The following is a 57,671-nucleotide window of genomic DNA, read 5'->3' as shown; positions in this document are numbered from 1 at the left end:
GTCCAGCGCCACCGCTGACGCCCACGCCGTCCACCGAGCAGGGGCACGACCTCACGCCGGCGACTCACGCATGAGCGACTACGACGACGACGACCCGTTCGGCGCCGACGAGCCCACCACCGCAGCGGTGAGCGTCGACGTCGACGCGGGGGAGCAGCCGACAACGCACTTCGGATCCGCGGATGAGTTCGTGCGCAAGCAGCTCATTGGCACCTACCGGCGCCGAGTCATGGCGCAGGGCTCCGGCGGCGGTTCGCGGTGGAAAGCAGCCTGGTGGGAGTCCAAGGAAGCGCAGCAGCGCATCGAAGCCCTGTGGCGGGCGTGGGAGGCCGCACGCGCCGACCCGAAAGCCGGGATGAGCGCGTGGTGGATCAACCACTGCGACCCGCACATGAGCGTCCTACTCTCCCCAGACGGGCCCTTCGCGGACTCCACCGACGAGAACCGCATCGGGGAGGCGCTGCCCTACGAACCACCGGTCGAGGGTGCGTTCCCACCCGACCTACAACCGCCGCTGTACACGCAGCGTCCGCGCAATGAGCACCGGTGATTTGGAGGAGGCGGCACGATTCCGGCCGTGATTGCCGGGCTGGCGATCGCGACGCACCACCCGGTACCGAGAGACCCTCGAAGCAGCGGGAACATCGGTAATAGGCATCCCCGGAGCGGAAGACGCCACATTCCCCGGCGCGCTACGTGCCGCCGTGGACTCCGGAGTCACGGCCGTCATGGCCGGTGACGACCCGACCGCGGTCAGTGCTCTGGAAGTACTCGCCACCTCGGGAATCTTGAGTCCTCAAGCCGTCTCTGTCACCGGGTTCGACGGAGTTGGCGTGTACCGGTCGCCACTTTTCGGCCTCGCAACTATGCGCCAACCCGTGGAGGCGATGGCGATAGCAGCGACCGACATCATGATGCGCCGCTTGGACAACACCCAGACCGAGCCCGCGCACGAGGTATTCCGAGGAGAATACGTGCCCGGAACCACCCTCGGATTGCTACAAGCTGAGCACGCACTTAATTCGAGCGCCTGAAGTACTTTCGCTCAGGGTCTTCGGTCCGAAGACATCGAGAATCGTCGTTGCAACTTTCTTGAACGAGATGTAGCCCGCGGCGCGACCTGCGGTCGATTCGAAGCTTCCAGCCTGTGTCCTGTGATCGGGCCCAACGGGTGATGAGTGCGTACGATCCGAGGGCGCGACTGGTCCGATCGCGGTGGGCATGCTCGCGCAGGGTGAGTGCGCGAGCGGACGGGAGACGACCTTGCTCGTACTGGTCATCTCAGCAAGCAGCGCCGTAGCGTAGCTGTCAGCCGCCTCATCCGCAGGTAGTGATCGGCTTGCTCGGGAACGCTTCTGCGCTTGAAACCCGGCTCTCGGACGGAGAACGGAGCCGTGTTAGAGCTCGGCCCGTGTTGGGGGATCGGCGCCTGCTCGGGATGTTGTCACGCCCGCGACGCAAGCGGCCCACCGCCCGATCGCGCGCAACGACGGTTCATCGAGCAGCATCCCCTGCGGCGCGCCCAGCCCCTGCCGGAAGGCCTCGTCGAGGATCGCTCCCATCGCGGAGTCGCCCGCGCCGATCGTGTCCGCGACCACGATCCTCGCGGCGGACACCGTGACGCGCGCAACGGAGGAGGCGAGCAACAGCCCCTCGCCTCCACGCGTGATCACCGCGAGCTGCGCGCCGAGTGCGAGCAGCCGGGTCAGCACTTCGTCGAGCTGCATTGTCGGGTAGAGCCACTCGGAGTCCTCGTCACTGAGCTTGACGATCTCGCAGGTCGCCGCGACCCGCTCGAAGCGCGCGAGTGCCTCCCGGTGTTCTCCAACAAGGGCCGGGCGGATGTTCGCGTCGACACTCGCGGTGACTCCGGCCGGCAGCCCCTCGAGTAGCTCGAGCACGGCGGAGCCGCCCGGCTCGAGGTAGAGAGCGATGGAGCCGGTGTGCACGTGGGTGGCGTCGCTCGGATCGGCTGTAGGCGGGTTCCACGAGAGGTCGAAGACATACTCGGCCGAGCCGTCCTCACGCAGCACGGCGCGAGCGGTCGAAGTGCGTGGCGCGTCACCGTGGATTACATCCACCCCGGAGGCGCCGAGGTGCTCGGCAATGCGCCGGCCGCGGTCATCATCGGCGATGTCGGTCACTAGGGACACGTTGCGGCCCAGACGGGCGAGGGTGAGAGCGACGTTGGCGGGGGAGCCGCCGACGTATTCCTTGCTCGCGCCGTCCCTCTCGACAATGTCAATCAGAGCTTCACCGATGACCAGGATGTGGGGAGCCACGCTATTAGGGCGCTGTTTCTCGATAGCCGGCTGATGCCCTGTCGTGGTCATTCTTCCCTCCCGGGCTTGTGTCTTCGAGATGGTGTTGTTCGACGCGCGACAGCGCCTGCGCCGATAGAGCCGTGGGTGGTGGCTTATTGGTGTAGGCACGGTTGCTGCTGGGTTGGTGTTCTCAGCGGCGCTTGTAGAGCTGCTGTCGGCGGAGGTGGTCGACGGCGACGGCGCAGACGAGGATGGCGCCGACGACGATGTTGTTGAACTGGGGTGGGATGCGGGACACGATGAGCGCGTTGTCGATGAGGGAGAGCAGGACGGCGCCGATGGCGACGCCGGTGATGTTCCCGAGTCCTCCGAGCAGGCTCACGCCTCCGATGAGGACGGCGGTGACGACGACGAGTGTGGTCGCGGAGCCGCCTGCTTCGACTTGCCCGGCGCCCACTCGTGCGGAGTAGAGCAGGCCGGCGATGCCGCCGGTGACTGCTGCGATGGCGTAGAGCGCGAGGTCGAGCTTCTTGACGTGAAGTCCGTTGGCGACGGCTGCTGCTCGGTTGCCGCCGAGGGCGCGGATGTTGACACCGAATCGGGTGTGTTCGAGAGCGAACCAGGTGACGATGCCGACGAGGACGGCGATCCAGATGATGTTGGGGATGCCGATGAAGTAGCCCTGTCCGAGACGGACGAACTCAGGAGGGAGGGGGAGGACGTCGAGGCCGCCGGTGATGAGGGAGTTGGCGCCGAGGACGACGAAGAAGACTCCGAGGGTGGCGATGATCGGCGGGACATGCCAGTAGGTGATGATCAGGTGGTTGAGCACGCCGACGAGGGCGGCGATGACGAGGGCGGCGAGGATCGCGAGGGGGATCGGAACACCGATCTTCATCAGCGACGTGCCGGTGAGGGCGCTCAGCGTGAAGATCGCGCCGACGGAGAAGTCCAGTCCTCCGCCAATGATGAGCAGCGCCGCGCCGCAGGCCATGACGAAGTAGATCACGGAGCTGCGGAGGATCTCCGTAATGTTGTCGCCGGTCAGGAACGCCGGGTTGATCAGTGTCGCCGCGATGACGATGACGGCGACGACACCGAGCAGGGAGGCTTCTTGGCGGACTAGAAGCGAGGGGATCCGGCGTGCTGCTTTCGCGGTCACGACGGGAGCGGGGGCGGTCGAGGTGATCTGTGTCATGACTTCTCCTTCGATGCGGCAGCCGCAGCGCCGCGGGGGATCGCGCCGGTGATCATCCCGATGATCTCGTCGCGAGTCGTTTCGGCGGTGCGACGCGTGCCCACGCTGTTCCCCAGCCGGAGCACGGTGATGCGGTCGGAGTGCTGGAAGACGAAGTCGAGGTCGTGGCTGATGACGATGACGGCCTTGCCTGCAGCGCGGAGTTCGTCGAGCATCCGTCCGACCTGAGCTGTCTCCTGCACTCCGAGGGCGGCGGTCGGTTCGTCGAGCAGGATGGTGGGGGTGTCCATGCGGACGGCGCGCGCGATGGCGACGACCTGACGCTGGCCGCCGGAGAGCAGCCCCACGGGGGTCTTCACATCACCCACACGCACGTTGAGGTCGGTGAGCACCTTGGCGGCGTCTCGGTCCATGCGCTTGCGGTCGAGGAGCATTCCGAAGCGCTTGGGGAGGTTTCCGAGCGCCATGTTGGTGGAGATGTCGAGGCATTCGACGAGGGCGAGGTCCTGGTAGACGACGGCGATCCCCTTTTCGAGGGTGCTGGCGCCGTGGCCTTCGACGATGTCGCCGTTGATCAGGATGTCTCCGCCATCGCCTCGGTGGATTCCGGTGATGATCTTGATGGTGGTGGACTTTCCGGCGCCGTTGTCGCCGACGATGGCGTGAATCTCGCCCGGGTAGGCGGCGAGGTCGACGTGCTCGAGGGCGGCGACGGATCCGAAGAACTTGCGGATGCCTCGGAGTTCGAGGGCGGCGGTGTCGGTCACGACCAGCCCTTCTCGACGTACTCGGCGTAGTCGTCCTTCGTGGCCATCCGGGTGCCCATGTCGATGAGGGTGGCGTCGCCGCCGGCAGCGGTTCCGCTCTCGAGGCGGTCGGCGACGGCGTCGAGCGCGTCCTTGCCGCCATCGCAGAGCGCCTGGAGCAGGAAGCGGTACTCGGTTCCGTTCTCGATGGCTTCCTTGCCGCCGTTATCGGGGCCGTTGCCGATGAAGGAGACCTTCCCGGTGAGTCCCTTGGACTCGATGGCGGAGATGCCGCCCTGAGTGGCGGTGCCCATATTGGTGACGATGACGTTCACCTCGGGGTGCGCAGTGAGAAGGGCATTGGTCTGAGCGAGGGCCTTGGCGGAGTCATCGCCGGTGTACACCTCGCCGACGATCTCGATGTCGTCGGAGTCGGCGACGGCGGCTTTGACGCCGTCCATGAAGAGCTTGCCGATTCCGGTGTCGGCGCTCGTGACGATTCCGAGCTTCTTGTCGCCGGGGAGCTTCTCGACCTCGTCGATGTAGACCTTGCCGAGCTCGGTCCAGTTGATGCCGACGTTGATGTCGGCGCCGCTGCCCTCCGCGCCGTCTCCGTACATGGTGGCGGTGACGATCCCCGCGTCGCGGGCCTGCTGGAGCAGAGGACCGAAGGCGTCGCTGGCCGGGAGCGTGATGATGCCCGACTTCTTGTTCGCGATGGCGCCCTGGATCTGCTCGATCATCGTGGTCGGGTCCATGGCCTGCCCGGTGGGCCCGGTCTCCGTGAAGTCGACTCCGCGTTCTTTGGCCTGGTCGGCCATGCAGTCGCCGATCACGCGCCAGGCCGGGTAGTTGGGCAGCGGGTTGACGAACTGAACGCTGACGGCGTCGCTGCCGGCGTTGTCGGTCGTGTCGCTGGACGCGCCGATCGGTCCGTCGCTGCAAGCGCTGAGGGACACTGCGAGGGCGGCGGTGCCCACGAGCGCGATCATGCGGCTGGTGCGGTTCATGATGATGCCTTTCTAGAAGCGGAAAGAGAAGGGAGAAGAGGGAGTCAGCGGTTGGGGGTGGCGGCCGGGAGAAGTGGAGCACCCTGTCGGCGGAAGTGGTCGAGCGAGAAGGTGTACGCCGCTCGGAAGGTGGGGTCATCGCCGAGCGTGCTGAACCAGTCGGGACGATCTAGGAATGACCCGGAGACGACTCGTTCGTCGAGGAGTCCTTGCTCAACGTCTCCCGCTTGGCGGTCCTTGAGGGGCTGAGTGGAGCGGCGGCTCTGGTCAACAGTTGCAACCCAGCTGGCGATGACAGCGGCCGTGGCGGGCGCTATCCGATTCTGATGGAGGAGATCCTGAGCGATCGGGACGACGAATTTGGGGATGCGGTCGCTGGCATCGGTAGCGAGGCGCTCGAGCGTGTCGCGGATTGCGGGGTTGGAGAACCGCTGCAGGAGCAGGGCACGGTAATCGTGCAAGTCGATTCCCTCGACGGGTGGCACTGTGCTTTGCGCCTCCGTCATGAAGACGTCCACGAAGGTTGCGACTGTGACGTCGGCCATCGCTTCGTGCACGAAGGTGTAGCCGTTCAGGAGACCGATGTACGCGAGCGCCTGGTGGGACCCGTTGAGCATTCGGAGCTTCATCGTCTCGAACGGTGCGACGTCCTCGACGAGCTGCGCCCCGACGTTCTCCCAGTGGGGACGGCCGGTCGGAAAGTTCTCTTCGATCACCCACTGGGTGAAGTCTTCGCTGATGACCGGCCACGCGTCCTCATACCCGGTGGTCGCGCGGACCCACTCCCGATCCGCGTCAGTCGTGACGGGGGTGATGCGATCGACCATGCTTCCGGGGAATGCGGTGGTCTCCTCGACCCAGTCGGCCAGATCAAGGTCGGTCATTCTGATAAAGGATGCGAGTGCTTCGCGCGCCATGTCGCCGTTGTTCTGGATGTTGTCACAGGACATGACAGTGAACGGCTCTACGCCCGCGCGTCGCCGACGGCGCAGAGCGGCGGCGAGATAACCGAAGACGGTCATTGGCTGCTCGCTCCGCCACGTGTCGGCGCGCATCGTGCTGTTGCTGGTATCGAACCGTCCGGTGGTGTCGGAGAGGTTGTAGCCACCTTCGGTAATGGTCAGCGACACGATGCGAGTAGAAGGGTCGGCGAGCAATTCGATGAGCGCGGCGGGGTCATCAGGGCCGTAGAGGTAGCCGGAGATGGACGCGACGCGGTGCACCTCATCGGTGCCGTCGGCGGCACGCTCGACGAGGGTGTAGGTGTAGTCCTGGGCCTGGAGGGCGTCGCGCATGCGGACGTCTCCGGGAAGCAGCCCGGCTCCGACGATGGTCCATTCGAGGTCGTGGCCTTGCTGGTGCAGCTCGTGAAGATACTTGGCTTGATGGGAACGGTGGAAATTGCCCACACCGAAGTGGACGATGTGCGAGGTGGTCATGGCGGTGTCCTTTCGGCCAGGTCAGCGCGTCGGCGCCGGCAGCAGGGGAGAGGGGGCTCCGGTGCTGGCGATCGTGATCGCGAAGGCGGTGTAGGCGCGTCTGAGGGCTCTCGTCGCCGCGGGAATGCGGGGGACCATCTGCTGGAAGCCGTGAGTGAGCCCGGGATTGGGCAGGTAAGTGGTCGGCACTTCGGCGGCGATGAGGCGTGAGGCGAGTTCGCGGTCTTCATCGCGAAGCGGGTCAAAATCCGCGCTGACCACGACCGCCGGCGGGAGCCCTTCGAGCTCCGCGAAGCGGGGGGCCGCGCTGGGATGACGGCGGTGCTCATCCAAGGGCACGTACAAGTCCCAGAATCCGCGCATGGCATCGGCTGTCAGAAGGTAGTCGGCACCGTTGTCGGTATAGGAGAGGTTGTCGAACGCCGTCGGATCCACCACGGGGTAGAGCAGGAGCATCGACGACACGATGCTCTCGGTCTTCAGGGCGATCGCGGCACCGAGGGCAAGGTTTCCCCCGGCACTGTCTCCGGCGAGGGAGAGTGATCGGTGAGGACCCCGTTGCAGCTCACGGAGGACGGCGATGCAGTCCTCGATGGCCGCCGGAAACGGGTGCTCAGGCGTCCGGCGGTAGTCGATCGCGACGACGGGAAGCCTGAGGTGCGCGGCGAGCCGGCGAACATCCGGGTCGTACGAATCGACGTCACCGGCGAGCCAGCCACCTCCATGGAGGTACACCACGAGGTCGTTGTTGGCCTGTCGCTCATCGCCGTACCAGCGAACGCGCACTCCAGCGACGGAATCCTCTCGCGTCGGAACACGGTCGAGTTCGGGCTCAATGTCGCCCCGCATCCACGAGTGGAGGCGAGCCTCCCTGGTCCTGATCTGATCTGCCGTCGCAGCGGGATCGATGTTCAGGATGGCGGGTGCGTCGGCGATCAGAGTCACGACGTCGGGATCGACGGGGGCGCGAGAGGTCATCATTGTCCTTCCGGGGCCGAAACGAAGCGTGGCCGCAGCTGTAGAGCGATGCTGCGCCTACGGGATTCGAGACGACTTGAGGTGTGCCACCGACGTTACGGTTGCCACCCAAATCCCCTGACCGCCATTTGGCTGTCTTCACGGCACGAAACTCGCCGTTTGTCGATTCAGGTGCGAAGAGCCCATCGGAGTGCGGTGATCTGGTCTGCCAGGGCGCGCTTTCCTACGTTGGTCATCCGGTAGCCGTCGAAGCCGTGGATGGTGCCCGGGTACTGCATGATCCCGACGGGGACGCCGGTGGCCATCAGCCGCTGCGCGTAGGCGTAGCCCTCGTCGCGGAGGGGATCGTATTCCGCAACCCAGATGGACGCGGGCGGCGCACCGGCGACGTCATCAGTGAGAGCCGCAGCAGCCCGATGGTCTACCGGCACCGCGGAGTCACCCAAGTAGAGCTCCCACATCAGGAGGTTCTGCTCCCGGTTCCAGCCCGGCGTGGTCGTGAATCGATGCATCGAAGCGGTCTCACTCCGGCAGTCCAGCACAGGATTCACAAGGAGCTGATGGACAAGGGAGGGTGCTTCGTCGGTGCGCGAGGCCAGGGCGATGGAGGCCGCGATCGCACCCCCAGCACTATTACCTCCGACGCTCAACCGCCGGCTGTCGATTCCGAGCGAGGTCGCTTCGTCGTGCATCCACCAGAGCGCATCGACGCAGTCGTGGAACGCTGCCGGGAAGGGATGCTCGGGTGCTAGTCGATAGTCGATGGAAACGACCGTGCAGTGCGCATCTCGCGCGTAGTAGGCGCAACGGTCGTCCTCCGTGTCCAATCCGCCGAGGACGAAACCGCCACCGTGGATGTACAGAACGGCCGGCAGAACCCCGATCTGTTCGGGGCGGTAGATCCGGGCGGCGACAGTTGAACCATCGCGACGCGGAACGAGTACATCCTCGGTGACCACACCCTCGACAGTCCGCCTGCCTTGAGCGACGAGCTCTTGCTCGAAACGGCGCGATCCCTCAACGTCGGTGAAGTCGAAGCTGGGGATCATCACGCTGATCGCAGCCAGCTCAGGATCAAGGCGCAAGGGGAGTCCGTCGACAGTCACTCCGCCATCATCCCGCTCGCCACCCGCTACGCAGACCGCCAATTGGCAGATGTCATCGTTGTGACCAGACGGATGGCGGTCACAGGGCGATCCTGCTCGTAGGATCAGAGCATGCAGGGCCTCATGGTGAAGCTGCTCAACGTCGACACTCCCGGAGAGCGTGCGCTTCGTGTCGTCGCATACTTCGACCAGCTGGCCTCCAACAACCCGGACCTTGACGCCGTGGTACGAGCGACAGCAGTTCTCGCCGACTGTCCCGCAGGAGTAGAGCTCCCCTCTCGAGGACTATCGACCCGGTACTCCAGCGACGGCGCACTGTTGGCGGGATCGGCAGCTCACGTCTCGCAGCACGCGAACGTCGATGCGGGCAGCAACGAACACGGCACCCTCTGGTTGGAACGAGGCGACACCCGTCACGAGCTCGACGAGTTCATCCTCGAGCGCTTCGCGTTGACTGTCACGGCTGTCCTAGCGCGCCAACGTCCCTCAGGTGGGGTAGACGCCGCATCAGGGCTTTCAGACCCGGCCCTCGCGCAACTCCTCGTTAACGCAAGGAGCACAGAGGCGGAAAGGTCTCGCGCTGCACGCCTTATCGGGTTACAACCAGCGACTTCTATCCAACTCATCGCGGTCGAGTCAGAAGGATCAACGCTGGATGAACCCGCCACCCGTTTTCTCCGTACTGCTTGGCAGCGGCCGGTGCACATCGCACCACTGTCGAAGCACCTCTCGCTGGTGATCGCTGTCGGCTCGGAACCCGTCGACTGGACAGCCGCGCACGGCATCACCGGGCGAGCGGCGAGCGGACCCATCGTCGGCATTCTCGACGCACCACGATCCTGGGTCATCGCACGCGACACGCTCCGCTTCGCCGGCGCCACCTCATCATGGCCGCGACTACTCGATTCCGACACACTCGGAGCCCTACGCCTGGTCAGCTCTCTCGACCCCGCGGTCGTAGCGGAACAGCCCGACGTGATTCACCTCGAACGACTGGCATCAGGGCCACACGGGGCAGAGGCAATCGACATCCTCGACCACTACCTCCATGCAGACTCTCTGAGATCAGCAGCGCGTGCCGCCAACTTCCACCACAGCAGCATGCAGGGCCGCATCACTCGCCTTGGCCAAGCTCTACAAGTTGATCTTCGATCGCCCGCAGGCCGCGAGCGCATGGCCGTCGCCATGCTGATCTGGAGACTCTTCCGAAGCCACAACGGCTGACTCGGCCTTTCGACCTTCCGGCAGCCCATCGAAGAGGTGGGGCGAACCGCTGTCGACTTGCTCGTCGGTCGCCTGGAAGATCGAACGAGCGAGGACCGCTTCGTGGCGTTGCGCGGCTGCGCGCCCCCATCGAGGCGCGCGGCACAGGTAATGCCCTGCCGTTCAGCAGCATGTCGTCGAAACCGCCCGAAGCGAACCCGTCCCGCGATCCCACAACTCAAACCTGACATAATGTGCATTATCGGATGTTGCATAGCGAGCGGCCGGGAGTGTCAATCGTCGGCTCCCGTCTCGCATTCGAGGGCTTCCGCAAGCCGTAGGCGTCGACCGGATGATCGAAACTGCGCAGCAGGCTACGAACGACCACCGACATGGGCGGTCCGCGAGGGCCGCTGCCGGCCGAGCGGTCGGCTCTCCTCGCGCTCGAGCGGGGCCCGGGGTAGCGTGCCCCATGCCCACTCCGCCCCGTGTCCTCCGCCGCCTCGGCAGCGTCTCGCTCTCCGTCGCGAACCGCGCCGAGACCGGGCTGCGCGATCGCCTCTCCGCTCGGGCCCGGAAGCAGGGCTGGTCCCCCGCGCTGCTCCCCTTCTCCGGCTACGCGAGCGCGGGAACGGCGCGGGTCCTGGCGCGGGTCGTCCTCGCCCCGGCCGCCGTGGAGCCGTCCGCACGGCGGGGACTGCGCGCCTGGCACCGCCTTCTCACCCTCGAGAGCCCCGGAGTGCCGGTGCGGATCGAGTTCGCGGGCGCGAGCGCCACGGGGACGAGCGACGGCGCGGGGATCGTCGACGCGCGCTTCGCCGTGCCCGACGGTCTCGAGCCCGGGCCGGCGGAGGCCCTGCTGCACGTCGCAGGTCGCGCTCCCGTTCCGGTGACGGTGCACGTCGTCACCTCGGAGCCCGCCCGCGGCGTGGTCTGCGACGTGGACGACACGGTGTGGGTGACCGGGATCTCGCATCCGGCGCGCGCGGCCTGGCGGACCTTCTCGACGACGAGCGCCACCCGGCGGTCGGTGCCGGGGATGGCGGAGCTGCTGCGGGAGGCGATCGCCGGGCAGGACGGGACCGCCGTCGTCTACGTCAGCAACGGGCCGTGGAATCTGGCGGGCGTCGTCTCGCGGTTCCTCGCCCGGCGCGGCTTCCCCACCGGACCCGTCCTGATGACCGACTGGGGCACGAGCCCGCGGCGGTGGTTCCGCGACGGCGAGGAGCACAAGCGGGACTGCCTCGCCCGCCTGCGCGAGGACCTCCCCCACCTCTCCTGGGTCCTCGTCGGCGACGACGGCGAGCACGACCCGCGGCTCTACAGCGACTTCGCCCGCCGCCACCCGGACGCCGTCGCCGCGATCGCCCTCCGCCGGGTCGCACCGGCCCGTCCCGGAGCGGCGCCCGACGTCGACGACGTCGCCGGCGTCCCCGTCGTGCGCGGCGTCGACGGCGACGCCCTCCGGCCCCTCCTGCAGCAGGCGCTCGGCCACTCCCGTCGCTGACGCGCCTCCGGGCTCCTCGCCCCCGCGCCGGGGATGCAGCGAGTCCTCGGCCGCCCCCGGAAGGGGCCGGTCGGCGCGGCCGCGCGCAGGAGGCGGCCCGCCGTCCCGCCCGTAGAATCGCGGCCGTGCACTCCCCCGTCCTGACGACCGTCTTCCAGCCGATCGTCGACCTCACCACCCGTCGGCCGGCGGCGTACGAGGCGCTGACACGGGTCCAGGGGGCCGGCGGGGACGCCTTCCCGTTCGAGCTCCTCGAGGCGGCGCAGGCCGACGGCCGCATGGCCGAGTTCGACGGCGCCTGCTGGCGCAGCGCCTTCGGCTCCGCGACCGCGGCGGGCCTCACGACTCCGCACGCGCTCTTCGTGAACGTGGAGGCGGAATCGCTGCGCGGGGGCCTCCTCGAGCAGATCGCCTCCCCCGCGCCGATCGTCCTGGAGGTGACCGAGCGCGCCCTCCTGGCCTCGCCCGGTGGTCTGCTCGCGGTGATCGAGGAGGCGCGCCGGGCCGGCCACGCGATCGCCATCGACGATCTCGGGACCGACCCCGCGTCCCTCGCTCTGCTGCCGCTGATCGATCCCGACGTGATCAAGATCGACATGCGCATCATCCAGGGGCACGCGGACACCGACGCCGCCCGGATCATGAGCACCGTGAACACGCTGGCGGCGGCGCGCGACGTGGTCGTCGTGGCGGAGGGCATCGAGACCGAGGAGCATCTGCTCACCGCACGGGCGATCGGCGCGACGCACGGGCAGGGCTGGCTCCTCGGCCGGCCGTCCCCGGTCGTCCCGGCGGCGCCCTCCGCCTCGCTCCTCCGGCACGTCGTCGGGCCCGCGGCGGACGAGGCGGGCGCGGGGACGCCCTTCGAGATCGTGGCCTCCGTGCTGCCCAGCCGCCGCTCCTCCCGCGATCTGCTCCTGCAGATGAGCCACTTCCTCGAGGCGCGTGCGCGGGCGAGCGGCGACTCCGCGATCCTCCTCTCGACCTTCCAGCATGGGTCGAACCTCACGCCGCGCACCGCCGTCCGCTATGCGGCGCTGGCCGAGGAGTGCGCTCTGGTCTTCGCCTTCGCGGCGGGAGCGCCGGACTCCCTCTCCCCCGCGATCCGGGTGCAGGAGATCGACGAGAACGAGCCGCTCGCGGCGGAGTGGGACGTCGTCGTCCTGACCGCCGACTTCGCCGCGACCCTCGTCGCGCGGGAGGTCGACCCGGCTCGGCACGCGGCCGGGCTCTACGACTTCGTGCTCACGCACGACCGCGGGCTCGCCGTCGACGTCGCGCGCCACCTGCTCCAGCGGACGACCCGCAGCGCCTGACGCGGGACACCGCCGCCGACCGTGCCCGCTGATCGCGCCCCCTGACCACGCGAACAGCGCAGCACTACCAGGTCCGAGCGGCTTCCGGAGCACCTTGTGGGCGAGTCCTCGTCCCGGCACTCTCGTGCCGAGACGGACTGTTCGTCACCGAGAGGGAGTCATGGACGACGAGACCCTGCTGGGCATCCTGCTGCGCGGGCGGCCCGCGACGCTCGAGGACGCGGTGCTCGCGACCCACCTCGAGCCCGCGCAGGTCGCGGCGGCCGTGCAGCGGCTCCGCGACCGCGGACTCATCGGCGGCGCGGGCGACCTGCTGGCGTATCCCCCGCCCGCGGACTGGGCGAACGAGGCCGTCTCGGTGCACACCCGCCGGGTCCGGGTCGCGGCCGACGACGCCATGTCCGGCATCGAGAAGATCCTCGAGAACCTGCCCACCGTGCTCCGCGCCTGGTCGACCGGCGAGGCGGCGGCCGACCTGGTGCCCACGGTGCTGCGGCACGGACCCTACGCCGCGGAGGACCTGCTGTGGGAGCTCGTCGGCACCCCGTCGGGCTCCCTCGTCGCGGTGTTCGCCAGCATCGACCGGCTGATGACGGCGCCGATCGACCGGGCCGTCCGCTTCGGTGACGCCCTGCAGGAGAGGGACACGGTGCGCATCATCGTCCCCTCGTCCGCGGCCGCCGACCCGCGAGTGCTCGAGCGGATGGCCGTCTACGGACGGGTCGGGCTCGAGTACCGCTCGCTCGACCGGCCGCCGGGCTGGTTCTGGGTCGACGGCGACCACATCGCGCTCCCCTTCGTCTGGGGCGAGGCCACCCCGACGAGCGTGCTCGGAGTCCGCCACGCGGGCCTCGCGAACATCGTCCGCGCCTACTTCGACGAGCTCTGGCAGCGCGCGGACCCGCTGGGCAGCGACGAGCACTCCTGGCTGCCGCTCCTGCGCCTGATGCAGCAGGGCAACACCCTCGACAGCGCCTCCAACCGCCTCGGCATCAACCCCCGCACCGGCCGCCGCCGCATCTCCGCCGCGATGGAGCACTACGGCGTGGACACGCTCTTCGGCCTCGGCGCGGCATGGGGCGCAGGACGAGCGGGCAACGCGACGCAATCCGAGGGGTGACGGACTCCGCCCGGCATTGGAAGGCGCGCCGCACCACCGACCGAGCACTCGAGGAATCCGACACGGCCGATCCGGCGGGGTCTCCGGCGCCTCCTGTCGCACGCTCTCGGCCATCAGTGGGAGATCGCTGCGGCGAGATGTGCTCGGGCGCGCGTGAAGCGGCCGCGCTCCCGCTGAGCGTGACACAAAGTGAATGGAATCCTTGACGGGTCAGTTCCACTTGTGTCATGGTCTCCCCAAGAGATCACGGAGTCGTGATGCGGAGAGGCGAGACGATGAAGCTCGAGAACGTTCTTCTCGGAGTGCTGCTGCGGCACCCGAGCACCGGGTACGAACTGAAGAAGTTCATGGATACGCACGGCCGTTTCCTGCGCTCGAATACGCAGATGAGCCAGGTCTACCGCGCACTGGCCGGCATGGAGGATCGCGGCTGGGTGAGCCACACCGTCGAGAGCCGGCCCGGTGCCACCGATGCGAAGACCTACCGGGTGACCGAGGAGGGTTCGACGATCTTCCTCGACTGGCTGACCGGTCCCTACACGCCGCCGACGCGGTTCGAGGACCCCGACCTGGGCGTCCGGATCACCTTCGCGGGCTTCATGACCCGGGAGCAGCTGCTGCATCTGCTCGACGTCGAGATCGAGGCGCGGCAGCACGAGATCGCGCTGTACCGCAACCGCGACCGCCGGTCCGAGGTCGAGACTTCGATCCCCTTCGATCCGGAGCTGGCCGAGCTGGTCGCCGAATGGCAGCACCAGGGTGGCGCCCAGTCCAAGGACGCGCACGTCGCCCGCTGCATCGCTCTGCGGTCGCTCCTCCTCGACGCGCCGGAGGGTGCACCCCTCCCCTCGCTTCCGCCCCTCGCCACGGGGATCGGAGCAGAACTGTGAAGGCGATCGTGCTGATGTTCGACAGCCTCAACCGCCACCTGCTCTCGCCGTACGCCGACACGATCGTCGACGCCCCGAACTTCGCCCGTCTCGCGGCGCGCGCGGCGACCTTCGACAACTTCTACGCCGGCTCGATGCCCTGCATGCCGGCGCGCCGGGAGATGCACACCGGCCGCTACAACTTCCTGCACCGGTCCTGGGGTCCTCTGGAGCCGTTCGACGACTCGATGCCGGAGCTGCTGCGCGACGCCGGCGTGCACACGCACCTGGCGAGCGACCATCCGCACTACTGGGAGGACGGCGGTGCGACCTATCACACGCGCTACTCGACCTGGGAGTTCTTCCGCGGCCAGGAGGGCGACCCCTGGAAGGGACACGTGTCCGAGGTCGATCCGTCCGCGCCGGTGCATCAGCGGATGCTGCGCCAGGACGTCGTCAACCGCTCCTACATGCCGACCGATGCCGAGCACTCGCAGACGCTCACCGTCGACGCGGGGCTGCACTTCCTCGACACGAACGCGGACGCGGACCGATGGATGCTGCAGATCGAGCTGTTCGATCCGCACGAGCCGTTCTTCGCGCACCAGCAGTACAAGGACAGGTACCCGCACGAGTACGACGGACCCGTCTTCGACTGGCCGGGCTACCAGAAGGTGACCGAGCCCGAGTCGCAGGTCGAGCACGCCCGCCTCGAGTACGCGGCGCTGGTCTCGATGTGCGACCGATCCCTGGGCCGGGTGCTCGACGCGATGGACGAGCACGATCTGTGGGGCGACACGATGCTGATCGTGAACACCGACCACGGCTTCCTCCTCGGCGAGCACGGCTGGTGGGCCAAGTCCGTCCAGCCCTGGTACAACGAGCTCGTGCATCTGCCGATGTTCCTCTGGGACCCGCGCACGGCCGAGCGCGACACCCGCCGCGGGGAGCTCGCGCAGACCATCGACATCGCGCCGACCCTGCTGCGCTTCTTCGATCTGGAGCCCACCCCCGACATGCAGGGCATCGACCTCGCCCTGCAGGAGGAGGCGCTGACCCGCGACTCGGTGCTGTTCGGGATCCACGGGGGTCACGTCAACGTGACCGACGGCCGCTACGTCTATATGCGCGCGGCGGCGGATCGGTCCAACACTCCGCTAGAGGAGTACACGCTGATGCCCACGCACATGCGCTCCCGGTTCGCGCCGGCGGAGCTGACGGCCTGGGAGCCGTCCGAGCCACTCCCCTTCACGAAGGGCGTCCGCACGATGCGGATGCCTGCGACGCCGGGGTGGATGAACCCGTGGCAGCACGGCACCCTCCTCTTCGACCTCTCGACCGACCCCGGCCAGGAGCACCCGCTCGTGGACGACGAGGCCGAGCTGCGGATGATGCGGCTGCTCGTCGACGCCCTGCGCGCCGCCGACGCTCCCGGCTCGCAGTTCACCCGACTCGGTCTCCCGGCCGAGGGCGAGCCGGGCAGGGAGCACCTGCTCGTGCGCGCCCAGCGAGAGCGTGCCGCGGCCGTGGCGGAGCCCCTTCCGCGCGCGGAGGATCTCGCCGCTCACGGGCTGCTCCTGCTGCCCCTCGTCGACCTCCTCGCCGTGCCCGGAGCCCGCTCCGCGCTCGAGGCGCACGTCCCGGGGCTCGTCTCCACCGAACCCGTCTCCGTTCCGATCGGGATGAGCGTCCTCGACCTCGCCCGATCGGCCGCCCTGACCGCCGCACAGCTCCTCGCCCTCGGCGACGCACTCACGAAGCTCGTCCCCGTCACCGCCTGAGAAGGCGTCCCTTCCGCCGGCCGATCCTACCGGCGCCACTCCCCTCGCATCCCCGAGCGGCGTCACCACCTGCGTGGCGCCGCCCTGCGGTGCACCCTCTGCACCTGACGACGAAGACAGGACCTCCTGATGAACACCTCCCTGCCCACCACCACCAGCGCTCCGACCGGCATCCCCGCCGCCCCCGTGAAGGTGCCGCACCGCTGGCGCAATCTCGCCACCCTGACCGGCGTCACCGTCGTCGACAACACCGAGGCCGGCCTCACCACCACCCTGTTCCCCTCCATCGCCGCAGCCCTGAGCCTGAACAGCGGGCACCTCGGCGTCCTCGCCGCCGCGGGCAAGGTGATCGCGGTCCCGGCCGGGCCCTTCTGGGTGTGGCTCGCCTCCAGGATCGGGCGCCGCGCCGCCCTCGTCCTCACCACCGTCATCGGCGGGACGTTCGGCATCGCCGCGGGCTTCTCGCAGGACTGGATCCAGCTCCTGATCTTCGCGACGCTGATGTCCGCCAGCCTCATCGGCGGCTCCCCCATCGCGAACGCCGTCATCTCGGACTCCTTCGACGACGCGAACCGCTCGAAGGCGGTCGGCTACTTCTACGGCGGCGTCAGCGGCATCGCCTCCGTGGTCGGCCCCGCCATCGCCCTGTTCACGGGTCTCACCGACGGCTGGCGGTACGGGATGTGGACGATCGGCGCGGTCTGCATCCTGTCCGGAATCCTGGTGCGCCTGGTGTTCCGCGACCCCGGTGTCGGCGCCTCCGAAGCCCAGCTCGCGACCCTGGACGAGAGCGAGCGCGCCAAGCAGAAGGTCACCATCCGGTCCGTGCTGTCGCTGTTCACGATCCCGACGTTCTCGATCATGATGCTCTCCCGGCTGCTGTCCGGGCACCTGCTCATCACCATCTTCGGGATCCAGTTCCTCGTCGTCGAGCGCGGCTTCGAGAACCCCGTCGCCGCTCTCGTGCTGCTCCCCTTCGGTCTCGGCTACATCGTCGGCACGATCGGCGGCGGATGGACGATCCCGGTGCTGGACCGCACGCTGGGCCTCCGCGGCCGCGTCGCGTTCATCCAGCTGGCGCAGGTGTTCTTCGCGGTCGCCGCGTTCTTCGCCACGCAGCAGCCGCACGAGAACATCGGCGTCTACAGCGTCTTCTGGGCCCTGATGGGCCTCGCGCAGGGCATGAACCCGCCGGTCAACCGCCCGATCGTCTCCTCCGTCGTCCTCCCGGAGCTGCGGGGCCAAGCGTTCGCAATCTGGCTGACCGTCTTCGAGACCGTGGGCTGGGCCGTCTTCTCCCTCGGTGCCGGAACGCTGGCGCTCACCCTCGGTCTGCAGGGCGTGTTCCTCTACGTCCTCGTCGGCGCCATGCTCCTCAATGCGGTCGTGCTCGGCGCGCTCTACCTCGTGTACCCGCGCGACGTCCGCCGCGTCGAGGCCGAGCTGAACCGGCGCGCGGCGCTCGCCCGCGTCTGACCCACCGTGATCCGCACTCCCCCGCCCGCGCCCCGTCCGGTCCTCACGACCGGGCGGGGCGAGCGCCGTCCCCGAGCTCGCTACCTCGCCGGTCGCGCGACGCGACAGCGCATCCTGCACGCCGCTCTCGCCTGCCTCACCTCGAGGGGTTCGCCGGCGTGACCGTCAGCGCCGTCGCTCAGAGGGCGGAGCTCAGCACGACCGGCCTCCTCCATCACTTACGCTCGAAGGACGCTCTGCTGCTCGGCCTCCCACGAGCTCCAGGAGGCGGCACGACTCCGAGCCCGGCCGCCACCGTCAGGACGGACGCCTCGATTCCTCCCGCAGCCGCATCGCGGCCTCGTCGTCGAGCCAGTTCGGCCCGGTGTTGCGGAGGAACACCGCGCAGACCACCAGGGAGACGGCGATGACGGCGGTCGCGTAGCCGATGAAGGCCGGCACCTGGTCGGCGCCGAGCGCGCCGGCGTAGAGCAGCGGCGCGGTGCCGCCGAAGACCGAGTTGGCGAGCGCGTACCCGAAGCCGAGCCCGAGGGCGCGCACGTGCGTGGGGAACAGCTGCGCCTTCACGACGGCGTTGATGGAGGTGTAGCCGGTGAGGATCACGAATCCGCCGACCAGGATCGCGAAGGCGGCGAGCGGGGCGGTCTGCTGCGGCAGGGCGGTGAGGAGGAACCAGGTGTAGAGCACTCCCCCGATCCCGAAGAAGACCAGGAGGGTCTTCCGGCCGATGAGGTCCGAGAGCCAGCCGCCGAGCGGCTGCAGGAGCATCAGCGTCGTCAGGGCGATGAGGTTGATGACGGTGCCCGTGACGACGTCGTCTCCGGCGAACGCGCTCTTGATGATGCTCGGACCGGTCACCGAGTACGTGTAGAAGGCGACCGTGCCGCCCATCGTCACCGCGAAGCAGAGCAGCAGCGGCCGCCACTGGTGGACGAGGAGCTCCCGCATCGAGCCGCTCCGGCGGGACTCCCCTGCTCTGACGGCGTCGATCCGGGTCGTCGCCAGCGATTCGTCCATGGTGCGGCGGAGCCAGAACACGACGACCGCGGCGACGCCGCCGATGCCGAAGGCCACCCGCCAGCCCCAGGCCGAGATCGCCTCGTCAGGCAGGGTCAGCACCATGACGAGCAGCGTCAGCTGAGCGAGGACGTGGCCGCCCACGAGGGTGACGTAGTGGAACGACGAGAGGAAGCCGCGCCGACCGGGGATCGCCGCCTCCGACATGTAGGTGGCGCTCGTCCCGTACTCCCCGCCGGTGGCGAAGCCCTGGAGCAGGCGCGCGAGCACCAGGAGGACCACCGCTCCCCCGCCGATCGACTCGGCCGTCGGCGCGAACGCGACGAGGAGGGAGCAGGCGGCCATCACGGAGACCGAGACCGTGAGCGCGAGGCGGCGCCCGTGCCGGTCCGCGAAGCGGCCGAAGAACCAGGAGCCGATCGGCCGCATGAGGAAGGTGACCGCGAAGATGGCCCAGATGTAGAGGGTCGAGTTCTTCTCGCCGGGAGCGAAGAACTGCGACTCGAAGTAGACGGCGAAGACGGAGTAGACGTAGACGTCGAACCACTCGACGAGATTGCCCGCTGACCCCTTCAACGTGTTCGACACGGAGCGTCGGAGGCTGGTGGGGGTCGTCGTCGTCGTCGACATGATGGTCCGATCATCAAGGGTTCCGGGTGGGACGGATCTCGGGGCGGCGAGGGAGCTGCGGCGTCTCCGCCGTCGGCGCCCCGCGTCGCGGCGAGCCCAGGGGCATCTCTACCGCATTCTCGGTGGCCTGTCCGGAAACTTGACGGTCTCCTGACGCGATCGGGGTCGGACCGCGACGAGGTCGCCGCGTCTCGCGCCAATCGGGCGGGGACGCTGGCCATATCAGTATGGTCTCTCAGTGGAGGTAGACACATGAGGATCCGTACTGAGAACTCGCTGCGATCATCGGCGACGAGGGCTCTTGCCGTCGTTTGGACCGTCACCATCGTCGCATCGCTCGCCGCGTGCTCAGCGGGAGACGCTGCGCCGCCGAAGCCGACCGTGCCGCCGCTCCCGGCTGCCGAGGTGGAGCGCGCGCTGGCCGAGAAGCAGGACGCCGCCTGGGAGCTGCTGGCGGTGACGTATCCGACCGCGGTCCGACCGGAGGTCGACGTGATCCGCACCGTGAATCCCTCGGAGTCGACGTCATCGATTGCGGATTGTATGGTCTCGGCCGGCTTCCCGGAGACGAAGGCCGATCCCGACGGCGGCCTCAACTACGGTTCTTTCCCCACGGAGCAGACGCAGACTCACGACATCGCCCTGTTCGTGTGCAGAGCGCAGTACCCGAGGGATCCGAGATTCGACACGGCTCCGACCGAGGCGCAGTACGAGTACCTCTACCACTATTACGCGTACGACCTCACCGAGTGCCTGGAGAGTCATGGCATCGACGTGCCGGAGGCGCCCACCTACGAGACCTTCCGCGACACCATCAATTCGGGCGAGGCGTGGAATCCCTACCTCAGCTATGAGCCGACCGGGAACACGCAGTGGCTCGCCGTGAATACCGACTGCCCGCAGACCCCTCGGGGCTACTTCGGGGAGTGATGAGCGCCTCGCTGCTCCACATGCCTGATCACTACGACCGCTTCACCCCTGTCACGGATGTCGTGGCACGAACTGAATGGAGAACACAATGAAAAAACTGCTTCCTACAGCAGCACTCGCTTTGATCGGAGGCATTGCGGCAGTGCTGATAGTTCCTGCGGCGGCCAACGCCGCATCCTATTCCTGCGGTGGCATACGGACTGTCGGTATCACGGCGGTCTATTCGACGTCGAACAAGGGGGACGGCGGAATTCTTCACGGATACACGTCGACCGACGGCCGGACTTTCGGCAAGGATTTCAGTTCGTCCAAGGATACTCCTGGCACGTACAAAACATTCTCTCAGTCGGGGTACCGCGGCGTTTCGAGCTGGAGTGTGGGAACGAACGGCACGGCGACCTTGAACAGCTCGGGCGCGAGCTGCTACCAGTGATCGAAATCTCTGCCTCGATCAGCAATCGCTGATCAGGCGTGGTCGGTCGGAGGGTGACAGCCGTCCTCCGACCGATCTCCGTGCGAAAGGCCTCTGCTGGCGAAAGGACTCTGCTGGTGAAAGGACTGTGCTGGTGAAAGGACTGTGCTGGTGAAGGACGATCGATCGCCTCGGAGACGTCTTCTCTCTCCCGTCGCCGCTCTCGCCTCCTGCCTGGTGGTGCTGGCCGCCGCGGCGGGTGTCTGGGCCGGAGCGGTGATCTTCACGCCTGCAGAGGAGGTCGTGCCGGTGACCGACTACACGACCGCTGTCGCTCGCGCCGGTGCTGTCGGCGCGTCGGTGAACCTGGTGGCGACCGCCCACTGGACCCAGTCCCCCGCGGGGACCAATTCGGCGCAGGGCACGGTGACGACGGTGAGTCATGTGCCCGGCGAAGTCGCCCACCAGGGCGAGGAGCTCTACACCGTGGACCTTCGGCCTGTGGTTCTCGCGCGCGGCGTGATCCCCGCGTTCCGGGACATCGACGGGACGAGCGAGGGCGAGGACGTGGAGCAGCTGCAGGAGCTGCTGGGCGACCTCGGGTACTACCGCGGCGCTGCGGACGGTGCACCGGGACCGCGCACCGCGGCCGCGATCAAGGAGTGGCAGAAGGCTGCGGGATTCCCGGTGGACGGCGTCGTCCGACGCGGTGACCTGGTCTTCGTGCCCGAGGTGCCGACCCGGCTGGTCGTCGACGAGACCCTCATCACCCGGGGAGCCGTGGTCTCGGGCGGCGAGGTCGTCGCGAGGACGCTGCCGAAGACGCCGACGTTCTCCGTCACGGCGACAGCGGCGCAGGCCGCTCAGATCGGCGTGGGAGTCGCGGCGGAGATCACCGGACCGGACGGCCCCTGGCGGGCGGTCACGGCGGTCCAGGAGGTGAAGCCCGAGGTCGGGGTGTCGATCGCGCTCGCCGGCGTGGACGGCGAGATCATCTGCGGCGAATCGTGCGCGGATCTCGATGTGACTCAGGACACCCTCCTCCCCGTCCTCCTCACGACGACACCCGAGACGTCCGGCCTGACCGTCCCGACCGCGAGCATCCGGACCGACGTGAACGGGGATCTCGAAGTGACCGATTCGGCCGGCGGGAGGCATCCCGTGGAGGTCGTCGCTGCCGCGAAGGGCGTCTCGGTCGTGACCGGTCTCGCGGAGGGCACGGTAGTGCGTGTGCACGGCGATGACGCTGCACCCCGATGATCACTGCTGAGAGCATCGGCTTCCGCTATCGACGAGGTCCTCGGATACTGACCGACTTCAGTGCCGTCGTGAAGCACTCCGAGATGGTCGCGATCACCGGCTCGTCGGGGAGGGGCAAGTCGACCCTGCTCTACATCCTGGGCCTGATGGCGACTCCGGAATCGGGACGCGTCCGGATCGACGGCGTCGATGTGAGTGGCATGAGCGATCGGTCGAGGTCGGAGTACCGAGCCGAGAACATCGGGTTCGTCTTCCAGGACGCCGCTCTGGATCCCACGAGAACGGTCCTCGACAACATCGTCGAGACGGCTCTCTATCGCGGGTGCAGGGACTCGGCTGTGGAACTCGCGGCGCACGGGCTGATGGAGCGCTTCGGGGTCGCCCTGCGCGCCTCGGCGAGACCCCACCAGGTCTCCGGCGGCCAGGCGCAGCGGATAGCACTGTGCCGGGCACTCATCAACGATCCGACGATCCTCCTCGCGGACGAGCCGACGGGGAATCTCGATCCGGACTCCGCGGCGGTGGTCGTCGACGCACTGCGAGAGCGCGCCCGCTCGGGATCCTCGGTGATCGTGGTCACGCACGACGAGACGGTCGTCGCCTCCTGCGATCGGAGGATCCGCCTGTGAAGCGGAGATTCGTCCTGCCCGTGCTCCGGGAGGCCCTCGCCTCCTCGCTCGCGCAACCGGTGACCTCCCTCCTCACCCTGGTGATGGTGGTGGCGATGTGCGCCGGGATCGTTCTGACGACCGGGCGGACCGTGGGAGCGGAGCAGAGCGTTCTCGCGACGGTGGACTCGGCGGGAACCCGTTCCATCCTGGTCCGAGCAGAGGTGCAGGCGGGCCTGTCGTCGGACGCACTGGAGAGGATCTCCCGACTCTCCGGAGTGCAGTGGGCGGCGGCGTTCTCGGATGCCACTGACGTCGGGAACTCCCGGATCGCGGAGGGGAGGAAGGTCGCTCTTCGATCGGCGTGGTCCTCCGACTTCGCAGAGCTGGGCATCGATGCGGCGCGCTCTCCCAGCGGGTCGGCGTGGGGGTCCGAGGAGGCGCTCGCGGCACTGGGCTTCGCCGAGGAGACCGGCTCGGTCTCGACGGGCAGTGGAGCCGGGGTCGACGTCGTCGGGACCTTCACCTCGTCCGAGTACCTGTCCTTCCTCGGCCCGTCCGTCCTGGTCCCGATGCCTCCGTCCTCGACCGGGAGTGTGGGCTCCTTGATCGTCATCGCTTCGGAACCCGAGATGATCCGCCCGCTGACGCGAGCGATCGGCTCCCTTCTGGCTCCGACGGACCCGCAGGGCGTCACCGTGACCACGAGCGCTCGGTACGCGGACCTGCGTGCCGTTCTCGAGGGCACTCTCGGGGGCTTCGGCCGAGATCTCGTCGGTCTCATCGCCGGCGCGGGCGCGGTCCTGGTCGGTGCGACGCAGTACGGTCTCGTCCTGATGCGACGCAAGGACTTCGGACGCCGAAGGGCTCTCGGCGCCACGAGAGGCCTCATCGTCCTGCTCGTCGTGTGTCAGGTCCTCCTCGTCGCGACGGTCGGCGCTCTGCTGGGGACGGCGGGTTCCGCCGTGCTCCTGGTGGCTGGCGGCGACCCGCTTCCCGGCGTCGACTTCCTGGTCGCCACGGGCGCTCTGGCGATCGTGGTCTCCGTCGTCGCCGCGCTTCTCCCCGCTCAGAGGGCGGCGAGCAGGGATCCGCTGCACGAGCTGCGAGTGCCGTGATCCTGAGGCACCTCGGTCGCCGCGCCCCCTGCTCGTGCCTCCGGGCGTGAGCCCGGACTCCACGACTCGACTCACCGCCGGTGCGGGCTCAGCACCGCCTCGACGAGGGCGAGCTGGCGCTCGGGCTCGATGACCGAGCCGCGCGTGACCCACTCGACCTGCTGGCCGGACGCGACCGACAGCAGCAGGTCGACGACCGGTTCGAGGGGCGCCTCCGCGGCGATCTCGCCGAGCGCGACGGCCTCCCGCAGCCGCTGCAGGAGCGTGATCCGCCACTCCCCGTCGACGGACGGCGCCGCGCCTGCGGCCGGGCCGAGGACGGCGACGCGGCCCCAGAAGGAGACGACCAGCCGGGCCTCCGAGCGGGTCGTCTCGTCCAGCGGCAGGATCTCGGTCATCATCGCGCGCAGTGCCTCGAGCCCGGAGAGCTCGGCCGTGCGCTGAGCGATGCGCGCGTTCGTGCGCTCGAAGACAGCATCGAAGGCTCCGGAGAGGACGGCGTCGAAGTTCGGGAAGTAGTGCCAGAGCGAGCCCGTCGCCACGCCGAGCTCGGCGGCGATGGCCCTCGAGGTCGCGGCTTCGAGGCCGTCGCGGTGGGCGATGGTCAGCAGGGCGTCGACGACGGCGCGACGCCGGGCGTCGTGGTCGACGATCTTGGGCATGGGTCCATTCTCGCGGCACAGCGGGAGGGACGCCGCCGCTGTCCTCGGCGGCCGCCGACGACGTTCACGCGACCGTAACAGGATCGAAACCGTTGTTGAGCGGTAGCTCAATAACGTGGCGGTCAACGCTTCCCGATGCTCCTCCCGGGATCCGTGCCCGCTCCTCCTCGCACGCCGTTCCTCCTCCCCCGCCGGCCGATGTCGCCGCCGGCCTCCCGCTCCTCCCTCAGCCCTGCTCCTCCCTCAGCCCTGGAGGCTCCCCATGGTCATGCCCGTCGACACTCCCGTCGCCGAACCCGCCCGCCTGCGCGGGTCGCTCGGACCCACCGCGATCGTCTTCATGGTCGTCGCCGCGGCGGCCCCGCTCACCGTCGTCGCCGCCAGCCCGATCGGGATGGCGCTCACCAACGGCGGCGGCGTCCCCGCGAACTACCTCATCGCCGGCGTCGTGCTGCTGCTCTTCGCCGTCGGCTTCACCGCGATGGCCCACCACATCAAGGACGCCGGAGCGTTCTACTCCTTCATCGGCGCGGGCCTGGGCCGGGTCGCCGGCAGCGGCGCCGCGTTCCTCGCGCTCTTCACCTACCTCGCCATCCAGACCGCGATCTACGCCTTCTTCGGCTTCTCCACCTCGGCTCTGCTCGACGGGCTCGGTGTCACCGGGACCCCGTGGACGCTCTGGTCGGCTCTCGCGATCGCCGTCGTCGGCCTCCTCGGCTACCGCGACATCGACCTGTCCGCGAAGGTCCTCGGCGTGCTGCTCGTCCTCGAGGTCCTGGTGATCGTCGTGCTGGCCGTCGCGGTCCTGGCCGGCGGGGGGAGCGAGGCGGAGGGGGTGACCGTCGCCTCGTTCTCCCCCGCCGTGGTCCTCTCCGGGCCGGTCGGCCTCGGCGTGATGATGGCGTTCGGCGGCTACACCGGGTTCGAGTCGACGGCGATCTTCCGCGACGAGGCCCGGGATCCGAAGCGGACCATCCCCCGCGCCACCTACGCCGCCGTCCTCGCGATCGGAGTCTTCTACACGCTCGCCACCTGGGCGCTCGTGGTCGCCTGGGGCACCGGCGGCCTCAAGGGGCTCGCCCTCGAGCACACGGGCGACCTGCTGCAGCTGACCGCGACCACCTACGTCGGCTCCTGGCTCGCCGAGACGATCGCCGTGCTCCTCTGCACGAGCCTGCTGGCCTGCGTCATCTCCTTCCACAACGTGGTCAGCCGCTACCTGCACTCGCTCGGCAGGACCGGCCTCCTCCCCGCCTCCCTCGCCGGCACCCATGCGGCGCACGGGTCGCCGCACCGCGCCTCGGTGGTGGTGACGGTGATCTCCGTCCTCCTGCTCGGGGTCTGGACGGCGAGCGGCTGGGACCCGCTGCTCCAGGTGTTCACCTGGATCTCCTCGGTCGGCGCGATCGGGATCATCCTGCTGTTCGTGCTGGCCTCGGTCGCCGTGATCGCCTTCTTCGCCCGCACCCGTCTCGACCGCCGGGTCTGGAACACGGTCGTCGCCCCGGTGCTCGCTCTGATCGGGCTCGTCGCCGTCCTCGTGCTCGCCGTCACGAACTTCCCGGCCCTGACCGGCTCGGCCGACCCGGTGCTCAACGCGACCCTCGCCGGCGGTCCGCTCCTCGCCCTCGCCCTCGGTGTCCTCGTGGCGATCCGGGTGCGCCGAGCGCACCCGCTGCGCTGGGCGCTCGTGCGGTTCGACCTCAGCGAACCGGCGGCGCCGATCGACGCTCCGCGCGCCACGACCGGCGTCTGACCCTTCCTCCCTCCGCACCGACCCTCTGGAGCAGTTCATGACCTCGACCCTCGACACCGTCGACACGTCCACCGCCACCCCGTCCACCTCCGCCACCGAGTGGACGCCCGTCGCCGCCCATCCCCTCGACCCGCTGCACGCGGCCGAGATCGAGCGCTTCCGCGCTGTCCTGGAGGGCGCGGGGCTCGTCGGCGCGTCGACCCGCTTCGCCTCCGTGCTGCTGCGCGAGCCGCACAAGCGCGACGTCCTCGCGTTCGAGGCGGGCGCGGTGCCGCCCCGCGAGGTCACCGCGCTGCTCACCGATCTCGCCGCGAACACGCTCAGCCAGGTCGTGGTCGATCTCGTCAGCGGAGCGGTGGCGGTCGAGCGCCTCGATCCCGCGGTCACCGGCTGGGGGCCCTCGCTGAACGAGGACTTCCCCGCCGCCGACGCGCTCGTGAAGGCGGACGCGCGCTGGGTCGAGGCGCTCGCCCGCCGCGGCGTCACCGAGCTCGACCGCGTGCGGACGGTCCCGCTCTCGGCCGGTGTCTACGGCTACGAGGACGAGGTGGGCGTGCGCGTCTACCGGGTGCTGGCCTTCTGGCAGGAGTACCCGACCGACTCGGTGTGGGCGCACCCGATCGACGGCGTCGTCGCCCACATCGACCTCACCCACGGACGGGTCCTCCGGGTGGTCGAGACGGACGTGATGCACGTCCCGCAGGAATCGGGCGACTACCTCGACCCTGTGGTCCGCGGCCCGGAGCGGACCACCCTGAAGCCCATCAGCATCACCCAGCCCGAGGGGGTGTCCTTCGAGCTCGACGGGAACGTCCTGCGCTGGCAGAACTGGGAGGTGCGGATCGGCTTCAACGGCCGCGAAGGTCTGACCCTGCACCAGCTGTCCTACGAGGATCAGGGCCGGAAGCGCCCGATCATGTACCGCGGGTCGATCTCGGAGATGGTCGTGCCCTACGGCGACCCCACGCCGACGCACGCCTGGCAGAACTACTTCGACGTCGGCGAGTACCAGTTCGGGCGCCTGGCGAACTCGCTCGAGCTCGGCTGCGACTGCGTCGGCGAGATCAGCTACCTCGATGCCGTCGTCGTCGACGATCTCGGCGCGCCGACGACGATCCGGAACGCGATCTGCATCCACGAGGAGGACGCGGGCATCCTCTGGAAGCACACCGACGACTTCTCCGGCACGAGCGAGACGCGGCGCCAGCGCCGCCTCGTGATCTCCTTCTTCGTCACCGTCGGCAACTACGACTACGGCTTCTACTGGTACCTCTCGCTCGACGGCACGATCGAGCTCGAGAGCAAGGCCACCGGCATCGTCTTCGCGTCGGGGCATCCGGGCGGCGACTACCCGTACGCCTCCGAGCTCGCGCCCGGGCTCGGTGCGCCGTTCCACCAGCACCTCTTCTCCGCGCGGCTGGACATGACGGTCGACGGAGTCGCGAACGCGGTGGACGAGATCGAGGTCCAGCGGGTGCCGAGCGGCCCCGGCAACCCGTGGGGCAACGCCCTCGCCCGCAGGGTCACTCCGCTGGCCAGCGAGTCCGAGGCGCAGCGGCTCGCGGACACCGCGGCCGGACGGGTGTGGAGCATCCGCTCGACGGAGACGACCAACCGGATGGGGCACTCCCCCGCCTACGTCCTGCACCCCGAGGGGCGGCCGGTGCTCGCCGCCGCCGACGACTCCTCCGCGCGAGCGCGGGCCGGCTTCTCGACCAAGCACCTCTGGGTGACGCAGTACGACCGCGACGAGCTGTGGGCCGCGGGGGCGATCGTGAACCAGAACCCGGGAGGGGCGGGTCTCCCGCACTACGTCCGCGGCGACCGGCCGCTGCTGGGCGAGGACCTCGTGCTCTGGCACACCTTCGGCCTGACCCACTTCCCGCGGCTGGAGGACTGGCCGATCATGCCCGTCGACACCGCCGGGTTCGTGCTCAAGCCCGACGGCTTCTTCGACCGCAACCCCACGCTCGACGTGCCCGCCACCGCGAGCGCGGACCACTGCGCGCCGGGACAGCACCACGGCACCGGCCACGGCGGCGACGCCGCGGCTCACGCGCACTGAGCGCCGTGCCCGCCCTCGTCACCGGCGCGATGCTCGGCGCCTCGCTGCTGGCGGCCTGCTGCACGATCGTCGATCCGCACCGGGCGGGTCGCGGGTGGATGCGGGCCTCCGCCCTGCTGATGCTGGCCGCGATGACGGACAACAGCACGGTCGGCGTCGTGCCACCCCTGCTCTGGGCGGTCGCCGTCGCAGTGATGGGCGTGGGCTCGGTCGCCGCCGACCGGAGTGCCGTGGGCGCGACGGCGACCGCGTCGCGCGTCCACCGCGGGCTGGCCGCGCTGGCGATGGGCGCCCTCCTCGTCGGTCACCCCGGGGCAGCCTCGGGCGAGCACGCGCACGCGGCTCTCGGCCTCGGAGTCGTCGTGACCGCCCTCGGCGTGGTCGTGGTCGCTGGCGGGCTCGCGCTCACCGTCGTGCGCTGCGCGGCTCGGGAGCGGCTGTCGGCCCGCGAGCGGATCGCCGCCCTCGAACCCGCTCTGATGGCGGTCGCCGTCGGCGCGATGCTGCTCTGACCACCTCCGCAGCCGCTCAGTGCAGGGACAGCTCGACGATGAGCACCGCCGCACTCAGTGCACCGACACCGGTCAGGACGAGCAGCTTCGTCCCGAGGGCGGCTTTCACACGGAGCACGGCGAGGAGCGTGATGACGATCAGGGTCGCGACCAGCACGATCGCGGTGAGACGCAGCGCCTCGGGAAGAGCCAGGGCACCGGAGGCGCTCACGCACAGGATGAGGACGGGAGCGATGATGACGCGCAGGGAGCCGAAGCTGACGGAGAGCATGTGCCGGATCTCGGCGCCGCGGGGCAGGACGCCTCGCGTCATCATCGACGCCGTCAGATCGGCGACGAACACCGCGAGCAGCGTGCCGAACACGGTGACGGCGAGAGTCACCGCCGCGCTCCGCACGGACGCGTGGTCGACGTCGCGCGCCGAGGAGACCGTGACGACCAGGGCGGTGAACGTCACGTAGATGCGCTCCTTGAGCGCTTCCGACGCCGAGGAGCGGGACGTGTGCGTCGGCGAGACGGTGTCAGCGTCCGGCACAGCGCTCCCGGCGACGCGTGGTCATCGGGTGGCTCGCTCCGGCCGTCATCGACTCTCCAGCATCCGCTGCAGCACGGCGGCCGGAGCGGGGCGCGAGGCGTTGCTCTCGGCGACGGCGCCGGCGCGCGCTGCGTGGTCCGAGTCGGCCAGGAGGCGGCGCAGGGCGCCGGGGAGCTCGTCGAGTCCGGCGATCCCGATCGCAGCGCCGGTCGCCTCGACGCGCTCGGCGATCAGCGGCTGGTCGGCACCGTGGGGCCAGAGGACGAGGGGGACACCGTGCGCCAGCGCGGCCAGCACCGTGCCCGCTCCTCCCACGGTGACGATCGCGGAAGCTCCGCGCAGGAGCCCGTCGATCGGAGTGAACGGCACCCAGGTCACCGACCGGTCGTCGGATCCGACGACGCTCTCTCCGAGCGCGAGACCGGTCGTGACGACCGCGTCCACGCCCGCCTCCGCCAGACGGGCGGCCAGCTCTCCCAGTGCGCCGGCATCGGAGAAGATCGTCCCCATGCTCGCGACCACGCGGGGTCGCCCCGTCGCCGGCGCCTCCGGCGCCTCGCCGGAGCCGCGCCCTCGATGGGCGGAGAACGCCATGTCGTGCACGGGCGCGTCCGACCACGTCGGGTCCTCCCCCACCGTGAGCTCCTCCGGCCAGATCTGCACGGTCCCGGCGGGGTCGCGCGGCTCGAGGCCGGCGGAGCGGTAGCGCTCCCCCGCGGACTCGGCGATCGCCTCCATCCAGGAGGTCGGCGGGTGCACGGTCATGCTGAACCTCCACCACGGCACGTCCAGGAGGGCGCTCAGGAACGGCCCGACCGAGTTGAAGACGTCTGCGACGACGACGTCCGGCATCCACGACCGAGCGGCCGGTATCGCCGCAGGGAGGGACAGGTCGAGCAGGACACCGCCGAACGTCTCGCCGATGCCCTCCACGGTCGGCTGCATCAGGTCCCCCTGCGTGCGCTCAGCGGCCAGCGTGGCGAGCTCGAGCGGCATCGGTCCCGCCGGCAGCAGCTCGACTCCCAAGGGAAGGTCCGACTCCAGCAGGGGACGCAGGTCGGCACTCGCGATCAGGGCCACGGTGTGACCGCTCTCCAGAGCCGCTTCCATCAGCGGCGCCATCGGCAGGACGTGACCGTGGGCGGAGACGGCGGTGAACAGGATTCTCGACATGCGTCCATCCTCTCGGCCCGAGCCACTAAACCACAAATGTTGTTTTGCTCTGCCGAGGACGGATCGCCGCAGCGCCCGGGTTCCGTCGGCGGCAGAATCAGGCCTGCGGTGCCCGCGTGCGCGTCCGCAGCCGGTACAGGCTGGTGGTCGCGGCGATGAAGAGGTCGGTGTCGTCCGGCCCGCCGAAGCAGACGTTCGCCACGACCTCCGGCACGGGCACGAAGAGCAGCTCGGCGCCGTCCGAGGCGAAGACGTGCACGCCGTCTCCGGCGGAGGACCACACCCGGCCGCGCTCGTCGACGGCGATCCCGTCGGGCAGGCCGTGCTCGATCACCGCGAAGAGGCGGCCGTCGCGGGCGCCGGCTCCCCGGTCGACCACGTCGTAGGCGCGGATCCAGTGGCCGGGACCGTCCTCCAGGCCGCGCGCGCTGTCGGTCACGTAGACGGTCGCGCCGTCCGGTGAGAAGGCGATGCCGTTCGGCTGCACGATGTCGGTGACGACCGGCGCGAGTCCGTCCCGGGCGGTCCAGCGGAAGACCCAGCGCGCCCCGTACTCGCGCTCGCCCGGGTGCCCCTCGGCCGGCTGCCGGATGCCGTAGTCGGGATCGGTGAACCAGTAGGAGCCGTCGGGCGCGACCGCGACATCGTTGGGCGAGTTGAGCCGTCCGCCGTCCCAGCTCGAGACGAGCTCCTCGACCGTGCCGTCCGGCCGCTCGCGCTCCAGGCGGCGCAGCCCGTGCGAGCACTGCACCACGCTCCCGTCCGCGTCCAGCAGCCGGCCGTTGGTGAACTCCACGCCCTCGCGGTGCACCGAGGTCTCCCCGGTCGCACTGTCCCACTGCAGGATCCGGTCGTTCGGGATGTCGCTCCAGCGCAGGCCCCCCTCGGCCGGGATCCAGAGCGGACCCTCGCTCCAGACGGCCCCCGTCCACAGCCGCTCGAGTCCGCCGTCGCCCCGGAGGAGCGCCTCGTCGTCCGTGCGGCCGTCGTCCGTCCGGCCGTCGTCCGTGCGTCCCTCGTCCGTCCGTCCCTCGTCCGCTGTCTCGTCGTTCATCGGCTCCCGCCCGTCCTCTCGTCCTCGTCCTCGCGGAGGGCCGCCCGGACGGCGCCCTCCAGCCTTCCCGTGTCGCCGAAATCCCCGGCGCGCTCCGCCACGACGGTCCGGAGGACCTCGTCGGGCGCCACTCCCGCGGCGCGCAGCTGCACCACGCGATCCAGGACGCGGCGCAGATGAGCGTCGTAACCGTCGATCAGCTCCGGACCGCCGATCGGACCGTGGCTCGGGACGATGATCGCGGGTGCCATGGCGCGCAGCCGCTGGAGGCTCCGCAGCCACGGTCCGATGCGCGAGTGCGGGCTCGCGAACGCCGGAGCACCGGCCATCGCGAGGTCGCCGGCGAACAGCACGCGGTCCTCCCGCACGAAGGCGGCGGTATCGCCCTCGGTGTGGTTCGTCCCCATGGCGGTGATCAGCACCGCGACTCCGCCGAGGTCCAGCTCGATCGTGTCGTCGAAGACGACGTCGGCGGGCCGGAACACCGCCCCCTCGAGCAGGCGCCGGTAGTGCGGGGACGCCGCTCGGAAGTCGTCGGCCACCGCCGGGGCGGTCGTCTCGAGCTCGCGCACCTGGCTGCGCGCGCGCAGCAGCACGACGTCGGAGGGGAAGGCGCCGGCACCGAGATCGTGCTCGGGGTGGGTGTGGGTGGTCAGCAGCAGCAGCGGGCGCTCCCCCGCGACGGACCGCGCGGCGGCGAGGACCCTCGCGCCGTTCTCCGCGCCCATCCCGGTGTCGACGACCAGGGCCCTGCGCTCGCCGACGACGACGCCGACGTTCGGGACGCGGGCCCGCGAGCCGTCGGGGACGAGGTGCACGTGGTCGGAGAGCCGGTGCCGCGTCTCCGGCCGGATCAGCGGGTCGGGCAGCTCGGTCGTGCCGGGTCCGGTCATGCCGGGATCACCGCCGTCGACTCGCGGACGACCAGCTCGCACTCGAGCGGCAGGACACCGCGCCGCTGCTCGCCGCCGAGCATCGCCAGGACCGACTCGGCGGCGAGGCGCCCGAGCTCGTCGAGCCGCGGATCGACCGTCGTCAGCGGCGGACGGGAGGCCAGCGCCATCACGTCCCAGTTGTCGAAGCCGACGACGGAGACGTCCTCGGGCACCCGCACGCCGTCCTCCTGAAGCTGCTCGACCACGCCGCGCGCGATCTGGTCGCTCCCGCAGAAGACGGCGTCGTAGGGCCGCCCGTCGCGGGTGAGGATGCTGGCGGCCTGCCGCCCCCAGGCCTCGCTCCAGCTGCCCCACATCGCGGTGACGTCCTCGGCGGCGACCCCGGCCGCGGCGAGCTCGTCGAGCATGCCGGCGTAGCGCAGCCGGGCGGCCAGGTGCTTCTGCGGACCGGAGATGTAGGCGATCCGGCGGCGGCCGAGAGCGAGCAGGTGCGAGACGGCGAGCCGTCCGCCGTGCTCGTCGTCGATGACGATCGACAGGTCGTCGGGCTGCTGCGACCGGGCCAGGACGTAGCAGACCGGGACCCGCGTCGAGATGGCGATCGGCGGCCGGGTCTCGGCGCGCCGGCCGGTGACGATCACGGCGTCCACCCGCCGGGCCAGGAAGGTCTGCAGGTGGTGGTTCTCCCGGATGGGATCGCCGCGGCCGTCCGCGAGCAGCACCGAGATCTGACCCGCACTCAGAGCGTCCTCGACGCCGAGCATCAGCGGGATCGCGAAGCGGCTGAAGCTGTCGGTGGTCAGCAGGCCGATCGTGTACGCGCGGGTGATGCGCACCTCGCGGCGGGAGACGCCCTGGTCGTAGCCCAGCCGGCGGGCGACGCCCTCGATGTGCTCGCGCGTCTCGCCCCGCATCCGGCCGGTTCCGCTCAGCGCCTTCGACACCGTGCTCAGCGAGACGCCCGCCTCGCTCGCGATCCGCGCCAGCGTGATCCGCTGTCCGTCCATCACGCACCTCCTTTGCGCAGTCAGTTTTCCCACTGTTCACCGCCACCGCAAGGTCGATCTGAGAAAGATTGGGAAAGTTTTGCTTTGTGCGCATCCCGACTCCGACACTGGGTGAGGCCCACGGCCCTGTCATCTCGAAGAGGAGAAATCATGAACAGACCGACGCGATTCACGGTCGGCGGCGCGACCGTCCTGGCCGCGACCCTGGCGCTCTCCGCCTGCGGAGCGGCGAGCGGCAGCACCGGCTCCGGCGAGGCGAGCGAGCTCACGATGTGGGCGCGCTCCTCCACCCAGGACTACACGGAGGCGCTCGTCGACGCCTACAACGAGTCGCACGACACGCAGATCGAGCTGACGATCGTCGCCTCGGAGAGCTTCCAGCAGAAGGTCGGCGCGGCGGCCGGAGCGGGCTCGCTGCCCGACATCCTCGCGTCCGACGTCGTCTACGCCCCCAACTACGCCAAGCAGTCGGTCTACCTCGACATCACCGACCGCATCGCCGAGCTCCCCTACGCGGACGATCTCGTCAAGGCGCACGTCGACGCCTCGACCTTCGACGGCAAGAGCTACGCCGTCCCGCACAAGGTCGACTCGAGCTTCATCTTCTACAACAAGGACCTCTTCGCGAAGGCGGGACTGGACCCGGAGAACCCGCCGACCACCTACGACGGCATCTACGAGGCCGCCAAGGCGATCACCGCGCTCGGCGACGACACCTACGGCGCCTACTTCCCCGGCAGCTGCGCCGGCTGCAACGCCTACACCTCCTTCGGAGTGGCGAAGGCCGCCGACGAGGTGCCGTTCAGCGACGACGGCGCGACCGCGGACATCGACAGCGACGCGCTCGCCGACTGGTTCGGCCTCTACCAGCGCCTCTACGCCGACGGCCTCGTCGCGCCCGGAGCCTCGACCGGCGACTCCACCACCCAGCAGGAGCCCTTCCTGCAGGGCAAGGCGGGCATCTGGCCGAACGGCTCGTACTCGATCCCGTCCGTCAATGAGACCGTCGACTTCGACTGGGGCTACATGCCGCTCGCCACGGCGGACGGCAGCGGCACCGGCACGTTCGTGGGCGGCGACGTCATCGGCATCTCCGGAACCTCGAAGAACGCCGACGCCTCGTGGGACTTCATCCAGTGGACGCTGGAGGAGGACCAGCAGGTCGACATCGTCGCGAAGTCGGGCAACCTGCCCGTCCGCGTCGACCTCGCGGAGAACGAGTACACCGCCGCGGACCCGCGACTGGTCGCCATCACCGCCGGGCTGGCGAACGGCTACACCCCGTCGACCCTCGCCTACGGCGAGGCGATCAACTCCCCGAACGGTCCGTGGCTGACCGCCATGCGCGGTGTCGTCTTCAACGGCGAGTCCGGCGCGCTGGCGGACGGCCAGTCGGCGATCCAGTCCCTGCTGGACGGGGCCTACTGATCGTGGCCACCACCACTCTTCCCGCGGGGACGGCGCCTGCGCTCCGTCCCCGCGGGCGGACCGCCGCCTCGCGCGAGCAGCTCGCCGGCTGGGCGTTCATCGCCCCGACGGCGGCGACGATCCTCGTCCTCTTCGTCCTGCCCCTGGGCATCGTCGTGTTCATGTCGCTCAGCGACTGGCCGCTGCTCGGGTCGCCCACGGTGATCGGCATCGGGAACTACATCGACATCTTCACCGACCCGGGCTACATCGGCGCCATCCTCTTCACCCTCGGCTACACCGCGCTGGCGACCGCCTCGATCTTCGTGCTCGCCCTGGTGCTCGCGGCGTTCCTCAACTCCACCCGGCGCGGAGCGAAGTTCTACCGGATCGCGATCTTCGCCCCCTACGTCGTCGGACTCTCGACCGCGAGCCTGATGTGGGTCGTGAACTACAACGACCAGGTCGGGATCTTCGCCCAGGCTCTCCGCTGGCTCGGGATCGTCGACGGTCCGGTCGGCTTCTTCGACACCCCGCTCAGCGCCACCCTCGCGGTGACCTTCATGATCGTGTGGAAGTTCGTCGGCTTCCAGGTGGTGATCCTCCTGGTCGCGCTGCAGTCCATCCCGTCGAGTGTCAACGAGGCCGCCCTGATGGACGGCGCCAACGCGTGGCAGCGTTTCCTCTTCGTCACCCTGCCGTTCCTGCGGCCGACGCTCGCGCTCCTGCTCGTGCTGTCGGTCACCGGCTCACTGCTGGCCTTCGACCAGTTCACCGTCATGACGCAGGGCGGACCCGACAACTCGACCGTGACGATGGTGATGTCGATCTACAACACCGCCTTCACCTCGTTCGACCTCGGCAAGGCCGCCGCCCTGTCGATCATCATGCTCATCGCCCTCGTGGTGATCAACGGCGTGCAGCTGCGCCTGGTGAAGGGATCCGAGAAATGAGCACCACCGCCGTCCGACCTCCCGCGACGACTCCCCCGGAGCCGTCCCTGCACGCGAAGCCGCCCCGGCGCCGGGAGGGCTGGCGGTCGAGGGTGCGGGGCGTCCCGTTCCACGTCACCGGCATCGTCCTGGCGTTCCTCTTCCTCTTCCCCCTGCTCTGGTCGGTGCTCAACTCGTTCAAGACCCCGGGCGAGGCGAGCGCCGCGCCGCCCACGCTCTGGCCGCAGGAGTGGAGCACCGCGAACTACGACGAGCTCGTGCAGAACGGCGAGGGGCTCGGCCAGTACGTCGGCAACTCGCTGATCGTGGCGACGGTCTCGGTCGTCCTGACCATGGTGATCGCGACGCTGGGCGGCTACGGCTTCGCCCGCTTCCGGTTCCGCGGCAAGAACCTCGTCTTCCTCGCGGTGATCGCGGTGCTGATGGTGCCGCACGCCACGCTCGTGCTGCCGCTCTACTTCATGTTCGCCCGGGCCGGCATGCAGGACAGCCTCGTCGCGGTGGGCCTCGTGCTCACGGTGTTCCAGCTGCCCTTCAGCATCTTCCTGATGCGCAACAGCTTCGAGGCGATCCCGGTGGAGCTGGAGGAGGCCGCGCGGGTCGACGGCGCCTCCTCGATCGCCGTCTTCCTCCGGGTCTCGCTGCCGCTGGTGCTGCCGGGGGTGGTGACGGTCGCCCTCTTCGCCTTCCTGGTGTCCTGGAACGAGTTCTTCATCCCGCTCCTGCTGCTGAACGACGGCTCGACGTTCACCCTCTCGGTGATGCTCGTCAACATCCGCACCGGCGCGTACGGATCGATCGACTGGGGGCTGCTGCAGGCCGGCACCACCGTCGCGATCCTGCCCTGCCTGGTCCTCTACCTGCTGCTGCAGCGCTTCTACATCGGTGGTCTCACCGAGGGCGCCCTGCGCGGCTGACCTCTTCCACGCCCTTTCACGAACTGAGGAAACACCTGTGACGATTCACGCCTCCTTCGACGCGCTCCCCCTCGGGTCGGTGCGTCCCGCCGGCTGGCTGCGCCGCCAGCTCCGCATCCAGGCCGACGGCCTCTCCGGACACATCGAGGAGATCTGGAAGGACCTCGGTCCCGACTCCGGCTGGCTGGGCGGGCCCGGCGAGAGCTGGGAGCGCGGCCCCTACTACCTCGACGGCCTCGTGCCGCTCGCGCACCTGCTCGACGACGACGTCCTGATCGAGCGCACGCAGAAGTGGATCGAGTGGATGCTCGCCAGCCAGCGGCCGGACGGGCAGTTCGGCCCGGCCGGCAACGACGACTGGTGGCCCCGGATGGTCGCGGCCAAGGTGCTGCAGCAGCACGCGGAGGTCACCGGCGATGCCCGCGTGCTCCCCTTCCTCGAGCGCTACTTCGAGCACCAGCTGCGCGAGCTGCCGGCCCGGCCGCTGCACGACTGGGCCGCCGCGCGCGCCGCCGAGAACGTCCTCGCCCTGGCCTGGGTGCACGAGCGCGCCCCGCGGGACGAGTGGACGCGCCTGGCCGAGCTGCTCTTCGGCCAGGGACCCGACTGGGACGACGCCTTCTCGGACGGCCTGATCACCGGACGTGCGATGTACTTCGACCACCGCACGCACGGGCCGAACGTCGCGATGGCGCTGAAGAACCCGGCGGTCCGCGCTCTGATGCTCGGCGGCGACGCCCACGAGGCGACCCAGCGCGCGCTGGCCAACCTGGACCGCTGGCACGGGCAGGTGCACGGCCTCTTCTCCGGGGACGAGTGGCTCGCCGGCCGCGAGGCCAACCGCGGCGTGGAGACCTGCCAGATCGTCGAGTACATGTTCACGATGGCGATCGCCGCCAGGGTCACCGGCCGCTCGGAGTACTCCGACCTCCTCGAGGGGGCCGCCTACAACCTGCTGCCCGCCTCGTCGGACCCGCGGATGGTCGCGCACCAGTACCACCAGCAGGCGAACCAGATCGAGGCGTCGACCGCCGACCGGGACTGGTCCTACAGCACCAACGGGGCCAACGTCTTCGGCTTCGAGCCGCACTTCGGCTGCTGCACGGCGAACTACCACCAGGGCTGGCCGAAGTTCGTCGCGGCGCTGTGGCTGCGGCGAGACGACGCGCTGGCCGTCACCGCCTACGGGCCGAGCGAGGTGCGCGCGAGCATCGGCGGCGGCGAGCTGGTCATCGAGGAGGTCACGGACTACCCCTTCACCGAGACCGTCACCTTCCGCGTGGTCTCGTCCACGACGACGGAGCCGATCAAGCTCCTGCTGCGCGTCCCGGGCTGGGCGACCTCGTTCGACCTCGCGGTCGCCGGCGAGGCTCTCGGCGCCACTCCCGACGACGACGGCTACGTCACCGTCGAGCGGCTCTGGGCCGAGGGTGACGAGGTCGTCCTGCACCTCCCGATGAGCCCGCGCCGCATCCGCCGCGAGCGCCAGGCCGTCGGCGTGCGGGTCGGACCTCTGGTCATGGTCGCGACGCCCGACGAGTACTGGCGTCCGGTGCCGGAGGCCCGCGGGATGGGCGAGTGGGAGGTCTTCCCGCAGCGCTCCTGGAACCAGGCGCTCTACCCGGACGCCCCGGTCCCGCTCGAGGAGTGGGACGTGCGCCGGTCGCCGGTCGGCGACGTGCCCTTCGACCGCGCGGACCCGCCCGTTCGCGTGCACGCGGTCGGCATCCGCGACCTCGCCGAGTGGACCCGCGACGGGGCGAGCGCGAGCCACCCGGTCGACGGTCCCGCGCCAGCGCGCTGGATCAACACCATCGACCTCGTGCCCTACGGCACCGCGCGGCTGCGGATCGCCGAGTTCCCGACCGTGCGGCCGGTGATCGGGGCCAAGGTGCCGCCGGACTTCACCGGCTGATCCAGCACCGCACGAGCCCCCACCCGACCCCGCCGGCGGACGTCGCCGACGACGAGAGGACCCTCATGACGATCCCCCTGGCCGTGACCACCGGAGACCCCGCCGGCGTCGGCCCCGAGCTCGTCGTGCGGCTGCTCGACGAGCTGCGGGGCTCGGCGGCCGACCCGCTCGTCGTCGTCTCCTCCCGCGAGGAGCTGGCGGAGGGGCTGGAGCGGAGCGGCCTCGCGGTCGCTCTCGACGGGATCCTGGAGCCCGGTCGCGTCCGCCTGGTCGAGCCGGCCGGCCCCTGGCCGTCCGCTCGCGGTGCCGTGAGTGCCGCGAGCGGACGGTGGGCGCTCGCCTGCCTCGAGCGCGGACTCGAGCTGCACGCAGCGGGCGAGATCGGCGGGCTGGTCTTCGGCCCGCTGAACAAGACGTCCCTGCACGAGGCGGGGATGACGGAGCCGGACGAGATGCGCTGGTTCGAGAACCGCCTCACGGGCTCGCACACGGCCTCGGAGGTGAACGTCACCACGTCGTTCTGGACATCCCGGGTGACCTCCCACGTCGCCCTCCGCGAGGTCGCGGACCTCGTCACGAGCGACCGCGTCCTCGAGTCGATCGTGCTCCTGCACGATCTACTGGTCGGCGCGGGCACTCCGGCCCCGCGGATCGCCGTCTGCGCGCTCAACCCGCACGCCGGCGAGCACGGCCTCTTCGGCGACGAGGAGATCACCCGGATCCGCCCGGGAGTCGAGCGCGCGGTCGCCTCCGGGCTCGACGCGGCGGGGCCGTTCCCCTGCGACACCCTGTTCCGGAGGGGCTTCGACGGCTCCTTCGACGGGATCGTCACGATGTACCACGACCAGGGCCAGATCGCGCTGAAGACCCGGGCCTTCGACGGCGGGGTGACGCTGGAGGCCGGGCTCGACCTGCCGATCTGCACGCCGGCCCACGGCACCGCCTTCGACATCGTCGGCACCGGAGCGGCGACGCTCGACTCGACCCGCAACGCCTACCGGCTCGCGCGGCGCCTCGCCTCGGCCGGCGTCTCCGCTCACTGAGTCGCGGCGGCCTCGACGGTCAGCCCGCGGAGCACCGCGGCGATCGTCACGCGCTGGGTGAGCGCCGCGTCGGCGTCCACGGGCCACTGGCTCACGGTGCCGACGTGCGCCGCGACGACGGCCTTCGCCAGGACGGACGGCTCGACGATCGGGACGCGGCCGTGCACGGCGGCGAGGGCGACGAACCGCTCCCCCAGCTCGCGAGGGACGCGGCCGTCGTCGATCAGCATCAGCGCGGCGAAGGCCGGGTCGGCGGCGGCCCGCGCCAGCAGCACCGACCGCAGGGAGAACCACTCGCGGCTGGTGGGCAGCGCGTCGAGGAGGGCGCGCACGGCGTCGTCGAGCGTCTCCTCGCGGCCGTCCTCCTGCACCTGGGCTTCGAGGGCGAGGTGCAGCCGCCCCCACACCCGCGCGGCCTGCTCCTCGTGCAGAGCGAGGTAGAGCTGGTCGACGCCGGCGAAGTTGGAGTAGAAGGCGCCGCGGGTGAAGCCGGCCTGCGCGCAGATGTCCTCGACGCGCTGGCCGATGGTGCCGCTGCTCTCGAAGAGGGTGGCGGCCGCCGCGAGGAGGCGTCGTCGCGTCTCGCTCCGACGCCGGACCGGGGTGGGGTCGCCGGTGTTCACAGCGTCAGCCTAGGCGGGACCTTGCTCGGCGCGCACTTCTTCAGTACGTTCTGTATTCGATGCGAAACGTACTGAAAGCAGAGACAGACCCGGCGGACGAAGCGTCGGGAGGGGTTCGACGGAGGTCGCCGTGGCTGCCCCTGGCGGTCGTCGGCCTCGTCGGGGCGGTGCTCGCCTGGCTGAATCAGGTGCCGTGGTGGGGCTGGCTCGTCGTCGCTGCGGCTCTGGCACTGGTGGCGTTCGCCGCGAGGACGTGGCGGCGCCGGCGATGGTTCGTCCGGGGAGCGGCGTGGGTCGCGGCCGCGGGTGTCGTCGGAGCCGCAGCGCTCGCGGCCGGTCCGCCGCCCGCGACCCGGACCCTCGACGGTCCGCACACGGCACCGGTGGCGACCGCCCAGGGCGACGTCATCGGAGTGCGGGACGCCGCGGCCGGTGTCGACGCGTTCGCCGGCATCCCCTACGCCGCTCCGCCGGTCGGGGCGCTGCGCTGGGCGGCGCCGAGCCCGGCCCCGCAGCGCTCGACCGTCCTCGTCGCCGACGACTTCGGACCCTCGGCCGTCCAGCCCGAGCCGTCGTTCGTCTCCCGGGCCGCCACCCGCGTGCTCGACCTGCCGCTGGAGGAGACGCTGCTCGGCGGCTACGACACGGACGAGGACAGCCTGCACCTGAACATCTGGCGGCCGTCCGCCGCGGCCGCCGAGCCCCGCCCCGTGCTCGTCTACCTGCACGGCGGCGGATTCGTGGCCGGCTCCGGCGCTCTGCCCGCCTACGACGGCACGGCGCTGGCCTCTCCTGGCGGCACCGTGGTCGTCACACTCAACTACCGGCTCGGTGTCTTCGGCTTCCTCGACGAGGACGCCCTCGGTGGCAGCACCCCGGGCAACCAGGGCCTGCTCGACCAGGTCGCCGCGCTGCACTGGCTGCAGGACAACATCGCCGCGTTCGGCGGAGACCCGGACCGGGTGACCGTCGCCGGTCAGTCGGCCGGCTCGGGCAGCGCCTGCCTCCTCGGCGCCTCGCCGCTGGCGGCCGGACTCCTGCACGGGATCATCGGCGAGAGCGGCGGCTGCCGGGGAACGGCGGGCGACCGCGACCAGGGCGACCTCTACGACACCGCCGCCGTGGCGCGCGAGGCGGCGGTCGGCCTGAGCGAGGCCCTCGGCGGGGCGAGCCTGGCGGAGATGCGGGCGATGCCGGCCGCGCGCATCGCCGAGGCCGCGAAGAGCCTCTCGACGCACTGGTGGCCGACCGTCGACGGCGTGGTCCTCGTGGACACCCCGAGCGCCGTCTACGCGGCCGGGCGGCAGAACGACGTCCCCCTCCTTCTCGGCAGCAACTCCGACGAGACGTCGCTCGACCTGATCAGCGGCGTCGACTCGGACCCGGAGACCTGGGCCCGGGAGGCGCGGGAGGACTACGGCCAGGATGCGGACCGCTTCCTCGAGCTGTACCCGGGCGGCGACGCGGACCAGGTCACGGAGTCGCGCCTGCGGGCCGGCACCGACGAGTCGATGACCGCGCCCATGCGCCGGTGGGCACTCGCGGCCGCCGCCTCGGGGACGGCGCCCGTCCACGTCTACTCCTTCACCCGGACCCCGCCCGGCCGCGGCCTGGAGCGCTTCGGCGCCTATCACGGCGCAGAGGTCATGTACGCGTTCGGCAACCTCGGCGCGGACGGCGACGCCGACTACACGGAGGTCGACCGCCGGCTCGAGAGCGAGATGAGCGGGCGCCGGCTCGCCTTCGTCGCGGGCGACGAGCCGGACACCCCCGGCGGGGAGCGCTGGCCCTCGTTCCAGGAGTCTCCCGACAGCGTCCTGGAGTTCGGCGACGTCGTCCGCGTCACCGGCCGCCCCACCCCGGACGCGGTCGACTACTGGCTGAGCCGGGCGAGCTGACCCGGAGCCGTCAGGCCGTCTTCGTGGTCGGCCGAGCGTCCGGGTCCTTGCCGAAGCGGCGGACGAAGGTCTGGCGCAGCTCCTCGAGCTGCTCGCGCTCGCGGTCGCTGATCGGATCCGCCTGTCCCGCAGCGATCCGACGCTGCGGGCTGTTCGCTCTCCTGATCACCTCGACCATGGGAACCACCTCCGTCTTCCATTTTCCGTCGCCTCGGGCAGCGTGTCCATGCTCCGCGGAGGCGCCGATCACGGCACGCTCGCGACCGCGGCCCCCGCCCTGGCGGAGCAGGGCGGTCACCGGTCGTGGGGTGACGGGTCTCGCTCGTTCGGGGGTAGGGGCTGGCGCGAGATGACAGCCGGGACCGGTTGTCGCGGGTCGTCCCGAGTGCCAGGGTCGGCACTGGGCGAGTCGTGCAGGCGCACGGTCGCTCCACCTGGAGAGGAACCCGCTGATGCGTTTCACTATCCGCCGATCCGCTGTCCGCCGATCCGCTGTCCCCCGCAGTCTCGCCGTCGCCGTGCTGGCCGTCGCGCTCATCGTCTCGGGCGCTCCCGCTCAGGCGGCTCCCGCTCCGGCGCAGGCGGCAGCAGCGGCAGCACCCGTGGTCGGCCCGATCACCGGGGTCGCCTCGAAGCGCTGCCTCGACGTGCCGAACGGGTCGACCGCGAACCGGACGATCGTGGTCCTCTACGACTGCAACAGCGGCGCCAACCAGAAGTGGACGATCGCCACGACCGGCGAGATCACCGTCTACGGCGGCGCGAAGTGCCTGGAGGTGCGCAACCGCGCGACGACGGCAGGCGCCGACGTGCAGATCTCGGACTGCGTCGGCGGAGACGGGCAGCGCTGGCGAGTCGAGAGCGACGGCACGATCCGCGCCGTCGCCTCGGGCCTCTGCCTGAGCGTGAAGGACCGGAAGACGGCGAACCGCTCGTCGGTGCAGATCGCGGCCTGCGCCGGCGGGGAGTGGCAGAAATGGCGGACCAGCGCGGCCGTCGCGGACACCACGGCCCCGTCCGCGCCGGGGAGCCCGCGGGTGACGAACCTCGCCTGCCGCACGGCGACCTTCTCCTGGAACGCGTCCACGGACGCCGTCGGAGTGGCGGGATACGACGTGTACCACGACGGCCAGTTCATGACGTCGGTCGCCGGGAACGTCCTGTCGACCGGCCTCGACGTGGTGCCGGGCGCGCAGTGGGGGCTCTACGTGAACGCCCGCGACGCCGCCGGCAACGTCTCGCAGGCGAGCGCCACCGTCGCCGTCACCATCCCGCAGTGCAGCACCGACACGCAGGCGCCCACTCGTCCGACCGGGCTCACCGCGCGGGCGACCGGCACGGCCGTCACCCTCACCTGGACCGCGAGCACCGACGACGTCGGGGTGCGCAGCTACACCGTCTTCCGCGGCTCCGCGCAGGTCGGCACGGTCGCCGGCAGCGGCACGACGGCGCCCGTCACGACCTTCACCGAGAACGGCCTCGCGGCGAACACCGCCTACTCCTACACGGTCGCGGCCGTCGACGCCCAGGGCAACACCTCCGCTCGCAGCGCCGCCGCCGCGGTGACCACGGGCGGCGCCTGCAGCACCGCGTTCTGCACCGTCACCCAGGTCGCCACCGACACCGACATCCCCTGGGGGCTGACCACCGTCCCCGACGGGACCGTGCTCTACTCCCGCCGCGACGCGCAGGACATCGTCCGTCTCAACCCCACGACGGGCGTGAAGACCAGCCTCGGGACGGTGCCGAACGTGCAGAGCACGGACGGCGAGGGCGGCCTGCTGGGCATCGCGGTGTCGCCGACGTTCGCCACCGACCAGTGGCTGTACGTGATGCACACCTCCCCCACCGACAACCGGGTGATCCGCCTCAAGCTCGTCGGCGACCGCCTCGACACGAGCACGGTGCAGGTCCTCGCCTCCGGGATCCTGCGGAACAAGTACCACAACGGCGGACGCCTGCGCTTCGGCCCCGACGGCAAGCTCTACGTCAGCACCGGCGACGGCCAGAACACCGCCACCGCGCAGAACCTGAACTCGCTCAGCGGCAAGATCCTGCGGATCAACCCGGACGGCAGCATCCCCGCCGACAACCCGTTCGGGAACGCCGTCTGGAGCTACGGGCACCGGAACCCGCAGGGGCTCGCCTTCGACTCGCAGGGCCGTCTGTGGGAGCAGGAGTTCGGCAACAGCGTCATGGACGAGACCAACCTCATCGTCCGCGGCGGCAACTACGGCTGGCCGGCCTGCGAGGGCACCTCCGGCAGCTGCGGCACCGTCGGCTTCCTCGCCCCGAAGGCGACGTACCCGACCTCCGCCGGCTCCTGCTCCGGCCTCACGGTCGTCCGCGACGTCGTCTACATCGCCTGCCTCCGCGGCACCCGCCTCTACCGCGCCCCGATCACCGGCGACGCGCTGGCCACCCCGACCTCCGCCTTCGTCGGCACCTACGGCCGCCTGCGCACGGTCGAGCCCGACGGCCGGGGCGGCCTGTGGATGACGACCTCCAACACCGGCGACAAGGACAGCATCCCGAACAACAGCAGCGAGAAGCTCCTCCGCGTGACCCTCGGCGGCTGACCTCCCCTGCTGGTCGAGTAGCCCCGTCTTCTGACGCTGGTGGATCTCGATACGCCCGCTGCGCGAGCAACTCGATCAACATGCATCCGCGCTCGACGGCCGCATGCCGGCGTGCCCCTTGCATGCTGGTCGAGTAGCCGCCGCAGGCGGCGTATCGAGACCCGCCGTCCTCCGCGGGGTGGTCTGCAGACCCGCCTTCTGGTGCGGGTGGATCTCGATACGCCCGCTGCGCGGGTTACTCGATCAGCATGGATCCCCGCTGCGCGGGTTACTCGATCAGCATGGATCCCCGCTGCGCGGACTACTCGATCAGCATGGATCCTCGCTCTGCGGGCTATTCGATCAGCAGGCATCCGTCCTCACTCTTCGTGCGAGGCGTGCGCGGCCTCTGACGATCGCAATTGACTACGCAGTCAAACCGTGTTGTACTCGTCGGACCGCGCAGTTGACTGCGCTGTCAACCTCGGGTCCGAGGACGAGCGAAGGAGCTGCGACGTGGACGCATCGAAGGCCGTGCCGCAGCCGGACGACCGCGGTCGCCGGGTCTCGATGGCCGATGTGGCCCGCGCCGCCGGCGTGAGTCAGAAGACGGTCTCCCGCGTCGTCAACGGGGAGGCGCACGTCTCCCCCGAGATCGGCGAGCGCGTCGCCACGGCGATCCGCACCCTCGGCTTCCGGCCGAACGCGGCCGCCCGAGCGCTGGTCACCCAGCGGAGCCGCCGGATCGGCATGGTGACGATGAGCACCTCCCTCTACGGTCCGTCCGCGATCCTCGACGGCGTCGAGCAGGCCTCCCGTGCCGCCGGCTACTCCCTCAGCGTCGTGCGCACGGCACAGAACAGCGGCGCGGAGCTGCAGGAAGCGGTCGACGCCCTCGTCGATCAGGGCGTCGACGGCATCATCCTCTCGGAGCCGGTCGACTTCGGGCATCCGCGCCTCACCATCCCCGCCGACGTCACGGTGCTCAGCTTCGACCACCCGAGCGAGGCGCACCGCCCCGAGGAGCTCGTCGTCGGCACCGACGAGGCCGGGGCCGCCCGCAGCGCCACCGAGCACCTCCTCGCCCTCGGCCATGAGACGGTCTGGCACATCGCCGGCGCCGGCACCTGGTCGGCCACCCGCCGTCGCATCGACGGCTGGCGGACCGCCCTCGCCGACGCCGACGCTGCCGAGCCGCCCGTGCTGAGCGGCGACTGGAGCCCGCGCTCGGGGGCGGAGGCGATGGCGTCGATCCTGCACCGGCGCGACGTCACCGCCGTCTTCGCCGCCAACGACCAGATGGCCGTCGGGGCGATCCACGCCGCCGAGGCCGCCGGCCTGCGCATCCCTGAGGACCTCAGCGTCGTCGGCTTCGACGACGACCCGATCTCGGAGTTCCTGCACCGGCCGCTCACCACGGTCAAGCAGGACTTCGCCGAGGTCACGCGCATCGCGATGCACCGGATGATCCGCACCCTCGACGGCCACGCGCCGACCGAGCGGCACCGCTCGGTCCCCGCCCAGCTGATCGTCCGCGCATCCAGCGGGCCCGCGAACCCCGAGCGCGCGGCGCTGGCGCCCGCGTCGCCCGTCCCTGTCCCGTAGCTCCCCGTCCCGTACCTCCCTGCCCCGTAGCTCCCCGTCCCGGCTCTCGGCCCTCGGCTCCCCCTTCCCGCCCTCCCCGTCCCTTCCCACCGCCGTCCGTGCGGTCAGCACGAGCCGCCTCCGCGCGGTCCCTCCGGCGCGCCCGCAGGCCCGTCCCTCCCCCTTCTCCGAAGGAGCTCCTCCATGCACCCACTGTCCCCCGCGCTCTCGCGCCGCGGGCTGCTCCGTCTCGGCGCCGCCGCCGGCGGCTCGGCGGCCCTCGCCTCCCTGCTCGCCTCGTGCGCCGCGACCGGCCCGCAGGCGGCCGTCGAGTCCGGAGCCGTCGACCTCTCGTTCTGGACGCACGACGACGGCTACGTGACGTTCTTCACGGAGGCGCTCGCCCTCGCCGATGCGCGCACCGACTTCTCCTACTCGCTCGATGTCACCAAGATCGGCGCGACCGACATTGTCACCAAGCTGATCGCGCAGGCCGTCGCCGGCTCCGGCACGCCGGACCTCGTCGGCATCGAGGTCGCGAACTTCGCCCGCACGCTCCGCGGCTCGATCGCCCCCGAGCTGCTGGTGGACCTCACCGAGGCGACCGCCCCCTACCGCGACGACCTGATCGCCGCCCGCGTCGACGCGTTCAGCAAGGACGGCGCCCTCTACGCGCTCGACTCCGACACTCCGCTCGCCGTCTACTACTACCGGGAGGACGAGTTCGCGCGCCTCGGCGTGCCGACCGACCTCGAGACCTGGGAGGAGTTCGCCCGCGTCGGCGGCGAGATCAGCGCGCGGGAGGGCGTGTCCTTCGGCGCGCTCTCCGTCGGAAGCGATCTGCCGCAGGTCGTGCAGGGCTACCAGCTGCTGCTGATGCAGCGCGGCGGACAGCTCTTCGACCGTGACGGGAACCTCGACCTCGCCACTCCGGAGGCCGAGGAGGCCCTGCAGTTCGCGGTCGACGGACTCGCCTCCGGCTTCTTCACGACCGTCGCCGACTACTACGGCCCGAGCATGCAGAGCGGCCTGAAGCAGGGCTCGATCCTCGGGGTCGACATGCCCACCTGGTACTCGAGCTACGGCATCAAGCCGAACGTGCCCGAGCAGGCCGGCCTCTGGCGGGTGAAGACGCTCCCCCGCTTCGCGAACGGCGGCAGCCGCACGGCCGTGGGCGGCGGCACCGGCTTCGCCGCGGTCACCGGCAAGGCCAACAGCGACGCCGCGGTCGAGCTCGTCCTCGCCGCCTACCTCGATCCGGCCCAGCAGGTGAAGCGCTACCGCGACCTCGGCTATCTGCCGACACTGCGCTCGGTCTACGACGACCCCGAGCTCGCGACGATCACCGACGACTACTTCGGCGGCCAGGCGCTCTTCGACGTCTACGGCGAGATCATCGACGAGGTCCCGTCGCTCTTCCAGAGCCAGGACCAGCAGATCCTCACGACCGTGCTGTCGGGCTACCTCCTCCAGGCCTACAAGGGCACCCTCTCCCCGGCGCAGGCGCTCCGCGCCACGGCCGAGGACTTCCGCGGCCAGGCCCGCAGCTAAGGATCGATGATGTCGACTCTCACCACGGCCGGGGCGCCCGCCTCCGCTCAGGACGGCCGCGGCGGCTCCCCGCTCGAGGCCCGGCGCGCCGCGAAGCGGAAGCGCCTGAACACCTCCGGCGGCCGGGCCCCGTACCTCTTCATCGCGCCGTTCTACCTGCTCTACGCCTTGTTCATGATCGTCCCGGTCGGTGCGGCGATCTACCTCAGCCTCACCGAGTGGGTCGGCCTCGGCTCCCCCGAGTTCGTCGGGCTGGCCAACTACGGGAACCTGCTCGGCGACACGAGCTTCGGCGTCGCGCTGGTGAACACGCTGATCTACACGCTGATCGCGGTGTTCGTCATCGTGCCGTGCTCGCTGCTGATCGCGCAGGGCCTGAACGCCCGCGGGCTCAAGGCGCGCGACCTCTTCCGGCTCACCTTCTTCATCCCGATGGTGCTCTCGCCGATCGTCATCGCGCTGATCTACAGCCTGATCTTCGACCGCAGCTACGGACTCCTGAACTCGCTGATCCGCGCGGTCTTCGGGTTCGGCGACATCGACTGGCTCGGCGACCCGACGCTGGCCAAGGTCGCGATCGGCTTCGTCCTGCTCTGGCGCACGGTCGGCTACCTGACGATCTTCTTCCTCGCCGCACTGCAGGCCGTGCCGAAGGAGCTGTACGAGGCGGCCGAGCTCGACGGCGCCGGCGTGCTCGCGAAGTTCCGCACCGTCACGCTCCCCGCGATCCGCCCGGTGACCGCGTTCGTCGTCGTCACCTCCTTCATCAGCGCCGCCCAGCTCTTCGACGAGCCGTACCTGCTCACGCGGGGCGGACCGGGCGAGGCGACCCTCTCCGTCTCGATGTTCATCTACCGCGCCGCGTTCGAACGCCAGCAGTTCGGCTACGCCGCCGCGGCCGGAGTCGTGCTCTTCGTGCTCGTCTTCGCCGTCAGCCAGATCCTCAACCGCGCCCTCGCCATCGGGAGAACCTCATGACCGCCACCACGGGAATCGTCACCGCCGACGCTCCGGAGCGCCGCATCCCGCGGAGGCAGCGCCGGGCGAGCGGCGGCGAGCGCGCCCGCCGCGGACTGCTCTACGTCACCCTCTCGGCCCTGCTGCTCGTCTTCGTGTTCCCGCTGCTGTGGGCGCTGAGCGGCTCGTTCAAGAACCGCGGCGACATCTTCTCCACTCCCCCGTCGCTCGTCCCGAACCCCGCGACCACCGACAACTACGTCAACCTGCTGACCACGCAGCCCTTCTGGGCCTGGTTCGGCATGAGCGTCGGCACCTCGCTGCTCGCGACCGCGGTCTCGGTCTTCGTCTGCGCGATGGCGGGCTACGGCTTCGCGAAGTTCGCCTTCCGCGGCAAGAAGGTGCTCTTCACGATCATGTTCTCGTCGCTGTCGGTGCCGTTCGTCGTGATCCTGGTGCCGCTGTTCATCCTGATCGTGAAGGCGGGGCTCTCGAACCCGTGGTTCGCGCTGATCGTGCCGTGGGTCGCTCCCGCGTTCGGGATCTTCATGATGCAGCAGTTCATCGTCCAGTCGATCCCGGACGAGATCATCGAGGCGGCCCGGATCGACGGCAACAGCGAGTTCGGCACCTTCTGGCGCGTGGTTCTGCCGCTGCTGCGCCCCTCCCTCGGAGCGCTGGGCGTCTGGGGCTTCCTGCAGAGCTACAACAGCTTCCTCTGGCCGCTCGTGCTGCTCTCGGACTCGTCGCAGTACACGATCCCACTGGGCCTGAACATCCTCTTCGCGTCGGAGAACCGCTCCTACGACCTCGTCCTGGCGGGCGCGGTCCTCGCCTCGGTGCCGACGATCCTGGTGTTCTTCCTGCTGCGCAAGCAGCTGCTCGACGGGCTGACCGCGGGCGCCGTCAAGGGCTGACACCCCCACCGCCCTCCTCCGCCACTCCTCTCCCGAACGTCCGAAAGGCCCTCCCATGCAGCACCTCACCGACCGCATCCTGTTCGGCGCGGCCTACTACCACGAGTACCAGCCGACCTCCCGGCTGGGCCGCCGCGACCTCGCCGAGGACTTCCGGCTGATGAAGGCCGCGGGCTTCACGGTCGTGCGCGTCGGCGAGTCGGTCTGGTCGACCTGGGAGCCCGAGAACGGCGTCTTCGCGCTCGACTGGCTGCAGCCCGTGCTCGATGCGGCCCACGAGCACGGCATCGCGGTCGTGCTGGGCACGCCGACCTACGCGGCGCCGATGTGGCTCGCTCGGCTGTACCCCGAGATCAACGTCGAGCGCTCGAGCGGTCGGCCGATGGGCTGGGGTGCCCGGCAGGAGATCGACTACTCGCACCCGGCCTTCCTCTTCCACGCCGAGCGGCTGATCCGGAGGATCGTCGAGCGCTACGCCGCGCATCCCGCGGTGATCGGCTTCCAGGTCGACAACGAGCCCGGCAACGAGATCTTCCACAACCGGCAGGTCTTCCAGCGCTTCGTCGACCACCTGCGCGCGCGCTACGACACTGTCGAGACGCTCAACGACGAGTGGGGGCTGACCTACTGGTCGCACCGCCTGTCGACCTGGGCCGACCTCTGGACCCCGGACGCCAATCAGCAGCCGCAGTACGACCTGGCCTGGCGCCGCTTCCAGGCCTCGCTGACCACGGACTTCATCGGCTGGCAGGCCGACATGGTCCGGGAGATCACCGCGTGGGCCGGCCGCGACGACCAGTTCGTCACCACCTGCATCTCCTACGAGCGCAGGACGGTGCAGGACGAGGAGCTCGTGCGCTCCCTCGACATCGCCGCCGGCAATCCCTACTACCGGATGCAGGACGGGCTCGAGCTGCCGGACGCGCGGGTGTTCGATCAGCACTGGACGACCTCGGGCACCTGGGCGCTCTACGCCACCGCGGACCGCATGTACGGATCGAGGCAGGCGCCGTTCCTGGTGACCGAGACCGATGCGCAGGCGATCGGCATGCCGTGGTCGAACGAGCCCGGCTACGACGGGCAGTGGCGCCAGGCCGCCTGGGCTCTGGTCTCGCGGGGCGCGACGATGATCGAGTACTGGCACTGGCACACGCTGCACCACGGCGCCGAGACCTACTGGGGCGGGATCCTGCCGCACTCGCAGGAGCCGGGCCGGGTCTACGAGCAGATCGCCGCGCTGGGTGCCGACTTCGCTGCCGCCGGCGACCGGGTGACCGAGCTGACCCCCGACTCCGATGTGGCGATCCTGTTCTCGAACGAGAGCAAGTGGGCGCTCGAGGAGTACCCCTCGTTCAGTGATTCGGCGCACGGCACCGGGGCCGCCCGCGGCGTGCCCGTCGCGTCGACGCGCACCTTCCAGGCTGTCTTCGACTCCTTCGCGCGCGGCGCCTTCGACGCGGGGCTGCAGTCGAACACGGTGCACCCCTCGCAGCTGACCGGGACGTCGCCCGCCGCCTACGCGGCCGCTCATCCCGTGCTGGTCGCCGCGGCGTTCACCATCGCCGACGACGCGCAGCTGCAGTGGCTGGAGGCGTACGCGGCCGCGGGCGGGCACCTGGTCGTGGGCGTGCGCACCGGCTACGAGGACGAGGAGGCGCGGGCCCGGCTGCAGCGCAAGCCGGCGTTCCTCGACGAAGCCGCGGGCGTGCACTACGACGAGTTCGCGAACCTCGCGGTTCCGCTGCCGGTCGTCGCGGAGTCGGGCTTCCCGCTGCCGCCCGGCGCGACGGCGACCCTCTGGGCCGACGGCCTGCAGCCCGACGACGCCGAGGTGCTGGTGCGCTACGTCCACCCGCACCACGGCCGGTTCGCCGCCGTCACGACGCGCGCGCACGGCGCGGGCCGGGTCACGACCGTCGGCACCGTGCCGGACCTCGAGCTGGCGCGGGCCCTGATGTCCTGGGCCGTCGGCGACGCCGCGTCGGGATGGCGCCGCGCGACCGCGTCGCAGACGGTCACCAGCGCGACCAACCGCCACGGCGAGCGGATCCGCTTCGTGCACAACTGGTCCTGGGAGCCCTCGGTCTACGCCTTGCCGGCCGCGGCCACCGATGTGCTGACCGGAGTCGAGCTGCCCGCCGGCGCCGAGCTCGAGCTCGGCCCGTGGGACGTGCGGGTCCTCGCCGCGGACGACTGAGCGACCGGCCCGGAGACCCACCGTGCCTGCAGCCCCGCCTCCTGGCGCGGGCGGGGGCTCCGCGTCTCTGCCAAGGTGGTCACGCGCCGGGTCTCCAGGCGGCCGATGCGGTGTGAAGGGGGTGGCCGACGCATGAGCGATGCGGCTGCGGGGTACTCGACGGCGCGAGCCGAGGATCCGCCGGCCTCACCCGAGGTGCTCTCGGAGCGCAGCGGACCGCGCTCGGTGCGCGCCCTCCGGCTCGGCGTCGGCGGCGCGGGCCTCCTCCTGACGCTGGTCCTGCTCGTCCCGCACGCACCGGCGCTCCCCGGATTGTGGCTCGCGTTCCTGGTGCTGCTCGCCGCGATGTGGATCACGGCCTCGTTCCGGCTCGAGCTCGCCTCCGGCATCGGCACGGTCACCTTCGGGGTCGGCGTGTCGGTGCTCGCCTTCCTGGCCCAGGACGTGCCGCGCGTCCAGGCACTGCTGCTGTGGGTGCTCGCGATCGCACTGTTCCAGCTGATCTCGCGGCGCCCCTGGGCCGCCGTCGTCTACTGGACCGGACTCGCCGCGCTGTCGGGCGGGGCGTTCCTGCTCGTCCTCTCCCTCTTCCCGCAGACGGGCTGGTGGCCGGTCCTCGCGGCGGTGCCGGCGGTGCTGGCCTACGGACTGCTCTCTATCGGAGCCGAGTACCTGCAGGCCTGGCTGACCCTGGCCGAGGTCAGCGACGTGCCGCGGCCGGCGCTCCGGCCCGACCGGGTGCTGCTCGCCCTCGGCCTCAACATCGTGCTGGTGGCCCTCGCCTACGGCGCGCACCTCTCCGCCGGGGTCGAGCGCATCGAGCTCGGCGCCGGCCTCGAGATCCGCTCGGCGAACACGCTCCTGATCGTCGCGCTGGCGGTCGCCGTGGTCAGCCAGTACCTCCGCCGCGCCCGGATCGAGCGCAAGCTGAACGGCCTGATCGAAGCGGCACTCGCTCTGCCGTGGGGCGACCAGGAGGCGATCTTCGAGACGCTCGAGCGGGCGGCCCGCACGGCGATCCCGTCAGCGAGCACGCGGATCTCCGTCACTCCCGGGCGCGCGTTCGAGCTGTCGGCGCCGATCACCACGCCCGGCCTGGGCCTGCGGCACGTTGTCCTGACGCGGCGCCCCGACTCCGGCGGCTTCACCGCACTCGAGCACCGCACCCTCCTCGCCCTCGCGCACATCGCGACCCAGGCCCTCTACGATCGCCGCAGCACCCGCGTGCTGCGCGACCAGGCCACGACCGACTCGGTCACCGGTCTCAGCAACCTCCGCGGCCTGTACGAGGAGTTCGCGGCGATCAGCGACCAGGAGGAGCGGGCGGTGCTGTTCATGGATCTCGACGACTTCAAGGCCGTCAACGACACCCACGGCCACTCGACGGGCAACACCGTCCTGCAGGAGGTCGCCCGTCGCATCCGCGAGAGCGTGCGCGGGGACGACGTGGTCGCGCGCATCGGCGGCGACGAGTTCGCCGTCCTCCTGGACTCGGTCACCGCCGGAGCCGTCGCGCTCCGGATCGCGCGCGCCGTCGAGCGGCCGCTGGTCGTCGGCGACGCCGAGCTCCACCCCCGCATCAGCATCGGCGCCCCGGTCGCTGTCGACGGCGGCTCATTCGACCGGGTGATGCAGGAGGCGGACGAGCGGATGTACGAGACGAAGAAGGAGCGCAAGGGCGAGGAGGCTCAGGACGCGGCGGTGCAGGAGGCGGAGTCGAAGGAGCTGGATCTCGTCGCCGAGGTCCGCGTCGCCGTCGCCGACGGGACGGTGCGAGTCGCCTTCCAGCCGGTGATCGACGTCGCCGAGCGGCGCATCGTCGGCTTCGAGGCGCTGGCCCGCTACACCCGGACCGACGGCACCGCGCTGAGTCCGATCACGCTCGTCGACATCGCGCGCTCGCTGGGCCTGCTGGACGAGCTGACGGTGCAGATCGTCGACCAGGCGGTGGCCTGCATGATCGAGTTCCGTGCGATCGATCCGTCGGTCACGTTCCTCAGCGTCAACATCGAGGCGGAGCAGCTGATGCACGACGGCGTCACCGAGGTGATCTGCGCGCATCGCACCGCCGAGCAGGGCATCCAGCTCTGCCTCGAGCTGACGGAGGGCTCGATCGGGCACGTCGACGAGGCCGTCATCGAGCGGGTCCGCGCCCTCACCGCGGACGGCATCGCGATCGCGCTCGACGACTACGGCCAGGAGCACGCGGCCGCTGCGGCGCTGCTGACGGTGCCGCTGAGCATCGTCAAGATCGACCGCGTCTTCCTCGCCGACGAGGAGAACCCCCGGCACGCGACGATCCTCCGCTCGATCATCAACCTGGTCTCGGACCTCGACATGCACACGATCGTCGAGGGCGTCGAGACGACCTCCGCTCACGAGCTGCTGACGAGCCTGCACGCCGACCGGGCCCAGGGCTACTTCTACGGCCGCCCCCTCTTCCCGGAGCTCGTCAAGGAGCGCCTGCGCGCCACGGGCACGGCGGCGATGCCGGAGCAGCCGCCGGCGTAGCCCGCGGAGCGGCCCCCGCCTGCTGATCGCGCAGCCCGCCGCGGGCGCATCGAGAGCCACCGTCCGCTGGAGCGAGGGTCTCGATACGCGCTGCGCGGTACTCGACCAGCATGTCTGCGGGCGCCTCTTCCCCGAAGATCCACCGTCCGGCGGAACCCGGCTCTCGCTGCGCGCCGCTCGAGAGTCCCGCGGCGGCCTGCTCGCCCGCTCTTGACAGCCGCGTCTAACGCGCGTTAGTTTGCTTCTGGCGCGCGACAGGGAGGTTGCCGGATGACACGCAGAGCAGTCACGATGAGCGACGTGGCGCGCCACATCGGCGTCTCCCGCTCGGCGGTCTCGTTCGCCTTCAACGACGAGAAGCAGGTCTCGAGCGAGACGAAGGCCCGGGTCCTCGCCGCGGCGGCCGAGCTCGGCTACCGGCCGAACGCCGGCGCCCGCGCCCTCGCCGGCCGCACCACCGACCTGTTCGGACTGGTCACGGACATCGTCTCGACCCCCTTCGCCGGCGAGCTGATCGCCGGCGCTCAGGAGTGGTTCTGGGAGCACGGCAAGTCGCTGATCATCGTCGGCACCCCGACGCCCGACCGCCCGGACAGCAAGTCGGTCGAGATGATGCTCGAGCACCGGGTGGGCGGAGTGATGATCGCCACGACCTACAACCGCGCCATCGAGATCCCGCGCGAGCTCGACGACATCGACGTCGCCCTCGTGCACTGCTACGACGAGGCCGGCACGCACCCCTCGATCGTCCCCGACGAGCAGGACGGCGGCTACACGGCCACCCGGCTGATGCTCGAGCGCGGTCGCCGCCGCATCGCGCTCGTCGGGATCGACGAGCACCTCGACGCGGCCCGCGGCCGCCTCGCCGGCTACCGGCAGGCGCTCGAGGAGGCCGGTGTCCCGGTCGACCCCGCGCTGATCGTGGCCGGCGGCGCGGACGCGACGTCGGGCTACGACGCCACGAGGGCCCTGCTCGCCCGCGCGCGGCCCGACGGCCTGTTCTGCGGCAACGACCGCATCGCCATGGGCGCCTACGACGCGGCCCGCGAGGCCGGCCTGGGCATCCCGACCGACCTCTCCATCGTCGGCTTCGACAATCACGAGGTCATCGCCGCCTATCTCCGTCCCTCGCTCACCACCATCGCCCTGCCGTTCCGCGAGATGGGCCGGCTCGGCGCCGAGCTCCTCGTGCGCGGCCCCGGCGATCACGACGTGCCGCGGCTCACCGTCCGCTGCCCTCCGATCCTGCGCGACTCCGTCTGACCCCGACCCCGCCTGACCCCGGCCCCGCCTGACCCCGACCCCGCCTGACCCCGGCCCCGCCTGACCCCGACCCCTCCACCGAGACGGCTCCCTCCCCACCCCTGACTCCCTCCGCCCCGGCGGAGGCGCACCCCGCGGCGACGATCCCGGCCCCCGGCGCTCGCCCGTTCCATTCACAGTCGAAAGGAAAAACCATGTCCCGACCTTCTGCGCGACGCTTCTGGCGCGCGTTAGTAGTCCCCACGGTCCTCGCCACCGCGGTCGCCCTCGGCGCCGCCGGCTGCACCACCGCTCCGAGCACGAGCACCGGCGACACCCTGCGGATCGCCTCGATCGGCAACGCCTCCTTCACCCGCAACTTCAACCCGTTCTCGCCGTCCGCGCTCAAGATCACCAACCGGGCGATCTACGAGTCGCCGATGGTGACGAACCTCGCGAAGGGCGAGATCGAGCCCTGGCTGGCCAGCGGCTACCAGTGGAGCGACGACGGCCTGCAGCTCACCTTCACGCTGAACGACGGCCTGACCTGGTCGGACGGCGAGGCGCTCACCGCCGCGGACGTCGCCTACACCTTCGGTCTGGTGCGGAAGGTCCTCGGCGACGCGACCTACGACTACGTCGACTCCGTCGCGGCTCCCGACGAGAAGACCGTCGTCTACACCTTCAACCGCCCGTACACCCCGGGCCTCTACGAGCTCGGCGTCCAGGTCGTCGTGCCCGAGCACGTCTGGAAGGACGTCGACGACCCGGCCACCTTCCAGAACCCCGACCCGGTGGGCTCGGGCCCGTTCACCCAGGTGCAGAGCTTCTCGGCACAGTCCTTCGACCTGCTGCGGAACCCGGACTACTGGCAGACGGACAAGGCCGACTACTCCGGGATCCGCGTCATCGCCTACGGTGCCAACGACGCCGCCAACATCGCGGCGATCAACGGCGACATCGACTTCGGCCTCGGCTTCATCCAGGACATCCAGAAGACCTACGTGGACCCCGATCCCGAGCACCGCGGCTACTGGTTCCCCGCCGTCGGCAACACGGTCTCGCTCACGCTCAACACCACGCAGGCGCCGTTCGACGACGTGCAGCTGCGCAAGGCGATCAGCATGGGCATCGACCGCGACAAGGTCGCCGCGACCGGCATGAGCGGCTACACCCACCCCGCCGACTGCACCGGGCTGAGCGACGCCTACGACTCCTGGCGCGACGAGACCGTCGTCGCCCAGTGCGACTGGACGACCTACGACGTCGACGCCGCGAACGCGATGCTCGACGCGGCCGGCTACGCGAAGGGCTCCGACGGCATGCGCGTCGCGCCCGACGGCACCCCCGTCTCGTTCTCGATCGGGGTCGGCTCGGCCTCGACCGACTGGATCGCGGTCGCGCAGGTGATCTCCGACGACATGAAGGCCATCGGCGTCGACGCCCCGCTCAAGGTGCAGGACTGGTCGCAGATCAACCAGGCGCTCTTCGGCGGCACCTTCCAGGGCAACATCGCCTGGAGCCAGACCGGCGTCACCCCCTACGAGTTCTACCGGGGCATGCTCTCCTGCCGCACGGTGCAGCCCGAGGGCGAGCAGGCCACGCAGAACTTCCAGCGCTTCTGCGACCCGCAGGCCGACGTCCTGCTCGATCAGTTCGCCGCGGCGACGAGCGAGGACGAGCAGCGCTCGGTGATGAACCAGCTGCAGGCCCTCTACTCCGAGCAGGCGCCGACCGTCCCGCTGTTCCC

Annotated in this window: 49 protein-coding genes (2 of these 49 running past the window's edge); 33 read left to right on the top strand and 16 right to left on the bottom strand. The window is 70.3% G+C overall.

Going from position 1 to position 57,671, the window contains the following annotated elements; all coding sequences use genetic code 11:
* The 3 genes in view from EDF43_RS12865 to EDF43_RS12855 are tightly spaced (at most 31 nt apart) and all read left to right on the top strand, a layout consistent with a single transcriptional unit that may run on beyond the window.
* Positions 1-74, top strand: partial view of a TraM recognition domain-containing protein gene (locus tag EDF43_RS12865; protein WP_243646306.1) — the 3' portion only. The gene continues 721 nt to the left of window position 1, outside the view; the window shows 74 of its 795 coding nt (coding positions 722-795); its start codon lies off the left edge, out of view; the stop codon is at positions 72-74.
* Entirely contained in the window at positions 71-550 is a 480-nt protein-coding gene (locus EDF43_RS12860; protein ID WP_123737029.1) for a DUF4913 domain-containing protein, read from the top strand. Before EDF43_RS12865 ends, EDF43_RS12860 begins: the two co-directional genes overlap by 4 nt.
* Positions 551-581: 31 nt before the next feature.
* Entirely contained in the window at positions 582-1,034 is a 453-nt protein-coding gene (locus EDF43_RS12855; RefSeq protein ID WP_132437233.1) for a substrate-binding domain-containing protein, read from the top strand.
* Positions 1,035-1,397: 363 nt separating this feature from the next.
* Here the strand turns inward: EDF43_RS12855 and EDF43_RS12850 are convergent, their stop codons facing one another.
* The 7 genes from EDF43_RS12850 to EDF43_RS12820 all read right to left on the bottom strand — a co-directional run bounded on the left by EDF43_RS12850 (position 1,398) and on the right by EDF43_RS12820 (position 8,741).
* Positions 1,398-2,333 (bottom strand): carbohydrate kinase, encoded by a 936-nt coding sequence (locus EDF43_RS12850; protein ID WP_132437232.1) that lies wholly within the window; start codon positions 2,331-2,333, stop codon positions 1,398-1,400.
* Positions 2,334-2,454: 121 nt separating this feature from the next.
* A complete protein-coding gene (locus tag EDF43_RS12845; RefSeq protein WP_132437231.1) occupies positions 2,455-3,462 on the bottom strand; it encodes an ABC transporter permease in 1,008 nt (335 codons plus the stop codon).
* Positions 3,459-4,229, bottom strand: a complete 771-nt coding sequence (locus EDF43_RS12840; RefSeq protein WP_207901735.1) for an ATP-binding cassette domain-containing protein — start codon at positions 4,227-4,229, stop codon at positions 3,459-3,461. The genes EDF43_RS12845 and EDF43_RS12840 overlap by 4 nt, the downstream gene beginning before the upstream one ends.
* On the bottom strand, positions 4,226-5,218 hold the full coding sequence (locus EDF43_RS12835) for a sugar ABC transporter substrate-binding protein (RefSeq protein ID WP_123737034.1): 993 nt from the start codon (positions 5,216-5,218) through the stop codon (positions 4,226-4,228). Before EDF43_RS12835 ends, EDF43_RS12840 begins: the two co-directional genes overlap by 4 nt.
* A gap of 44 nt (positions 5,219-5,262) precedes the next feature.
* Complete coding sequence (locus EDF43_RS12830; RefSeq protein ID WP_132437229.1) at positions 5,263-6,657, bottom strand: mannitol dehydrogenase family protein; 1,395 nt, start codon at positions 6,655-6,657, stop codon at positions 5,263-5,265.
* A 21-nt stretch (positions 6,658-6,678) separates the two neighbouring features.
* Positions 6,679-7,635 carry an alpha/beta hydrolase gene (locus EDF43_RS12825; RefSeq protein ID WP_165909108.1) on the bottom strand — a complete coding sequence of 319 codons (957 nt, stop codon included), beginning with the start codon at positions 7,633-7,635 and terminating at the stop codon, positions 6,679-6,681.
* Positions 7,636-7,802: 167 nt separating this feature from the next.
* Positions 7,803-8,741 carry an alpha/beta hydrolase gene (locus EDF43_RS12820; protein ID WP_132437228.1) on the bottom strand — a complete coding sequence of 313 codons (939 nt, stop codon included), beginning with the start codon at positions 8,739-8,741 and terminating at the stop codon, positions 7,803-7,805.
* Positions 8,742-8,852: 111 nt separating this feature from the next.
* Here EDF43_RS12820 and EDF43_RS12815 point away from each other — a divergent pair, with 111 nt between their 5' ends.
* The 7 genes from EDF43_RS12815 (at position 8,853) to EDF43_RS12785 (ending at position 18,013) form a co-directional block, all read left to right on the top strand.
* On the top strand, positions 8,853-9,965 hold the full coding sequence (locus tag EDF43_RS12815; RefSeq protein WP_123737038.1) for a helix-turn-helix domain-containing protein: 1,113 nt from the start codon (positions 8,853-8,855) through the stop codon (positions 9,963-9,965).
* A 451-nt stretch (positions 9,966-10,416) separates the two neighbouring features.
* Positions 10,417-11,451 (top strand): phosphatase domain-containing protein, encoded by a 1,035-nt coding sequence (locus EDF43_RS12810; RefSeq protein WP_132437227.1) that lies wholly within the window; start codon positions 10,417-10,419, stop codon positions 11,449-11,451.
* A 125-nt stretch (positions 11,452-11,576) separates the two neighbouring features.
* The gene (locus EDF43_RS12805) at positions 11,577-12,767 is read left to right on the top strand and encodes an EAL domain-containing protein (RefSeq protein ID WP_165909107.1); all 1,191 of its coding nucleotides are present in this window, start codon (positions 11,577-11,579) and stop codon (positions 12,765-12,767) included.
* Between the two features lie 160 nt (positions 12,768-12,927).
* On the top strand, positions 12,928-13,887 hold the full coding sequence (locus tag EDF43_RS12800; protein WP_132437225.1) for a hypothetical protein: 960 nt from the start codon (positions 12,928-12,930) through the stop codon (positions 13,885-13,887).
* A 275-nt stretch (positions 13,888-14,162) separates the two neighbouring features.
* A complete protein-coding gene (locus tag EDF43_RS12795; protein ID WP_132437224.1) occupies positions 14,163-14,777 on the top strand; it encodes a PadR family transcriptional regulator in 615 nt (204 codons plus the stop codon).
* Complete coding sequence (locus tag EDF43_RS12790) at positions 14,774-16,537, top strand: sulfatase (RefSeq protein WP_132437223.1); 1,764 nt, start codon at positions 14,774-14,776, stop codon at positions 16,535-16,537. Before EDF43_RS12795 ends, EDF43_RS12790 begins: the two co-directional genes overlap by 4 nt.
* Positions 16,538-16,666: 129 nt before the next feature.
* Complete coding sequence (locus tag EDF43_RS12785; protein WP_132437222.1) at positions 16,667-18,013, top strand: MFS transporter; 1,347 nt, start codon at positions 16,667-16,669, stop codon at positions 18,011-18,013.
* A 297-nt stretch (positions 18,014-18,310) separates the two neighbouring features.
* Here EDF43_RS12785 and EDF43_RS12775 read toward each other — a convergent pair whose 3' ends face one another.
* Entirely contained in the window at positions 18,311-19,660 is a 1,350-nt protein-coding gene (locus tag EDF43_RS12775; protein WP_132437221.1) for an MFS transporter, read from the bottom strand.
* Positions 19,661-20,041: 381 nt separating this feature from the next.
* Here EDF43_RS12775 and EDF43_RS12770 point away from each other — a divergent pair, with 381 nt between their 5' ends.
* The 5 genes from EDF43_RS12770 (at position 20,042) to EDF43_RS12750 (ending at position 23,988) form a co-directional block, all read left to right on the top strand.
* A complete protein-coding gene (locus EDF43_RS12770) occupies positions 20,042-20,590 on the top strand; it encodes a hypothetical protein (RefSeq protein ID WP_123741033.1) in 549 nt (182 codons plus the stop codon).
* A gap of 76 nt (positions 20,591-20,666) precedes the next feature.
* On the top strand, positions 20,667-21,023 hold the full coding sequence (locus tag EDF43_RS12765) for a hypothetical protein (RefSeq protein ID WP_165909105.1): 357 nt from the start codon (positions 20,667-20,669) through the stop codon (positions 21,021-21,023).
* A 150-nt stretch (positions 21,024-21,173) separates the two neighbouring features.
* Entirely contained in the window at positions 21,174-22,262 is a 1,089-nt protein-coding gene (locus EDF43_RS12760) for a peptidoglycan-binding domain-containing protein (RefSeq protein WP_165909104.1), read from the top strand.
* Positions 22,259-22,891: an ABC transporter ATP-binding protein gene (locus tag EDF43_RS12755; protein WP_132437218.1), complete on the top strand. Its 633-nt coding sequence runs from the start codon at positions 22,259-22,261 to the stop codon at positions 22,889-22,891. Before EDF43_RS12760 ends, EDF43_RS12755 begins: the two co-directional genes overlap by 4 nt.
* Positions 22,888-23,988: an FtsX-like permease family protein gene (locus EDF43_RS12750; protein ID WP_132437217.1), complete on the top strand. Its 1,101-nt coding sequence runs from the start codon at positions 22,888-22,890 to the stop codon at positions 23,986-23,988. The genes EDF43_RS12755 and EDF43_RS12750 overlap by 4 nt, the downstream gene beginning before the upstream one ends.
* Positions 23,989-24,059: 71 nt before the next feature.
* Here the strand turns inward: EDF43_RS12750 and EDF43_RS12745 are convergent, their stop codons facing one another.
* Complete coding sequence (locus EDF43_RS12745; protein ID WP_132437216.1) at positions 24,060-24,650, bottom strand: TetR family transcriptional regulator C-terminal domain-containing protein; 591 nt, start codon at positions 24,648-24,650, stop codon at positions 24,060-24,062.
* Between the two features lie 268 nt (positions 24,651-24,918).
* Between EDF43_RS12745 and EDF43_RS12740 the strand changes: the two genes are divergently transcribed.
* Genes EDF43_RS12740 through EDF43_RS12730 form a run of 3 tightly spaced genes read left to right on the top strand, consistent with a single transcriptional unit; the run spans position 24,919 to position 28,983 of the window.
* Positions 24,919-26,406: an APC family permease gene (locus EDF43_RS12740; RefSeq protein ID WP_165909103.1), complete on the top strand. Its 1,488-nt coding sequence runs from the start codon at positions 24,919-24,921 to the stop codon at positions 26,404-26,406.
* Between the two features lie 37 nt (positions 26,407-26,443).
* The gene (locus tag EDF43_RS12735; protein ID WP_132437214.1) at positions 26,444-28,471 is read left to right on the top strand and encodes a primary-amine oxidase; all 2,028 of its coding nucleotides are present in this window, start codon (positions 26,444-26,446) and stop codon (positions 28,469-28,471) included.
* A gap of 5 nt (positions 28,472-28,476) precedes the next feature.
* A complete protein-coding gene (locus tag EDF43_RS12730) occupies positions 28,477-28,983 on the top strand; it encodes a hypothetical protein (RefSeq protein WP_132437213.1) in 507 nt (168 codons plus the stop codon).
* Positions 28,984-28,999: 16 nt separating this feature from the next.
* Here EDF43_RS12730 and EDF43_RS12725 read toward each other — a convergent pair whose 3' ends face one another.
* The 5 genes from EDF43_RS12725 to EDF43_RS12705 form a co-directional block, all read right to left on the bottom strand.
* The gene (locus tag EDF43_RS12725; protein WP_132437212.1) at positions 29,000-29,518 is read right to left on the bottom strand and encodes a hypothetical protein; all 519 of its coding nucleotides are present in this window, start codon (positions 29,516-29,518) and stop codon (positions 29,000-29,002) included.
* A gap of 45 nt (positions 29,519-29,563) precedes the next feature.
* Positions 29,564-30,691, bottom strand: coding sequence for a glycosyltransferase (locus EDF43_RS12720; RefSeq protein ID WP_132437211.1), 1,128 nt, complete (start codon positions 30,689-30,691; stop codon positions 29,564-29,566).
* 97 nt (positions 30,692-30,788) lie between these two features.
* A complete protein-coding gene (locus tag EDF43_RS12715) occupies positions 30,789-31,745 on the bottom strand; it encodes an SMP-30/gluconolactonase/LRE family protein (RefSeq protein WP_132437210.1) in 957 nt (318 codons plus the stop codon).
* The gene (locus EDF43_RS12710; protein ID WP_132437209.1) at positions 31,742-32,638 is read right to left on the bottom strand and encodes an MBL fold metallo-hydrolase; all 897 of its coding nucleotides are present in this window, start codon (positions 32,636-32,638) and stop codon (positions 31,742-31,744) included. Before EDF43_RS12710 ends, EDF43_RS12715 begins: the two co-directional genes overlap by 4 nt.
* Positions 32,635-33,648, bottom strand: coding sequence for a LacI family DNA-binding transcriptional regulator (locus EDF43_RS12705; RefSeq protein ID WP_132437208.1), 1,014 nt, complete (start codon positions 33,646-33,648; stop codon positions 32,635-32,637). The genes EDF43_RS12710 and EDF43_RS12705 overlap by 4 nt, the downstream gene beginning before the upstream one ends.
* A 150-nt stretch (positions 33,649-33,798) precedes the next feature.
* On the opposite strand from EDF43_RS12705, the gene EDF43_RS12700 reads away from it, so the two are divergent.
* The 5 genes from EDF43_RS12700 to EDF43_RS12680 all read left to right on the top strand — a co-directional run bounded on the left by EDF43_RS12700 (position 33,799) and on the right by EDF43_RS12680 (position 39,883).
* Positions 33,799-35,076, top strand: a complete 1,278-nt coding sequence (locus EDF43_RS12700; protein ID WP_123737056.1) for a sugar ABC transporter substrate-binding protein — start codon at positions 33,799-33,801, stop codon at positions 35,074-35,076.
* 2 nt (positions 35,077-35,078) lie between these two features.
* Entirely contained in the window at positions 35,079-36,008 is a 930-nt protein-coding gene (locus tag EDF43_RS12695) for a sugar ABC transporter permease (RefSeq protein WP_243581886.1), read from the top strand.
* Positions 36,005-36,925, top strand: a complete 921-nt coding sequence (locus tag EDF43_RS12690; RefSeq protein ID WP_123737057.1) for a carbohydrate ABC transporter permease — start codon at positions 36,005-36,007, stop codon at positions 36,923-36,925. The genes EDF43_RS12695 and EDF43_RS12690 overlap by 4 nt, the downstream gene beginning before the upstream one ends.
* Before the next feature lie 37 nt (positions 36,926-36,962).
* The gene (locus EDF43_RS12685) at positions 36,963-38,840 is read left to right on the top strand and encodes a beta-L-arabinofuranosidase domain-containing protein (protein WP_165909102.1); all 1,878 of its coding nucleotides are present in this window, start codon (positions 36,963-36,965) and stop codon (positions 38,838-38,840) included.
* Between the two features lie 65 nt (positions 38,841-38,905).
* Positions 38,906-39,883, top strand: coding sequence for a 4-hydroxythreonine-4-phosphate dehydrogenase PdxA (locus EDF43_RS12680; RefSeq protein WP_132437206.1), 978 nt, complete (start codon positions 38,906-38,908; stop codon positions 39,881-39,883).
* Here EDF43_RS12680 and EDF43_RS12675 read toward each other — a convergent pair.
* Positions 39,877-40,506, bottom strand: coding sequence for a TetR/AcrR family transcriptional regulator (locus EDF43_RS12675; RefSeq protein ID WP_132437205.1), 630 nt, complete (start codon positions 40,504-40,506; stop codon positions 39,877-39,879). The genes EDF43_RS12680 and EDF43_RS12675 overlap by 7 nt on opposite strands.
* A gap of 167 nt (positions 40,507-40,673) precedes the next feature.
* Here EDF43_RS12675 and EDF43_RS12670 point away from each other — a divergent pair, with 167 nt between their 5' ends.
* Entirely contained in the window at positions 40,674-42,404 is a 1,731-nt protein-coding gene (locus EDF43_RS12670) for a carboxylesterase family protein (protein ID WP_165909101.1), read from the top strand.
* 10 nt (positions 42,405-42,414) lie between these two features.
* Here the strand turns inward: EDF43_RS12670 and EDF43_RS21845 are convergent, their stop codons facing one another.
* The gene (locus EDF43_RS21845) at positions 42,415-42,582 is read right to left on the bottom strand and encodes a hypothetical protein (RefSeq protein ID WP_165909100.1); all 168 of its coding nucleotides are present in this window, start codon (positions 42,580-42,582) and stop codon (positions 42,415-42,417) included.
* Positions 42,583-42,856: 274 nt separating this feature from the next.
* Here EDF43_RS21845 and EDF43_RS12665 point away from each other — a divergent pair, with 274 nt between their 5' ends.
* The 9 genes from EDF43_RS12665 to EDF43_RS12625 form a co-directional block, all read left to right on the top strand.
* Positions 42,857-44,983, top strand: coding sequence for a PQQ-dependent sugar dehydrogenase (locus EDF43_RS12665; RefSeq protein ID WP_132437203.1), 2,127 nt, complete (start codon positions 42,857-42,859; stop codon positions 44,981-44,983).
* Positions 44,984-45,478: 495 nt separating this feature from the next.
* Positions 45,479-46,567, top strand: coding sequence for a LacI family DNA-binding transcriptional regulator (locus tag EDF43_RS12660; protein ID WP_243646305.1), 1,089 nt, complete (start codon positions 45,479-45,481; stop codon positions 46,565-46,567).
* A 183-nt stretch (positions 46,568-46,750) separates the two neighbouring features.
* Positions 46,751-48,097, top strand: coding sequence for an extracellular solute-binding protein (locus tag EDF43_RS12655; RefSeq protein WP_127886662.1), 1,347 nt, complete (start codon positions 46,751-46,753; stop codon positions 48,095-48,097).
* A 9-nt stretch (positions 48,098-48,106) separates the two neighbouring features.
* A complete protein-coding gene (locus EDF43_RS12650; protein WP_123446502.1) occupies positions 48,107-49,075 on the top strand; it encodes a sugar ABC transporter permease in 969 nt (322 codons plus the stop codon).
* On the top strand, positions 49,072-49,971 hold the full coding sequence (locus tag EDF43_RS12645) for a carbohydrate ABC transporter permease (protein ID WP_123703850.1): 900 nt from the start codon (positions 49,072-49,074) through the stop codon (positions 49,969-49,971). The genes EDF43_RS12650 and EDF43_RS12645 overlap by 4 nt, the downstream gene beginning before the upstream one ends.
* Before the next feature lie 55 nt (positions 49,972-50,026).
* Positions 50,027-52,168 (top strand): beta-galactosidase, encoded by a 2,142-nt coding sequence (locus tag EDF43_RS12640; RefSeq protein ID WP_132437202.1) that lies wholly within the window; start codon positions 50,027-50,029, stop codon positions 52,166-52,168.
* A gap of 132 nt (positions 52,169-52,300) precedes the next feature.
* Positions 52,301-54,679 (top strand): EAL domain-containing protein, encoded by a 2,379-nt coding sequence (locus tag EDF43_RS12635; protein ID WP_132437201.1) that lies wholly within the window; start codon positions 52,301-52,303, stop codon positions 54,677-54,679.
* 270 nt (positions 54,680-54,949) lie between these two features.
* A complete protein-coding gene (locus tag EDF43_RS12630; protein ID WP_132437200.1) occupies positions 54,950-55,942 on the top strand; it encodes a LacI family DNA-binding transcriptional regulator in 993 nt (330 codons plus the stop codon).
* Positions 55,943-56,136: 194 nt separating this feature from the next.
* Positions 56,137-57,671, top strand: the 5' portion of a protein-coding gene (locus tag EDF43_RS12625; protein WP_132437199.1) for an ABC transporter substrate-binding protein. 130 nt of this gene lie beyond the right edge of the window; 1,535 of the gene's 1,665 nt are visible here — the first part of the coding sequence; it begins with the start codon at positions 56,137-56,139; the stop codon falls past the right edge of the window.

Origin of the sequence: Rathayibacter sp. PhB179, from assembly GCF_004345345.1 — a bacterium.
GTDB lineage: Bacteria > Actinomycetota > Actinomycetes > Actinomycetales > Microbacteriaceae > Rathayibacter > Rathayibacter festucae.
This window is presented reverse-complemented; position numbering and strand designations above follow the sequence as displayed.

Coding starts and splice junctions, on each gene's coding strand:
- EDF43_RS12860 (WP_123737029.1), top strand. CDS start 71: ATGAGCGACTACGACGACGACGACCCGTTCGGCGCCGACGAGCCCACC.
- EDF43_RS12850 (WP_132437232.1), bottom strand. CDS start 2,333: ATGACCACGACAGGGCATCAGCCGGCTATCGAGAAACAGCGCCCTAAT.
- EDF43_RS12845 (WP_132437231.1), bottom strand. CDS start 3,462: ATGACACAGATCACCTCGACCGCCCCCGCTCCCGTCGTGACCGCGAAA.
- EDF43_RS12835 (WP_123737034.1), bottom strand. CDS start 5,218: ATGAACCGCACCAGCCGCATGATCGCGCTCGTGGGCACCGCCGCCCTC.
- EDF43_RS12830 (WP_132437229.1), bottom strand. CDS start 6,657: ATGACCACCTCGCACATCGTCCACTTCGGTGTGGGCAATTTCCACCGT.
- EDF43_RS12825 (WP_165909108.1), bottom strand. CDS start 7,635: ATGACCTCTCGCGCCCCCGTCGATCCCGACGTCGTGACTCTGATCGCC.
- EDF43_RS12815 (WP_123737038.1), top strand. CDS start 8,853: ATGCAGGGCCTCATGGTGAAGCTGCTCAACGTCGACACTCCCGGAGAG.
- EDF43_RS12810 (WP_132437227.1), top strand. CDS start 10,417: ATGCCCACTCCGCCCCGTGTCCTCCGCCGCCTCGGCAGCGTCTCGCTC.
- EDF43_RS12800 (WP_132437225.1), top strand. CDS start 12,928: ATGGACGACGAGACCCTGCTGGGCATCCTGCTGCGCGGGCGGCCCGCG.
- EDF43_RS12795 (WP_132437224.1), top strand. CDS start 14,163: ATGAAGCTCGAGAACGTTCTTCTCGGAGTGCTGCTGCGGCACCCGAGC.
- EDF43_RS12785 (WP_132437222.1), top strand. CDS start 16,667: ATGAACACCTCCCTGCCCACCACCACCAGCGCTCCGACCGGCATCCCC.
- EDF43_RS12775 (WP_132437221.1), bottom strand. CDS start 19,660: ATGTCGACGACGACGACGACCCCCACCAGCCTCCGACGCTCCGTGTCG.
- EDF43_RS12765 (WP_165909105.1), top strand. CDS start 20,667: ATGGAGAACACAATGAAAAAACTGCTTCCTACAGCAGCACTCGCTTTG.
- EDF43_RS12755 (WP_132437218.1), top strand. CDS start 22,259: ATGATCACTGCTGAGAGCATCGGCTTCCGCTATCGACGAGGTCCTCGG.
- EDF43_RS12745 (WP_132437216.1), bottom strand. CDS start 24,650: ATGCCCAAGATCGTCGACCACGACGCCCGGCGTCGCGCCGTCGTCGAC.
- EDF43_RS12740 (WP_165909103.1), top strand. CDS start 24,919: ATGCCCGTCGACACTCCCGTCGCCGAACCCGCCCGCCTGCGCGGGTCG.
- EDF43_RS12735 (WP_132437214.1), top strand. CDS start 26,444: ATGACCTCGACCCTCGACACCGTCGACACGTCCACCGCCACCCCGTCC.
- EDF43_RS12720 (WP_132437211.1), bottom strand. CDS start 30,691: ATGTCGAGAATCCTGTTCACCGCCGTCTCCGCCCACGGTCACGTCCTG.
- EDF43_RS12715 (WP_132437210.1), bottom strand. CDS start 31,745: ATGAACGACGAGACAGCGGACGAGGGACGGACGGACGAGGGACGCACG.
- EDF43_RS12710 (WP_132437209.1), bottom strand. CDS start 32,638: ATGACCGGACCCGGCACGACCGAGCTGCCCGACCCGCTGATCCGGCCG.
- EDF43_RS12705 (WP_132437208.1), bottom strand. CDS start 33,648: ATGGACGGACAGCGGATCACGCTGGCGCGGATCGCGAGCGAGGCGGGC.
- EDF43_RS12700 (WP_123737056.1), top strand. CDS start 33,799: ATGAACAGACCGACGCGATTCACGGTCGGCGGCGCGACCGTCCTGGCC.
- EDF43_RS12690 (WP_123737057.1), top strand. CDS start 36,005: ATGAGCACCACCGCCGTCCGACCTCCCGCGACGACTCCCCCGGAGCCG.
- EDF43_RS12680 (WP_132437206.1), top strand. CDS start 38,906: ATGACGATCCCCCTGGCCGTGACCACCGGAGACCCCGCCGGCGTCGGC.
- EDF43_RS21845 (WP_165909100.1), bottom strand. CDS start 42,582: ATGGTCGAGGTGATCAGGAGAGCGAACAGCCCGCAGCGTCGGATCGCT.
- EDF43_RS12665 (WP_132437203.1), top strand. CDS start 42,857: ATGCGTTTCACTATCCGCCGATCCGCTGTCCGCCGATCCGCTGTCCCC.
- EDF43_RS12655 (WP_127886662.1), top strand. CDS start 46,751: ATGCACCCACTGTCCCCCGCGCTCTCGCGCCGCGGGCTGCTCCGTCTC.
- EDF43_RS12650 (WP_123446502.1), top strand. CDS start 48,107: ATGTCGACTCTCACCACGGCCGGGGCGCCCGCCTCCGCTCAGGACGGC.
- EDF43_RS12645 (WP_123703850.1), top strand. CDS start 49,072: ATGACCGCCACCACGGGAATCGTCACCGCCGACGCTCCGGAGCGCCGC.
- EDF43_RS12640 (WP_132437202.1), top strand. CDS start 50,027: ATGCAGCACCTCACCGACCGCATCCTGTTCGGCGCGGCCTACTACCAC.
- EDF43_RS12635 (WP_132437201.1), top strand. CDS start 52,301: ATGAGCGATGCGGCTGCGGGGTACTCGACGGCGCGAGCCGAGGATCCG.
- EDF43_RS12630 (WP_132437200.1), top strand. CDS start 54,950: ATGACACGCAGAGCAGTCACGATGAGCGACGTGGCGCGCCACATCGGC.